This is a genomic window from Bacillus sp. GMa5/1 (genome assembly GCF_050172015.1).
GTDB lineage: Bacteria > Bacillota > Bacilli > Bacillales > Bacillaceae_G > Bacillus_A > Bacillus_A cereus.
The window spans coordinates 1-42,524 of record NZ_JBNLYC010000029.1 but is presented as its reverse complement, the minus strand read 5'-3'; the positions used below and the strand labels follow the sequence as shown (position 1 = coordinate 42,524).

Sequence of the window (42,524 nt, the reverse complement as noted above, 5' to 3'; positions counted from 1 at the left end):
AAATATTTTACTAGTAATTCCTTAATACTCTCTCCAATTATAATAAACAGTGGAATGATACAAATTGCTGCTAATATTAAGCACGGTGTGATTCTCATTTCTTTTAACCTCACCTTGCAGTGTGGACATCTGAATGAAAAAGGATGCGGGAGATCAATAATATGTTGCACAGTAATCTCTCCTTCACACTGTGGACATTCAATTATTTCTTTCATTTAACTCAACTCCTTTCTATCTACAAAAAGAACACTATCCAATAGCGCTCTTTTACTGCCGAATATATTACTTTTGTGTATAACCAAATAACAATGTAAATAAATTGAGCCGTAAAAGCAATAATACATCTCTTCTTTTAAACAGAAAGTTTATAAATACTGACGATACTTCGACAATTTCCTCGGAAATATTTCCTTTCCCCACATAATTTGATACACTACACATGAATAAAAACTTGTATTACATAAACTAAAATAATAACTTACTGTACAAATTAAAAAGCACACTCTTCATATGAAGAATGTGCTTTTATGTTATTAACGTTTAATCCAAACAGCACCTGCCGATTTATCTTCTGCCTGTCCAACAACTTGGAATTTAAGTCCAAGGTTTGGAACTTTTCTTCCTGCGTCTGCAATTTGCTTGTTACTATATACTTTTGAATCATCAAAAGTTGTAACACCTTGTAATCCAGAATAATTAAACTGACCACGTGTTAATGAATTTACACTCCATGCTGGTGTTTTATCAAATGAAAATGCAGCATCTGCAATTTGCATGCCCGTATTACCGTATGCTGGTTTCCCGTTTAAATTACCAACTAGCGCTTCTGGATGAGAGTCAACAACACCAAGGAATCCTTCACCTGGATGCATCCCAACCCAGTTATCTTTAAAACTATCATCTGCATACCAAACGACAAGACCTGTATTATACACTGGACCTTTTCCTGCTTTTAATCCATTATCTGATCCCGCATAGTTTCTCCATTCTAAGTAGTAGTAATGAGCTTTCTTCTCTGTCCCATCAGAAACAACAAAACCATTTAAATTCATTTTAGACTGTCCTTCTGCATCATCAGAAAATACAACTTGTCCATCAACAGTTACATTTACATTATCCATCGCAAAACCTTTATATGTTACAGCCGGATCTGTAATATAGTCGAATTGTAGTTTCACTTTTTTGCCTTTAAATTGACTTAAATCATATGATTTATCAATCCATTTCCCATCTGTTGTATCTTTATCTCCTTGGACTACTTTTTCTCCAAGTCTATCAATTAACGTCTTCGTTCCATCTTCTGTTACTGCATGTACTTCGACGAAATCGCACTCTGCTTCTAACTCATAATTTGCTTTATAATCGAATTTTGCATTTGTTCCCTTTGTTAAATCAAAGAATGGTGTCTCTAACGTTGTATGCATATCATCGCCTCTTGTACTATAATATGCATGCTTTCCAAACTCCGGTTTAATCGTTTCAACACTTTTACCTGGTAAGTTAACACGTACAACGCCTGGACGATTTGATTTCGTAACACTTTGATCAATATAGGTAGGAACTCCCACACCACTCTTAATTTTATCGTAATCTACTTCTAATATTTTTGCCCAGTTGCCACCCATATTCTTTTGTAAGAAGTCTTTATTTTGTGGTGAAAAACTAGTCGGCTCTGTTCCTGCGATTTTCCCTGTCCAACTACCTCCACTCATTAATGACCAAGCTTCGACTGGTGAACCATTTCCAGTATATTTCGTGTCATATTCATCTGGTAATCCAAGATCATGTCCAAATTCATGTGCAAACACACCTACAGCTCCATCTTCTGGTTCAATTGTGTAATCATGTGCTGCTACTTTACCACCAAAGTAATCTACCTTTGATTTCGTACCTTCAATCGCTACTGGATCTACTGCTAATTTTGAACGATGTGACCAGATCGCATCATCACCTAATTTACCGCCACCAGCTTCTTGACCAACACCAGCATGGATTACCATTAAATGATCAATTACACCGTCAGGTTCATTTTGATTCCCGTCCCCGTTTGTATCATATCTATCAAATTGATCAAACTGGGATAAATCTAGTCCTTTCTCAGCAGCTGCATGCAAAGCTTCTTTCACTAAATCACGTGCACCTTTCGGACCTTTATTATCGTGACCACTGCTACCATCAGCTCCATAATCAGATGCTTTTCCTGGAACAGTTAGCCACTCCGTTACATATCCATCTGTCGTATAACTACCACCAGACTGCTCTTCATAGTATTGTTTAAACGTTTTTACTTTTGAACCATCAAATAAAGTATAAGGCTCATTACCGAACAACATCTTTTGATAATGTTCTCTACTAAAGTCTTTCGAATACATATAACCTGGTGTTTGATCAATATTATTATGTTTATAATCACTAAATTCAACGAGTAGCACTAATACTTTATCCGATCGAACAGATCCCTTATATGGAGCTTGCTTTGCTTTTGAAGTTGGAACTTGCCCATTCAATTGATTTTTATTTGGTTCTGGCTTTTGCTCAAGGCTAACATTTTTTTCAGCCTTTTTTACATTTTCCTTTTCTTCCATCTTTTTCTCTTTTACTTTTTTTGTGAAATCAGACGTTTCTTGTGAGTGAGCATCTGGAAGAATTTCTTTATTCGCCTGATCTCCTTGTTTCTTTTCAATATATTGCTCAACAGCTTTTTTCGTCTCTTCTTTAGAAGATGATGGATTAATTGTTCCTCTTTCTTTCAGTGCTTCCGCTAAACGATCTTCTTGAATTAAATTGTAATCAATTGGTGTTGTAGATACATTATCTTTCTTTTTTGCTGCCGTTTCTGCATATGCTAACGGAGCACTCATTACAGATGTACATCCGATAATTGCCGCAATTGCTAATGATGACAACACTTTAAATGGTGCTTTTCTTCTCATTCCATTTCTCCCCTTTTATAAAACTTAAAATTCAGATAAATTGGTGCATTTTTGTCAAAATCTCTGTTTACTACCCTCCCTATATAAAAAGACATAATTCTATAAACATTAAGCTTTTTGTTATAGAATCATGCCCTCCAGTTTTCTGGTCAGACCCTCTATCTTTTTATCCCTTGGTTCAATTAATAATCAGTGGGGGGATGAACAAAGCCCCCACTGATTAAAGTTTCACTTTATGTCGAAATATGAAAAATAAAGAGTTATGTGATATATATTAAATATCTTATATAACAAATTTAAAAGACAATATGCAAAATTGCATGAAAATTCTTTTAAATAAAAAAAAGAATCCTAGTCAATTAAACTAGGATTCTTGCTTTTCTATTATTTCTCTTGTGTTTTTTCCCAATCAGCTAAGAATTTCTCAATTCCTTGATCTGTTAATGGGTGCTTCACTAATGAAGCAATTACGTTTGCTGGGATTGTTGCAATATGTGCACCGTTTAATGCTGCGTCAGTTACGTGAACACTGTGACGTACAGATGCTGCAATGATTTCTGTTTCGATGCCATGAATTGCAAAGATTTCTGCGATTTGACGAATTAAGTCCATACCGTTATGACCGATATCGTCTAAGCGACCTAAGAATGGTGAAACGTATGTTGCACCAGCACGAGCTGCAAGTAATGCTTGAACTGCTGAGAACACTAATGTAACGTTTGTACGAATTCCTAAATCAGAGAACGCTTTTACTGCTTTTAAACCTTCTGTTGTCATTGGAACTTTTACTACAACGTTTGGAGCAATCTTCGCTAGTTCTTTTCCTTCTTCAATCATCTTATCAGCTTCTAAGCTAATTACTTCTGCACTTACAGGTCCTTCTACAACGTTGCAAATTTCACGAATGCGTTCGTGGAAATCTACGCCTTCTTTTGCTACAAGTGATGGATTTGTCGTTACTCCAGCTAATACACCTAATTCATTTGCCTCTTTAATTTCGTTAACGTTTGCTGTATCAATAAAGAATTTCATTTGTTGTTCTTCCTTCCTAATTTTCATTTTATATTTATTTATTTTTCTTAATAAGCTCTAATTCAATCGGAATAGATTTGTCCACTTTTTTACCTTGTGTTATCTCTTTTGCTGTTTGCATCGCCTTCTCCCCGATTAATTCCGGTTTTTGAGCAACTGTTGCAGCCATACGCCCATCGTTAACCGCTTTCACAGCATCGTCTGTTGCATCAAATCCAACAACGACTACATCTGTTTTTCCAGCAGACTTCAATGCTTCAAGTGCACCTAATGCCATCTCATCGTTATGCGCAAACACGGCTTTAATATCACCATTTGCTTGCAAAATGTTTTCCATAACAGATAATCCTTTCGCTCTATCAAAATCAGCCGCTTGTTTTGCAACTACTTTTAAAGACTTATCGGCTACGTTATGGAATCCTTTCCCACGTTCACGAGCAGCGGAAGATCCAGGGATTCCTTCTAACTCAGCAACGTTTGCTCCTTCGCCAACTAATTCCCGAATGTAATCACTAGCCATTTGACCACCTTCGATATTGTTAGAAGCAATGTGAGAAACAACCTTACCTGAATTCGCAACGCGGTCTACTGTAATAACAGGAACATTTGCTGCATTTGCCGCACTTACTGCTGAAGCAACAGCATCTGAATCGGTCGGATTAATAACAACTACATCGACACCCTTTTGAATTAAATCTTCAACATCGTTCGTTTGCTTTGCTGCATCATTTTGTGCATCAACAGCAATTAATTCGATGCCACTATCTTTCGCTTTCTTTTCTGCACCCTTTTTCAAAGTTACAAAAAAGGGATTATTTAAAGTTGAAACAGAGAATCCAACTTTAATAGTTTTATTTCGACCTTTATCGCTAGAATCCTTTGCCCATTCTGGCGGTTCCATTGAACAACCAGCAGTAATGACCATAATACATGCAACGAGTATAAGTAACCATTTCTTCATGAACTGTCCCTCCATTACGCTTCTTTTCTGCGATCAATTAATACAGCTAGTAAGATTACAAGTCCTTTTACAACTTGTTGGAAGAAAGAAGATACACCTAATAAATTTAAACCGTTATTTAGTACACCGATAATAAGTACACCAATGAATGTACCAACAATCCATCCTCTTCCCCCAGAAAGACTTGTTCCACCTAATACAACTGCTGCAATTGCATCTAATTCATAAGAAGTACCTGCAGTCGGCTGTGCAGAATCTAATCGTGATGTTAAGACAATACCTGCAAGCGCTGCCAAAATTCCGGAAAGACCGTAAATCATTACTTTAATTCTCGTAACATTAATACCTGATAGTGCTGCTGCTTCTTCATTTCCACCAATTGCAAATGTACGGCGACCAAATGTCGTTTTCTTCAAAATGAAGTACAGTACTGCGAAAGCGATCATCATTGTAACAGCTGGTACCGGAATACCAAGAAAATAACCGCGGCCAAACATTTGGAACATTAAATGATCACCAAGACCAGTGATCGGACGTCCGTCCATATAAACAAGCGTCAACCCACGAAAAATAGTCATTGTTGCCAAAGTTGCAATAAATGGAGCTACTTTTCCTTTCGCAATGATGATACCGTTTACAATTCCCATTACAAGACCTGCTAATAATCCAACTGCCATTGCAAGGAACGGATCCATGCCACTTGCCATCATTCCAGCAACAAGTGCACTTGATAATGCTAAAATAGAACCTACCGATAAGTCAATACCCCCTGTTAAAATTACGAAGGTCATTCCGAATGCAATAAGCGCATTAATCGATACTTGACGCAGTATATTAAATAAATTTGGAATTTCAATGAACGCTGGATTTAAAGCTGTAATTACTACGATAATTAATACTAAACCGATTAAAGAACCGAGTTGTTGTAATACATTCCCCTTCTTAGCCATCCTTACTCTCCCCCTGTAGCTAGTGCCATAATAGACTCTTGTGATGCCTCATCTTTCCCTAAAATTCCGCCGACTTTTCCTTCATGAATAACAAGAACTCGATCACTCATCCCTAAAACTTCCGGAAGCTCAGATGATACCATAATAACGGCATCGCCTTGCTCTGTAAGCTTATTCATAATAGAGTAAATTTCTTTTTTCGCTCCAACATCAACACCTCTTGTTGGCTCATCTAAAATGAGTAATTGCGGATGAATGCCTAGCCATTTTGCGATTACAATCTTTTGCTGATTTCCACCAGAAAGAGATTTCACTGCCTGCTCTCCGCTAGATGCTTTCACATTAAGAAGCTTCATCATATCCTCTGTAAACTGTTGTTCTAGCTCGTTGCTTAGAATACTTCCCTTTGAAAGACTTTCTAAATTCGGTAAAGCTAAATTTTCTCGAATTGAAAAATCTAACACTAATCCTTCAGACTTTCTATCTTCTGTAATGAAAGCAATTCTTTGTCTAATTGCATCTATTGGACTATCAATCTTTACTTCTTGTCCATTTATAAAAATTTGTCCAGAGTCTAAAGGTTCATAACCAAATATCGCTTTCATAATATCAGTGCGACCAGCCCCCATCAAACCAGCTACACCAAGGATTTCACCTTTCCTCACTTGAAACGAAACATTTTCAAATTTCCCTTTCTTCGTTCCGTTACGCATTTCAAAAATGACATCACCAATTTGACTATTTCGCTCTGGGTAACGTTCACCAATGCTGCGCCCCACCATCATACTCACTACTTCATCAAATGATGTTTCTGGAATTAATCTCTTTCCGACGTATTCTCCATCACGCAAAATCGTAATAGCATCACATATTGAGAAAATCTCTTCCATACGATGCGAAATGTACACGAATGAAACACCTTCTTTACGTAACTTATTGATTACTGTAAAGAGCGTTTCAATTTCACGATCCGTCAGTGCCGCAGTAGGTTCATCCATAATAATAACGCTCGCGTTTGTCATTAATGCTTTCGCAATTTCGATAATTTGCTGTTGTCCAACCGATAATTCCTCTGCTAACATAGCGCCTCTTACATACAACCCTAACTCCGCTAGTTGCTGCTGCGCAATCGCATTCATTTGTCGAGTGCGTAAAATACCTGTTTTCCCATACATTAACTCTTTACCGAGAAACATATTTTCAGCTACTGTTAAATTCGGCAATATGTTTAGTTCTTGATGTATAAATGCGATGCCGTACTCTTCAGCTTCTTTCGCATTTTTAAAGGTGCGCTCTTGCCCATCAATTGTGATTGTCCCACCATCTTTTTTGTATACACCTGTTAAAATCTTCATGAGCGTTGATTTACCCGCTCCATTTTCCCCCATCAATGCATGGACTTCTCCTGTTTCAATCATAAACTGTGCATTCTTCAAAACAGGATTTCCATTGAACGCCTTTGAAATGTTTTTCATTTCAATATGCATTCCCATCACTTCCCTTTATTAAAAAATCACGCCTGCATGTAAAATTACATTTGCATAAGGCGTAGCCTCGCCTGTACGAATAATCGCCTTCGCTTTCTTTGTATGCTCTTTAAATTGCTCATGAGATACATACTCAAATGCTGGCTCTATTAATTTCTGCTCTATTTCTTTATTTACTTCCGCATTATTTATAATGACTTCTTCTGCTAACGTCACTTTTTCGATTGCCATATCATCAGCTACCACTTGCAATACATCTAAAAAGCTAGGTTTTCCAATTTCAACAGCTAAATCAATTCTTTTTACTCCGTCAGGAATTGGTAAACCGCAATCAGCAATTACAATCGTATCCGTATGCCCAAGTAAAGCAAGGATTGATGCAATCTCACTGTTTAATACGCCGTGTTTCTTCATCCAACAATCACCTGCACTTCACGTACTTTATCTCTCGTTGGCATGCCGCCTTGCGCCCCAAGTTTCGTTACAGAAAGACCACCGGCAATATTCGCGAAACGAATTGCTTTTTGAAGTGTCTCTCCTTCAGAAAGTGCAACTGCTAACGCACCATTAAATGTATCACCAGCTCCAGTTGTATCCACTACATCAACAGCAATGCTAGGAACATGTACAATCTCCGTGCCATTATGGAAACGAACACCGTTAGAACCTTCTGTGATCAATAGTTTATTTGGATACTTCGCCAATAAATCTTCAATTGGTGATGTAAAATCATCTAATACGATGCGGCACTCATGTTCATTTGGCGTAATATAAGTCGCTTTTTCTAAAATTTCTTCTGATAAAACTTGTGCTGGCGCTGGATTCAACATAACAGGAATATTATGTTCCTCACAAATAGCCAATACATATTTTACTGTTTCAAGTGGAATTTCTAGTTGAAGAACAACCATATCCGCTTTTACAAGAAGGTCTTTGGAGCGATCTACAACTGACTTATTTACAAGAGCATTCGCCCCTTGTACGACAACAATACTGTTATCTTCTTCTGCTAAAACGATATGAGCGATTCCTGTCGTTCTATCTGTAACCGGTACCACATAATCGATAAAAATGCGTTCGTTCTCTAGATTTTTTCTAACTACTGTTCCATAATCATCATTTCCTACCGCTCCAACCATTGCTACATTTGCTCCTAATCTAGCTGCAGCAACTGCTTGGTTTGCTCCTTTCCCTCCTGGAATTGTATGAAACGCTTCACCAATTACTGTTTCTCCTGCTTTCGGCCGTTTTTTTGAAACAGCCACTAAATCCATTGAAATGCTTCCTACTACTGCAATATTTGGCATCTGTTTCATCTCCTTACTTCGTTGTATTTCGTTCTATAATTTCGATCGGCAAACGATAGTGTTTCTCTTCTAATGTATTTCCTTCCATTTGCTCTAACAACAACTCTGTTGCAATTTTCCCCATTTCATATATTGGTTGTGCAACTGTTGTAATAGATGGATACATCATTTCCGTTAAAGAAATTCCATCAAATCCGATAATTTGTAAATCATCTGGAATGACAATCCCCTTTTGAAGTGCAGCCTTTACAATACCAATCGCAATTAAATCATTCCCAGCAACAATACCATCAATATGCGGGTATTCTTCTAATAATTCCATCGCTACACGCTCACTATTTGCTGGATCAAACGTACTCTCTGCAATCATATACGAAAGATTATTTTGCGTAATAACGTCTACAAAACCTTCAAAACGTTCATTTGCAGTACTCACATCACGTGGACCGCGAATATGTGCAATATGTTTACATCCTTTATCTAGTAACAACTTTGTCGCAGCCTGACTTCCTGCATAGTTATCTGCATATACAGTAGGAATACGCTCATTAAACATACGGTCAATCGCAACAACTGGAACAGATAAATTCATGTAATTAACACTATTTTGTGGATTCGTTGCTACAATAAATCCATCTACATTATTTTGTCTAAGTACATCAATATATTGTTTCTCTTTTTCTAAACTTTCATCAGAGTTACAAAGGACAACTGTGTAACCTTGTTTATGTGCTACATCTTCTACGGCACGTGCAACTTCCGGAAAGAATGGATTCACGATATTTGGAACAACTAAGCCAATTAAACGAGACTTTTTATTATACAGTGAACGCGCTACTGTACTAGGCTTATAATCTAACATCTCAATTGCACGTTCTACCTTTTTTAATGTATCTTCGTGAACATATCCATTTTTATTTAGAACTCTGGAAACGGTCGCAACAGATACTCCTGCTAATTTCGCAACGTCTTTGATCGTACTCATTCTCTTTTCTCCTCATTTCATGTAACCGTTTACAGAAAATAATATAACGTATTTCTAAAAATACGTCAATCATTTCTCACTAAAAAGCTTTTAAGGTTATACTCAAAAAAGCACCGCCATAAGGCGATGCTTCTTCATTACGAGTATGATACAGTTTTTTCTTTTTCTTCTACAGCAGGCTCTTTAGCATCTTTTTTACGATCTGACAATTTAATTTTTTGTAAGAAAATCGTAAAGATGGCACCTACTACGATAAATACTAATCCTGTTAAGAATACAGTATGAAGCGAGTCTACTAAAGAGTTTTTCAAAATAGGTACAATACTGTTAGCGAACGCTTCTGGCATTTGTTTTAATGCCTCTGGGCTAAATAGCATTGAATATAAACCTTGTGGATCTGTGTGAATCATATCTTTAAATTTCGTTACCATTTGTCCCGCTTCTTTCGGGAATGTATCTAATACAGGTACTAAATTCTTTGTTAATGTCGCACCTGAAGTGTTATTCATAATTGATCCTAAAATTGTAATACCAAATGTACCACCGATTTGTCGGAAGAACTGACTTGATGATGTTACAACACCAAGGTCTTTTTTCGGGAAGCTTTCTTGTAACGCTAATGTTAATGTCGGCATTACAAGACCCATTCCTAAACCGATAACCATCATATAAGAAGTAGCTGTAAGCTTCGTTGTGTGCATATCCATCGTTGTTAATAACCAGAAACCACCGGCCATAATAAGCATACCTGCGATAATTTGTGGTTTTACACCAACTTTTAATACAAGTTGCCCACCGATAATACTCATCACAATCATTGTAATCATCATTGGAGTCATAATTGTTCCTGATTCAGCAGCACTTACTCCTACAATACCTTGCATGAAGAATGGTACGAACATAATCGCGCCGAACATTCCAATACTCATAAAGAATCCAATCGCATTCAGTATTGTAAATGTGCGATTTTTAAAGAAATGCATTGGTAAAATTGGCTCTTCAGCTTTCGTTTCAACGATAACAAAGCTAACGATACCAATTACAGCTAGTGCAAATAAACCGATAATTTGCCAAGAATCCCATGCATAATCTTTTCCGCCAAACGTTAGCGCAAGTAATAAACTTACAACACCGAGAATCATCGTAAAGATTCCAGCGATATCGATTTTAATTGGTCCTGTTTGTTTATGCGATTTTAATCCCATTGCAATAAAGATTGTCGCTAAAATACCAACCGGTAAATTAATGTAGAATACCCATCTCCAGTTCACTGCATCTACAATCCAACCACCAACTTGTGGTCCAATTACAGAAGCAAGACCGTATAACGCACCAAAAATACCTTGCCATTTCGCACGTTCTTTTCCCGTGAACATATCTCCAATAATAATCATAGCCATTGGCATCATAATACCGCCACCAAGACCTTGAATCCCACGGAAAATAATTAATTCTGTCATACCATTTGCCATACCACATAACGCCGAACCAATCATGAAAATAACTAGCCCTGTTATATATACGTTACGACGACCAAGTAAATCCGCTAATTTACCTGCAATTGGTACAACTGTCGTTGATGTTAACATATAAGCTGTCGTTAACCATGTCATTAAACTTAATCCGCCTAGGTCACCGACGATACGTGGCATTGCTGTACCAACAATTGTTCCATCTAATGCAGCAAATAGCATCGCGATTACTAAACCGATTAACAACAACTTTCTATTTTGATTTTCTTGTTGCTCCATGTAATCTCCTCAATTCCTCTTAGTTATTCTCTTTTTTCTCTTGTGTCCCGCAAATAATGGTTTCTAACTTCTCAAAGAGACGTAATAAATCTTCTCTTTCTTGCAACTCTAAATGTGAAAAGTATTTTGCAATATGCTCGTTACGAGCTGTCATTGCCTCTTCTACTCTAGCTTTCCCCTTTTTCGTTAACTCGATGATGACAACGCGACGGTCATCTTTGTCGTGATAGCGTTCTACAAGTTCTTGATCGATTAGACGATCAATCATCACTGTAATCGCGCTAGGCTTCACATACATCTTTTTCGCTAATGTTGTCGCTCTTGAAGCCCCATAATGATCTAAAATCTTTAAAATATAAAACTGCGGTGGTGTAAGTCCTGTCGCTTGCATTTGTTCTAATAACTCCGTCTGCATTTTCTTTCCAATCGAAAAGGCAAGAGCTTGAATTTTATCGATATGCGTCATATCATTTGGCATGTTATCCACCTCTTATTTAAACAATAAAATATTTAATGTATTTAAATATTAATCCCGCGAACAAAATCCGTCAATACTTTTATTCATAAAAACGTTTACATTTTTGTCACAAAGTTGTATAATTTTCGACGAAGTTAATATTGACAGTCACGGAGAAACGGAGTACACGGCTATGAATCATAAAAAAGGAAACTTTTTTATATTTCATGGCCTTTTTATGTTCTCTGTCTTAAAACGCTTCGAATTAATTAGGGGAGGATTTTCATTTTATGTTTTTCACACAATTATTTAAACCTGCGCCCCACGCGGAACGCTTACCAGCTGATCGCGTTGATAGCGAATACCGTAAATTACGTTTACAAGTATTCTTAGGTATCTTCATCGGTTATGCAGGTTACTACTTTGTTCGAAAAAACTTTTCACTAGCAATGCCATACTTAATCGAGCAAGGCTTTAGTAAAGGGGAACTTGGGGTTATCCTTTCAGCAGTTTCTATCGCTTACGGATTAAGTAAATTTCTTATGGGTATCGTATCCGATCGTTGTAATCCTCGCTACTTTTTAGCAGCTGGGCTATTTTTATCAGGTATCATTAATATTATTTTCGGCTCATTTTCTTTCATTACAACGAGCATTATACTTATGTTTGTACTTCAGTTTTTAAATGGATGGGTACAAGGTATGGGATGGCCTCCTTGTGGTCGTACGATGGTTCACTGGTTCTCTATTAGCGAACGTGGTACAAAAATGTCTATTTGGAACGTCGCTCATAATGTTGGCGGAGCGCTTATGCCTTCACTTGTAACATTAGGCTTATACTTCTTCGCAGATGACTGGAAAAGTATTTTTTACTTCCCAGGTATTCTTTCAATTTTAGTTGGTATTTATGTATTAATTACGATGAAAGATACGCCTCAATCTTGTGGACTACCTTCTATTGAAGAACATACTGGAGAATATCCACCAGATGAAAAAGTAAAAGACCGCGAACGCGAGCTTTCAGTAAAGGAAATTTTATTTAAATACGTATTAAACAATAAGTTTTTATGGTACATCGCTATTGCGAACGTTTTCGTATATTTCGTACGTTACGGCGTTGTAGACTGGGCTCCTACTTATTTAGTAGAAGAAAAAAGCTTTACTCATAGTAGCTCACGTACTGCTTACGCTCTATATGAATGGGCTGGTATTCCAGGTACACTTCTTTGCGGATGGATGAGTGATAAACTATTTAAAGGACGTCGTGCACCTGCTGGTATTCTATTTATGGTCGGTGTATTTATCGCAGTTCTTGTTTACTGGTTAAACCCTCCTGGTAATCCAATGGTTGATAGTATCGCACTTGTCGCAATTGGATTTTTAATTTACGGACCGGTTATGTTAATTGGTCTACACGCTCTAGACTTAGCACCAAAGAAAGCTGCTGGAACTGCAGCAGGCTTAACTGGATTCTTCGGTTACTTAGGCGGAGCTGCTTTCGCTAGTGCAGCTATGGGCTTTATCGTAGATGCATTCGGATGGGATGGCGGATTCATCTTATTACTTGCATCTTGCGTACTTGCAATGTTCTTCCTTGCTCTTACTTTAAATACAGGGTCAGTAAAACAAAAGCAAGCTTAAATAACATATAACAAGCATAAAAATAGCTCTTAGCATTTACATACATGCTAAGAGCTATTTTTTATTTTCATTGCTGTTCCTACTAATGATAACAACCAATTCCTTCCCTACTATAAAATTAAAAGATTTGATGAAACACCTTTATTAAAACAGCTAACGTAACAGATGCAGCAAATCCCCCTAGACAAATTAAGCTTACCCCTTGACTATATGACAAATTTTGAAATGATTTCATTACTTCCATCCTCCCTATCTCCCCTTTGATACTTTTATTTTACCAATGGGAAAAATCTCATAACATCGATTTCTCTAACAACTAACTTACAAATTTGTAAGTTAACATCTTTTCAACTTATATATCTAGTATTTCCACAAATAAGAGTCATTTATACATAAAAAAAGACCTCAGTTATACTAAGGTCTTCGTTACATTCTATTTCATTTTATAATCATCACCGGACATTTCACTCGTTTTGCTATTTTATGACTTACACTTCCAAGCACCATTTCTTGCAGTGTATTGAGCCCTCTACTTCCAGCAATGACAAGATCTATATCTCCTGTATTTACATATTGAACAATTGTATCTCCAGGATCACCATGTAATATCGTAATTGTATAAGAAATGTTCTCTTTCTTTAATAAACCTTCAATCTCTTTTAATTTATCTTTTCGACTAGCCGATATTGTTTCTAAATCTGTTTGACCTTGTATAATATCTGATTTTGCCGTTCTATTATCTACTACGTACACAACTTCAACATTTGTTTCTTCGCTACATTTCGCAATATATGTTGCATGCTCCGCTGCTCGAAGTGCATGTTCAGAACCGTCACATGCTAATATAATTTGTTTGTACATATGCTGAATCCCCTTTTCGTTATCCTATTCGTATTATATAATAAAGCCCCCTAAAAAGGAGGCTTTTAACTAGCAATTCTTTTATTATAAGTAGCTAAATTTGCAACAAGTTTTGAACTACGTTCATTTAATCCTGTTATAGTTACTTTCACACCACTTTGTTCATACTTCATGATAACTTTATCAATTGATGCCACTGCCGAATCATCCCATACGTGCGCATGAGTAAAGTTCATTTCGATTTCTTTTACATCTTCATTAAATGAAAAATTATTTATAAAGTCGGCTGTAGATGCAAAAAAAAGTTGACCGTGAATTTCATATATTTTCTTATTTTCAATATATAAATGTTTCACGTGAATCTTTGCCATATTGAATGCAAATAAAACCGCACTAATTACTGTTCCGATAATTACACCTAATGCTAAATTATGTGTAATTAGGACAATCACAACTGTTACGATCATAACAAATGCGTTTCCTTTTGGTACTTTATGAATTGTTGTTACAGAGTTCCAATCAAACGTTCCGATTGAAACCATGATCTTTAACGAGCGTCACCATTAATAATGCCATTGCACCTGTTGCAGCTGAAATCATCCCAGTTCTTCCGCCAACAAATGAAATGGTAACTGCAATACAAAAGGCTGCGTATAACCCAACGGTCGGATCCACACCAGCGATAACAGAGAAGGCTATCGCTTCAGGAATTAATGCTAAAGCAACGACAATTCCTGATAACACGTCCCCTCTCACATTAGAAAACCAATCATTTTTTATCGTTTGAAACAAAATACCACTCCTCTACTCCTTTATCATTTGATTTTCTCCATAAGAAAATCTAGCCGACTGCACGAAGGCTATTATATAACGAGTAGAAGATTTTTTACTATGTAAAAGTTTCCTAAAGAAAAAGACGCTATATCAGTAGCGTCTTTGCTCATTTCATTAATGTCCACCGTGTCCTTGACCACTTTCCTGAACAATTTCTAACCTCTCATCTAGTATTCCTTGTGTTTCAAATGAAATATCACTCGTACTTCCTAATAAGAAGCCATGATTATATGGTCCAAGTGTTGGATTATCTTTAAACTTCGGCTGAATGCTTGCAAGGAAGTCATACACTGGTTGTGAAGCTTTCCCTTCTTCTAACAAGACAACAGGTGCGTGTTTACCCATATGTGAAAAAGGTGCCCCAGCAACTGCTAAATCTGGTGTTTTGCTTGAAACAAATGATAAACCGTGACCAGGTTTTGTGAATCCCCAGCCAAATTTTGTTTTTTCATCTTTAAATTTCGCAAACGCAACCGAATTTTCTGTTGGAGTCTCTCCACTAATACGCGTTACTTTCCCGTATTTGCTCAGCTCTTTTTCCACTTCTTTTGAAACAATTTTTTCTGGCCCTAATACATATATATTTGCTTTGTCTTTTCTCATTTTTAATGCCTCTATTGTCGCTTCTGGCACTTTATTCTTTTCTGTATAGAGTAGTGGTTCCGGCATATGAGAAATCCAATTTACAGCGGGTGTTGTATATAAACGGCCTTCTTCTGCAGACGAACCAATAATAACACTATTTGGGTAGCTTCCTGTTATATCGGCATACTCCTTATCAACATCCTTCGCAAATATAGCTGGGTCCGTTTCTTTTATTTGTTTTACTTTATAACCTTTTAATTGTTCAAGCGCGCTAGTACCTACATCTCCCATCACCATAATTTGTGTTCCGTCTTTCGTTCCGATTGGATTTAATCGTTTTATTTCTTTTAACGTCATTTCCGGTATCTTTTCTTTTTCTATAAATAAAATCGGCCCGTTATTCGGATGATGAATAAGGTCTGCACTCGCAATACCTAATTGCCACTCGCTTGCTGGTACTAAAATAACAGCACCTGGCTGGTTCTCCTTATGAGTTGCTGGCCATATCGTTTGCGAAGTTAATACTGCCATTTTTAGGGGGTCATTTGTATTTAACCTCGTCACATTTTTTAGACTTGTCGTTAATAAATCATTAGATGCACCTTCGTTCATTTCTTTTGGCGCCGTTACCTCCTGATTCATTTTCATTTCCTTTTGCTCTGTTTTCTTCTCTTTTGTAGATTCATGGTTTTTATGGTCTGTATTCGTTTGTCCGCATGCAGCAAGACCAACTGCTGTAATTATTGTTATCCCAAAAATTCGGGTCATTTTTTTCACTATACCGCCTCCGTATTAATCATTTTTGAGCCAATATGATTACCTAAAATGTAATTTCAACTCCACAATAACAAGCAATTCTGAAGAAATTATGCAGACGCATCATAATCTGCACCATTTCTTCATGATTTTGCATTACACTTTAAGTAACGATTATAAATATGGAGGGCTCTCTATGATTGATATACTGCTCGTAGACGATGAACCGAGAATGCTTGAATTATTAACGCTTTATCTTACCCCAATTGGATATAACTGCGTATGTGCGACTTCAGGAGAAGAAGCTATTTTACATATAGAAAATCGAAACTTTAAATTTGTTTTACTCGATATTATGATGCCAAAGATGGACGGATGGGAAACGTGCAAAAAAATCCGATCTTTTAGTAACATTCCTATTATTATGGTTACAGCTCGTGATCAAACAGTAGATGTCGTTCAAGGATTAAAACTTGGAGCCGATGATTACATAACGAAACCTTTCCATGAAGAAGAACTTTTCGCAAGAATTGAAGCCGTTTTAAGACGTACAAATGAACATAAACAAATCCAATATCACGGTATTGTATGGGATGAAACAAAACACTTCGTTTCTGTCCATAGTGAAGAACTCCTTCTCACACCAATTGAATTTTCTTTACTCGGATTATTTTTACGCCATGTGAACTACGTATTAAACCGTGATCAGCTCATCGAACGAATTTGGGGATTAAACACAAATACAGAAGATCGCACAGTCGATTCGCATATTCGTAATTTACGTGATAAATTGCGAAAAGCAAATTTCCCTATTGATCATCATTTAAAAACCGTGTATGGAGTAGGTTATCGATGGGTTGATACTGAACAGTAAGGGGCAAAACGATGAAACGAATTTCAATTCAATTCGGATTTTATTTTTTAATTGTTACACTTTTAATTGAAAGTGTTCTCTTTATTTTGCTCTATTATAGTCTCGTAAACACTAGAGTAAATGAAGAAATGACAGCTTTATTAAAGCGAGGAAATAGTCATCGAGATGTACTTGAAAAATATTACGATGAGCAAACCATCTCTCACGTAGCATTAATGGAATCTGAAGCTGAAACAACTGTCGTTATTACAAATACAAATAAAGAAGTGCTAGCTAAATCTAACGAAATAAACACGACTATAAAAAATCACATTAGTAGCATGCAGACTCGAACAGACCATAACGGAGCGATTATAGAAAATCATTGGAAAACATCTAATTATATATGTACAGTTAGTCCTATCATAGTAGCTGGAAAACATGAAGGGTATGTGTATATGTTTCTTGGAACAAAATCCATTGAAAAGTTGGTAAATGGATTAACGAAACAATTCATTATTGCTGGCGCCATCACGTTTCTACTCACAGTCATCACAATTTTCCTATTATCACGTTTATTAACAAAACCATTGTTACACATGAAACATGCAACTGAAAAAATGAGTAAAGGCGATTTGTCCGTTTCATTAACGACTACTCGAAATGATGAAATTGGTGAACTAGCATCATCTATTCAAACGCTCGCAAATGATTTACATTATATGAGAACAGAGCGAAGTGAATTTCTAGCAAGTGTTGCTCACGAATTACGAACACCGTTAACATACGTAAGAGGTTACGCTGACATTGCTTTAAAAGAGACCACATCTCCTGAGCAACGTTTGCGATATTTATCTATTATAAAAGATGAGTCTGATTACATTACAAACTTAGTTCAAGATTTATTTTCACTTGCACAAATGGAACAACATAACTTTTCTATTCAAGTAAAGGAAGTACATTTACACACCTTCTTTACTCGCATAGCCGAAAAAGTTAACGCTATGTATAAAGAAAGGTACATTAAAGTTTCTTTCTCTTGTCCTCCTACACTGGTAGTAAACTTAGATGAACAGCGATTTGAACAAGTTATAATAAACATTTTAAATAACGCTTATAGGCATTCAAAAGAACATTCTCATATAAACATTTCTGTTACAGAAGAACATAGACGTATTTTCATTACAATTGAAGATGAAGGCGAAGGTATTCCGCCTGAAGACCTCCCTCACATTTTCGATCGTTTTTATCGAGTTGATAAAGCGAGAACACGAGCTACAGGCGGAACTGGTTTAGGACTATCTATCGTAAAAGAAATTGTAGAACTACACGGCGGAAATATTACTGTAACGAGCGAAGTCGATTATGGGTCTTGCTTTATAATTTCATTACCATCCATAAAGAAACACGACTATCATCAATAGTCGTGTTTTTTATCACTTTACTTTATAATATAAATTTACAAATTGCCCAAAACGTTTCGTATCCGTTAAAGTTAAATTAATTTCCGGGTTCTTGTCTTGAAATAACGGAACTCCAGAACCTAATATGTGAGGTGTAATCGTAACAACATATTCATCAATTAGATTATTCTTAAAGAACTCTCTTAAGAGACTCCCTCCACCGACCATCCATATTTTAGATCCTTCTTGTGCTTTTAACCTTTTTGTAAACTCCACTACATCTTCATTTACAAACTCCACGTGTTCGTTTGAACCTTTTTCTGAGTTAGAAAAAACATAACATTTTTTATCTAAATACGGGAATGGTTCTATATGCTCTACTACATAATCATACGTTCTTTTTCCCATAATTATTGTATCAATAGTTTCGTACATTTCTGTATAACCGTTATCTCCCTCTCCTTCGGTTTCCATTAACCACTGTAAATCATCATCTTCTTTCGCAATATATCCATCTAAGCTCGCCGCAATAAATAAAACTATTTCACGTGACATATTTTTTCCTCCTTATACCTCATCTTGATAACATTATGATGTAAACAATATACTAACAATAAAACACGACAATTTATGTCATGTTTAAAAAGAAAAAAGGTGATACATTTGTCAAAAGCTAAACGCTTATTAGATATTCTTATATTTGCTTCTGCGAAAAAAGCATTTACAGCTCAAGAAATAGCCGATGAATTTAATATTTCTGTTCGTACTGTCCATAGATACATTTTAGATTTAAGTGATATGGGATTACCCATTTACGCTGAACAAGGTCGCAACGGAGGATATAAAGTATTAACGAATAGAGTAATTCCACCTATTTTATTTACCGAAGAAGAAGCAGTCTCTATCTTTTTTGCCTTTCAATCTTTAAGCTACTACAGAGACTTGCCTTTTAACACAGAAATAAATTCCGTTACACATAAACTATATAGCTCCCTACAACATGATGCGAAAGCTAAAGTTGACAAAATACGTTCTTATATCGCCTTTTGGAATCCGAAAAGAACAATTGAGACACCACTTTTAAACGAAGTGTTAACAGCGGCTATTGAAAATAAAAATTTACACTTTCAATACGAATCTAAATCAAGGATCAAAACAAAACACGTTCATCCTATCGGTGTATATGCGCATGATGGTTTATGGTATTTACCTGCTTATGATTTTAATGTAGAAAAAACATTACTGTATCGCGTCGATCGTATTCTTTCTATATTATCAACGGAAGAAAATGAAGATACATTCATGAATTTAGAAGAGTGGTTTGCCTCTAACTCTCACGTAGTACATAATCCTACTCAGTTACATGTTTTACTGTCAACAGAAGGCGTACGCCAATGTAAAAGCGTGCCTTACCTTGAAGAATTCGTTGTAACAAACGAAAACGGGACAGGATATATACATTCAACAATTGATAAAGGAGAAATCAATTTTATTACCCCTTTATTTTATAGACTCGGAAAAGATGCAAAAGTTTTAGAACCGATAGAATTGATAGATGGTTTACGTATGCGTGCGAAAGAAGTTTTACATATGTATGAAGACGAAAAAAGCTGCTAAATATAAGCAGCTTTTTGTGTATTTGTTCCTATCGTTTTGACTGTTGACGAATATCAATCCACCAACGATATGACGCATTCATATTTTCAGTACTTCCATTCCCTCTGTAATGGAAAGCATCCAAAAAGATTGAATCTAGTTTATCTTCATCTACAAAGTAACCTAAGTTAACTTTTACCGTTTCTCCTGGTCGGATACTGCCAATATTGTAGAAGCTTTTCCCATCTCCGTGAGGCTCTAAATAATCAACTTCTCCCGTCATAATACGCGTTGCATCCATTCCCTCTTCTTTAGCGTATTTCCATGCATTCCCTTCAAATTTAAGCTGCTTTATGGATGGATGCATATAGATTTCTTCTGTCGCCTGTTTACCAATATTTCTCACTGTTGTTGTCAAGTAGACAAATTTAACATTAACTAATTGCGAATCTACTAATGTATCAATTGAATCTTTACCATTCCCTAATTTATATACATCCCGTCTGTACGATAGCAGTTTTCCCGTCTGATCTAAAGCCTTCTTCTTGCTTAATATCCCTAGGCCAAGTTCATTAAAGTTCTCTTGTTTAAAATCTTTAATCGAATCAAAAACTTCAACTTTTTCTATCACATATTCAATTTGGCTGTTATCCATAGATATCGTTACTGGAACCTTTTGCCCTATATGAAATAGTCGTTTGCTATCTTTTTTCAAAGGAATCACTTTAGATTTTTTAGGTTCATCTGCTTGGCTAAAATACTTTTTATCATAATTTGATATATGTGATGCCTTTTCTTTTGACGTGGGCTCAAGTGAAATATTCCCTAAGACATCTATCATTTGTTCTTCATTTATATCTGATCCAATAAAACTTTCTAACATAATCCCTTCTTTCTCAAAAAAGAGAAAGACCTTCCTATCAAACATTACATTGTTGTTTCCAGTTTCTTTATGAACAATTACTGCTTTCTTGCCACCTATCTCTTTTTCTTCGTAGCTTTTTGAATATAAAGTTTGAAAGTCCGCATTTTCCCCTACTCTCCAAAGACTAAATGAAAAGCCTCCATTTGCGTCGTTATCTTTAAATGAATATTTCATAGCAGAGTCATCAATTGCTTCCATATTTTCTGGTAATTTATCAATTTTCAGCTTATACCACTTATCAGCCTTTTTCGTGTCCTTATTTGTTACCGACACATTTACTTCATAATTTTGTTTTTGAACAATCATATTATAGACTTTTACTGCACCAAAAACGGTTGTCGGCATACCAATCAATAAGCAGGCAGCAGCGATTAACATACGATGTCTTTTACTCTTTTTCTGTGGTCGCTCGCCCTTCAGCTTCATTTCCTCCATAAACAGTTTCTTTTTGCGCGTATATGTATGTGAAAATTCATGTTGTTCTTCGGATTTATCAAAATCATCTAAAGCAATTTTTTCAGCAAGTTCATATATTTCTTTGGAGTTCTTTGAATTCGTCATGTTGTATACCTCCTATCATATTTTGGACTCGTTTTCGAGCGCGTTCAAACTGCTTGCGGACATTAGCCTCCGTAATCCCCATTACACTTGAAATTTCTTGATACGTTAAGTTATAGAAGACTTTGTACTTAAACACCTGTCTGTTAGATTCATTTAACTCTTTTAGCAATGTATCAATTTGAACCTCAGACATTTTACGTTTTTCCCACTCTTCAATATTTTCATCTACTGCTTCTATTGATTCTCTTTCATATTCTTCTAAAAATGTTTCATGTCGTTTATTTTTCCGGTAACTATCAATCGCCTTGTTTTTCGCGATCCTCAAAATATAGCGTTTAAGCTCTTGAGTAGCCAAGCTATGGAGCTTTTCCAAGTTCTTATAAAGAGTAATAAACGTCTCTTGAACCGCATCTTCAGCCTGTTGAATATTATTTAAAATAGAATAAGCTACATAATAAATTTTTTGTTCATACAACTCATATAGCTCTTCCATCTTTTCATAATCGTTGTTTGTAACTTTCATATAATTCCTCCTCTCACTCTATATAACGAATGAGCACTGTACTTTGTGACACTGCAAAATCTTTTTATAGATAAAATTTAATAATAGAATAAACAAAAGCCCAATTTCTCTATTGTAACTGAGAAATTGGGCTTTTTAATATTAGAATTTTCCTGACTGTATCTCTAAGAAAAATTCTTTTACACCTTTTCAATATGCAGTATTTGCTCTATCGCTTCTTTTAACAAATTCTTTGTCTCTTCCAAGTTATGATTCTGCTTTTCTGCTGGTTGTACCATATAAAACTCAGCAAACGAACGCTCTTTATATCTTGGTACGACATGCATATGATAATGTGTTAACTCGTTAAATACTCCACCATTTTGACAAACTGTAACTCCGTCAGGTTTATATACTATCTTAATCGCTTTTGCAATAAGCTTAGAAGCATCCATAACGGATTTTGCTACAACATCATTTAATTCATCTACTTCTACAACATGTTGCTTTGGCACAATTAAAGTATGTCCTGGGTAGAAAGGCGCATGATCTAAAAAGCAAGTTACATAATCATCTTCATATATTTTATATATAATTTCCTCTCCGCCTGCTAATTTACACCCTAAACATTCCATCATATTTCCCCCTTTATTAAAAACATAAAAACGTGAGAGCCGTATTCTCACGTTTTTATGTTTCATTTTATTAGTTCAATTGTTTCCGTAACTTTTATACTATCTTTTACAGATTGAACAATCGTACAATTTTTCACTGCAAGTTGCAGCGCCTTGTCCAGCTGCTCTTCTGTAATATTTTGCGCTTTAATTTTATAGTGCAAATGAACACTTTCAACTGGCTTCGATAACGCTTCACTTCTACCAATTTCAGTTTCGATTGTAAACGTATCGTATGGAATACGTTTCTTTTCTAAAATCGTTCGAAAGACAATTGCACTACACCCTGCGATAGAAGAAACGAGTAATTGTAACGGTGAATAACCGTTTTCTTTTCCAATCGCTAATTGACCATACAATAAATCTGCTTCTATATCATCGTGTTTGATTGTTAGTTTCATTTGTTTTTTCCATCTCCACTTTCATCGGTTTCTGCCGTTTCTTACTAATATAATAATATATATAGCAGAAAATGATAAATGGAATACCACAGTATAACGCCATTCTTTGTTCAGGAATAAACGCTAAACTAATAACAACGATGCTATTTGTAATTAAAGCTAAAATTGGAACAATCGGGTATAGTGGTGTTCTATACTTTAAGTCCTCTAACTTTCCCCCGCCTTTTATATACTGACTTCTAAAGCGAAGTTGCGATAGAGCAATAATGATCCAACTTGAAACAGCCGATAAACCAGCTATCGATAATAAATACATGTATACTGTATCTTCTGCAAGGAAACTTGTGAATAGAGATAATCCAGCTACCGCAATCGTTACGACTAGCGCTGTAATTGGAATACCACGCTTATTTACTTTCTGGAAGGAAGTTGGTGCCATTCCCTCATTTGCAAGTGACCATAGTATACGCGTCGCTGCATATAATCCAGAGTTCGCTACAGATAATAACGCAGTAATAATAACGAAGTTCATAATATCAGCTGCGTATGGAATACCAATTTTATCAAATACGACTACGAATGGACTTTCAATTACGCCTGCTTCTTTCCAAGAAATTAATCCTACTAAAATTGTCATTGTTAAAATGAAGAATAACATAATGCGCCATACTGTATTACGGATCGCACGTGGAATTGTTTTTTCTGGATTTTCACTTTCTCCCGCTGCAATTCCGATTAACTCTGTTCCTTGGAATGAGAAGTTAACTGTAATCATTGTAAGTAGTACGGCAGCTAGTCCATTCGGGAAAAGTCCACCATCGCTTACAAAGTTAGAGAAAAGAGGTGCTGCTTCTTTTCCGTCATATGATATAAATCCTAATAATGCACTACCACCAAGAACGACAAATGCAAGGATTGTAATTACTTTAATACTAGAAAACCAAAATTCTAATTCAGCATAACTTTTTGCCGAAATTGCGTTTGAAGCATATAAAATAACACCGAATACAAGGCACCATACCCAAACATCAACATTTGGAAACCATCTTTTCATCATTAAACCGATTGACGTTAATTCTAGCCCCACTGTTACTGCCCAGCCAAGCCAGTATAACCAGCCAATCATAAAGCCCGTTCCTGGTCCAATAAACTTCGTTGCATACTTTTGGAAAGATCCTGAAACCGGCATCGCTACCGTTAACTCTCCAAGACAAAGCATTGTTAAATACATAATAAATCCGCCTACTAAATATGAAAGGATGGCTCCCCCTGGTCCAGCCTGATTAATAGTGTAACCTGAACCTAAGAAAAAACCAGTTCCGATTACACCACCAAGTGCGATCATAAATAGATGTCTACTCTTCATCGTGCGATGTAATTTCTCATTCGTTGGTTGCTGCATCTAAATCCTCCCCCTACCAATACCCCTATATCTTGTTAAAATTTTCTGATAATAAAAATATACACGAAAGCGATTACATTTTCTATATAAAATTAAAACTTTTCTGATAAAATAATATAAAAATCGAATTATTGCAAGATTCAGATTCTATTTAGAGGAAAATAAGGAGAAACAAGGAAAAAACCCTTACATATATTGTAAGAGTCAACGAAGTTCTAATCTTCTCGATAAAATTGATAAACTATAATTTACGATAAAGTACATACAAGCTACTAATATAAATGTTGGAATCATGTAATTCACATTTTGCCCGCTAATAATTTGAGCATTATGCATAAGCTCAGGGAGTGATATAACAACCGCTAGCGACGTATCCTTCAGCAATGAAATAAATTGACTGACAAGCGGCGGAACCATTCTCCTTAATGCTTGTGGCAAAATAATATGCCAAAGCGCTTGCACATAAGCTAATCCCGAAGATCTTGCGGCTTCAACCTGCCCTTTTTCAATAGACAATAGACCACTTCTAACAATTTCAGATATCATTGCTGCCTCAAATATTGTTAAAGCAACAATTGCAGCTGTTATAATTTCTAATTTCAAGCCTGCTTCTGGAAGTGCAAAATACGTGAAAAATATAATTAACAGTAGTGGTAAGTTTCGAATCACTTCAACTATAACTCCTAATATTTGTGAGACGACAGGTATTTTCGTGTAGCGCAATATACCGATTACACTTCCAATAATAAAACTAAGTACAATTGCTATGAGCGCTACCTCTAATGTTATAAGTAATCCTTTTAATAAAAATAGAATATGATCTCCTGTAATTGCTCCCTTGAAATCCATTTACACCGCCTCCTTTGCTAAGCGTTTTTCTAAATAACGCACTAGCATACTGAGCGGAATTGTTAATATTAAATAAAACATCCCGACAAATATATAAACATCAAACGTAACAAACGTCTTCGTTGAAATTAAATCTCCTTGATACATTAAATCAGCACCAGCAATAATTCCAAGTATTGAGGAGTTTTTAACTAAATTGAGAAACTGGTTTCCTAAAGGGGGAATTACAATTTTCACTGCTTGGGGTAAGACAACATAATACATCGCCTGCACATACGTTAGCCCTGAAGAGCGAGCAGCTTCCATCTGCCCTTTCGCAACTGATAAAATACCAGCGCGAATTACTTCTGCAATAAAAGCTGCCGTATATACCGTAAGCGTAACTGTTCCTGCTACAAAACCATTTAAAGTAATTCCTATTACAGGTAAAGCAAAATAGAATATAAATGCAATTAATACGAGTGGAATATTTCTTACAAACTCCACAAAAGCTGATCCTATCCAATTTAAAATACGAATAGGTGCAATACGCATTACTGCCAAAATTACTCCTAAAATAAAACTACCTATCAATGCAATTACACTAGACATAACTGTATATTTAAATCCTTCTAAATACATATCAATGTTATTCGTTAATATAGAAAAATCAGGCACATATTCTCCCCTCTTTCTTTACAAGAAGAGGATGAGTACTCTCATCCTCTCACTTTTACTATCTACTTTTCTGGTTTTTGTCCAATCCATTTCTCATATAATTTGTCATACTCTCCGCTTGCTTTCATGTCTTTAATTAAAGTATTAATCTCTTTCGTTAAATCATCTGCCCCTTTTTGCACTGCAATTCCATACGGTTCATCTGTGAAAATTTTTCCTACTACTTCATAATTAGAATCTTGTTTTGCCATTCCGTAAAGGATCGCATTATCTGTCGTTAACACATCACCTTTACCTGCCTTTAACGCTGTAAATGCCTCACTATAATTTTCAAACTCTAATACAGTCGCTTCTGGTGACTTTTGACGAATGTTATTTGTAGATGTTGACCCTTTTACAGCTAATACTTTAACGCCTTGTTTTATATCATCGACACTCTTAATATTGCTTCCTTTTTTCACAAGTAACGATTGTCCTGCTTTAAAATATACATCTGAAAAATCCACTTCTTTTTTGCGTTCTTCCGTAATTGTCATTGTTGCAATAATTGCATCAATATCACCATTTTTCAGCATTGGAATACGTGTTTTAGACGTTACTTCTTTCAGCTCTAGCTTCTTTTCATCTCCAAGAATCTTTTTCGCAAGTGCCTTCGCGACATCAACATCGAATCCTTCTACCTGCCCTGTTGAAGGATTTTTTAATCCAAATAAATTCGTATCATTCTTCACCCCAACTACTAATTTCCCTCGTTTCTTAATTTGCTCAACAGCCCCGCCTTGCTTCGTATTTGTTTCCTTTGCCTCATCTTTCTTACTTCCGCAACCAGCAACAACAAGCACAAATAAACATGAAAATACGATTAAAGTAAATAATTTTTTCATTTTAAGCATGAAATTCCTCCTCTAATGATTTAGCACCCGACTTAAAAATAAACGAGCTCTTTCTTGTTCAGGGTTTGCAAAAAAGTGCGCCGGTGTTGTATCTTCAATAATTTGACCATCATCCATAAATAAGATCCTATCTGCTACCTCTCTAGCAAATCCCATTTCATGCGTGACAACGACCATTGTCATCCCTTCTTTAGCCAGTGCTTTCATAACATCAAGTACCTCTCCAATCATCTCTGGATCAAGAGCAGACGTAGGCTCATCGAATAGCATAATTTCCGGCTGCATTGCAAGTCCTCTAGCAATTGCCACCCGTTGCTGTTGTCCTCCGGATAATTGATGTGGATATACGTTAGCCTTCTCCGGGATTCCTACTTTCTCTAAATAAAACATTGCTGTTTTCTCTGCTTCTTCTTTGGAAACTTTATTTACTTTAATCGGTGCTAATGTAATATTTTGAAGAACCGTTTTATGTGGATATAAATAAAAATGTTGAAAGACCATCCCAATATTTCGCCGCAATTCATTCATGTCCGTTTTTTTATTGTGTACCTCTGTATTTTGTACAATTAATTCTCCATCTGTAATTGCCTCTAATTGATTTATACATCGAAGCAATGTACTTTTTCCTGATCCTGAAGGCCCGACAACTACTACCACTTCGCCTTTTTTCACTTGCACATTAATATTTTTCAAAACTTGAAAGTTACCATAATATTTATTTACATTACGAAATTCTATCAACATACTCCCCCTTCCCCTAACAATGCATGTACATTCTTTTTATATTCAAAAATAGTCCCAAAAATAACTTTTAGCTTCAATTTGTCCATAAAAAAAAGCAAAGAGTTTCCCCTTTGCTTCTTCATTTCTATTCTGTTAAGATACTTCTTCTTTCTTATCTTTCCCGTATTCATGCTCCCAAAAATCAGCATTTTTAATTCCTAATGGCCCTGGATCGAATACTGGATCTTTTCCTTCTTTTTTCTGTTTTTCATAATCCTTTAATGCGACTAATGCAGGTTTTTGTAATAGTAAAATCGCAATGATATTTACCCATGCCATAATTCCTACCCCAATGTCGCCTAAAGCCCAAGCCGTTGCTGCTGTTTTTATACATCCATAGAATACAGCTCCTAAAAATACAAACTTTAGTACCATAGACATCCAAGGACGGTCTTTATCACGATTTAAGTACGCAATATTCGTTTCTGCAATGTAGTAATACGCCATAATTGTTGTAAACGCGAAGAATAATAACGAGATTGCAACGAAACCGTTTCCAAATCCAGGGAAAACAGATTCTACCGCCGCCTGTGTATATCCTGGTCCTGGCTGAGCACCATTTAGTTTATTAACGATAAAGTTTTTTCCGCTTGCATCAAATACGTTATACATGCCTGTAATAATCATCATAAATGCTGTTGCTGAACAAACAAATAATGTATCAATGTAAACGGAAAATGCTTGCACTAAACCTTGCTTAGCTGGATGTGATACTTCGGCTGCTGCTGCTGCGTGTGGTCCAGTCCCTTGTCCTGCTTCATTGGAATAAATACCACGTTTTACCCCCCAAGAGATTGCTAAACCGATAATACCACCGAAAGCAGCTTCTAATGCAAATGCACTTCTTATAATTAACATAAATGCTTCTGGCAATTTTTCAATATTCATAGCAACAATGACGCAAGCTACTAAAATATAGCCTATTGCCATAAAAGGTACGACAACTTGCGCTACGTTAACAATTCGCTTTACTCCACCGAAAATGATAAGAGCTAATACGACAACTAATATAGCCCCTGATGCGGTAGTATTAATACCAAAAGCCGTTTCTAAACTTACAGCAATACTATTTGCTTGTACGCCTGGTAGTAAAAGTCCTGTTGCAAGAATTGTCGCTGCAACGAATACTAAAGCATACCATTTAACTCCTAGACCTTTTTCGATGTAATAAGCAGGTCCACCACGAAACTGCCCTTGATGTTTCGTCTTATATATTTGCGCGAGTGTTGATTCTACATAAGCTGATCCTGCCCCTAAAAAGGCTACTGCCCACATCCAAAATACAGCTCCTGGTCCACCGAATGCAACCGCTGTTGCTACCCCAGCGATATTCCCTGTCCCAACACGTCCTGATAACGAAAGTGCTAACGCTTGGAATGAAGAAACACCAGCCTCAGATTTTTCTCCTTGAAATGTCAGCTTCACCATTTCTCCTACGTGCCTTACTTGTAAAAACTTCGTTCGAATAGAAAAATATAAACCTACTCCTAAACATAAATAAACAAGTGCTGGACTCCAAACAATATTATTTAACCAATTTACGAAAGTTTCCAACATTCCCCCTCCTTCTTTATAAAGAATATTCAGAATATATATAAAATTATAAGTGCATACCGAATCTAGGACAATATTATTTTAATAAAGTAAACATATTTTTGTATAAAAAAACAAAGTATATATTTGTTTTATATACTTTGTTTTAAACTAAATGTATTATATATTCACAATTGCTTCTCTTTTAATAATTCTTTCGTATAGCTCTTCTGATAATTTCAAGAAGTTATCAGGCATATCTTTCCCTTTAAACTTCTTCTGAAGCGTTCCATATAAACCTATATCACGTAAACGTAAAAATAGTGGCAACGATTCATACCAACTATCCGCCAGCCTGTGCTCATACTCATATCCTTTTCGTAACACTTGTAACTGTTTACGAGCAAAATCTGTCTTCTCTTCTGCTGTCCACGTTGTAAATAGAACAGAGTAGTATAGAACCATCGCTAAATCATGTATAAAGTAATTATAAGCCGCATCATCAAAATCAAAGATTGTTAGCTCTTTACCATCATAATGAAAATTACCTTGATGGATATCACCGTGCATAAGACCGAACGTTTCTCTTTCAACTGGAAGGGCCTTAATTTCATCCATTAGTACCGCTGCAATCTTTTTCACTTGACCATCTTCTAATTCATTAACAATTCCACTTTCGTCTTCTTCCCACGTATCACGGTAGTCTGTTTTAGGATATTCCATTGTAAGGCGATGCAGTTGCCCAATCGCTTTTCCCCATGCTTCAAAGAGAGGCTCGCCCCAATAAGGCGATTCCTCTCCTTTTACTTGCTCACCTTTTGCATATGTAAATAAAGAAGCGGAAAAGAACGTTCCATCCTCTGCTACGATTTCTTCTACGAGATTTCGAGACGTTGAATAAAGAGGTCCTGCTACCTTTGCCCCATTCTCCGCAACATATCGTAAAAAATCTAGTTCAGCCTCTACCTCTTGTTTAGAACGATGAGAAGAATGTGTTAAACGTAATACGTAATCTTCATCATTATCACCCTTCGCCTTAAAAATATAATTCTCAAAATCTCCAAGTGGCTTTTCTTCCACTGTTACATGAAACAAATTCACTGCTCTTTTTAAAATCTCTTTCGTAAAAACACGTTCTACAGCTATTTCCATATATATCCCTCCTATATATCTTCTTAATTCGACACAAATGTTAGAAGTACTGCTATGAAATTGAATAATGCACAAAAGACAATGTAACGTAACCTTCAATCCTCTTTTTTTAAAATAATTCAAGCATAAATTTCTCACAAACGACAAAAATTAACAGAAACAATTGCACTTTAAGAGAGGTGGAAATTATGACAGAGCAAAAAGAACAACAAGAGAGTAAAAAACAAAAGCATATGTTTCCATCACTTCCGGAGAACATTAATTACATTGAAAATAAACTTTCTCATTCTGATGATATAAAAAAATTAGATCTCCCTTTTCAAAACGGAAAAGGAGCAATCTTATATATCGAATCTTTAGCAGATCCAAATCTAATTCATCAGTTAGTCCTTGAGCCATTATTAACGCGATCAGATTTATCTTTAGATAAAGCTTTTTCTACGTTAAATATGAAAAAAGAAACGAATTTAAATTATGGGATACAACTTTTATTACAAGGTAAATCCTTATATTTTCATGAACACGTCGACAGTTTTTGTATTTTCGAAACAACCTTATCTTTAAAGAGAGATATAGCAGAGCCTGATAATGAAGGAGTTGTGCGCGGTCCACATACTGGTTTTGTAGAGGATCTAGCAACTAATTTAACCTCTATTCGTAAACTCATTAAGAGTCCAAATTTAGTTGTTAAGTATTTTACACTCGGTGAAGAAATGCACACGAAAGTGGCAATTACTTATATGCAAAATATAGCGAATGACGATTTAGTTATAGAAGTGAAAAGAAGATTGGAAACCATTAAAACGGATGCACTTATGCCACCAGGATACATACAAGAATTTATAGAGGATACGTCTTTCTCCCCATTTCCGCAGCAATTAAATACAGAGCGTCCAGATAGAACTGTTGCTAATTTAATGGAAGGGCGTGTTGCTATTTTATCTGATGGAGATCCAACAGCGCTCATCGTTCCTGTTACGTTATTTGCTTTCTATCAATCACCAGATGATTATAATAACCGTTGGATTGTCGGTTCTTTCGTCCGAATGATTCGCTTAGTAAGTTTTTTAATTGCCTTTCTCTTACCAGCTTTATATATTGCAACTGTTGCTTTTCATCCTGATGTGTTACCGCTCGAACTTGTGTATACGATTAAAGCTTCATTAGAGAAAGTACCGCTTCCTCCTATTTTTGAAGCTCTCTTAATGGAGTTAATTTTCGAGTTATTACGAGAAGCTGGTATTCGCTTGCCGAGCCGCGTTGGACAAACAATCGGTATTGTAGGTGGTTTAGTAATTGGGGATGCAATTGTAAAAGCTGGACTCGTTTCTTACACAATGATCATCGTTGTAGCTTTAACTGCAATCTCATCTTTTCTCGTTCCATCAAACGATATGAGTTCAGCAGTTCGGATTCTTCGTTTTCCATTAATGCTCCTTGCTGCCATATTCGGATATGTAGGAATATCATTCGGTCTCATTATAACTTTCGTTCACTTATGTCAGCTTCATTCATTTCATACACCATATCTTTCTCCTGTTGCCCCGATGCGGATTAAAGATATGAAAGATTCTTTCATAAGACTACCAATTTGGTCATTTTGGGAAAGACCACATGATCCAAAACCGAAAAAAATGCAGCGCCAACATGTAACGAGAGAGGATGAGGACGGTGACAAACACGCAAAGTAAAATTTCACTTGTTCAATTTACCTTTTTCGTTATTCAATGCCAAATTGGGGTCGGTATACTATCTCTACCTAACCGGCTTCATCCGATAGCAAAAGGTGGTGGTTGGATTTCTGCGCTCATCGCGGGGCTTGCCATTCAACTTATTATTTTACTTATGTGGCTTTTCTTAAAACGATTTCCTGATGCAGATATGTATAAAAGTGTTTGTATGCTATTTGGTAATAAGTTAGGAAAACTATTGGGCTTTTCTTATGTTTTTTATTTTACCCTTATCGGTATGACGGTTATGTTGAATGCTTGTAACGTCATTAAAGTATGGGTTTTACACGCAACTCCGTGGTCTGCAATTCTCATATTATGTACAGTAGCTTGTTGTTATGTAGCTTATAACACATTTAAAGTCATCGTACGATTTTATGTCATGGCCTCTATTCTCATTATTCCAATGGCTCTTTTAATTGCCCTAGGGCTTTCACGAGCTGATTTCTCTTATATTTTTCCTATTACAGAAGCCGGATGGTGGAATATAATTCAAGCATCCAAGGAAACAATTACAGCCATGTATGGTTTTGAAATTATTCTTATCGCTTTCCCAAAAGTAAATGGGAGTTCTATTGCAAAACTGAAGGCCATTTCTATCGCCAATGGATTTGTAACTCTTTTTTATACTTTTACCGTTTGGATTTGCTTTATCGTATTTAGTCCAAAGCAAATTGAGCTTATTCCAGAGCCAGTTGCTTACTTATTACGCTCCTTGCATATTGGAATTATAGATCGAACGGACCTAATCTTCATCCCAATTTGGATGATAACAGTTGTCGCTTCTATTGCTAGTTATTACTGCGCTGCTTCAATCGGAATTGGACATATATTCAACCTTGCTAATCATAAAAAGGCTGTTCCAATCGTTGGTATTATTGCTTTTAGTGTAGCCTTATTTATAGATACACCTGAAGAATTAAAAGTAATTTCAACTTTCACTGATAAGTTCACCTATATTTTCATCGTTGTCCTCCCTCTTTTATTTCTACTTTATTCAATAATAAGAAAGAAGAAAGGAGAACAGTATGTTCCCAAAAAGAGTTAAATTACTTTTAATATTATGTACTAGTTCCCTCCTTTCTGGCTGTTGGGATCAAGAACCATTAAGGGAGGCAAGTTTAGCTTATAGCGTTGGAGCTGATATTACGAAAGAGAATAAACTCCAGCAAACAATCGAGCTCGTAAAAAGTTCAAGCGGAGAGCAATCTTCATTTGAGAATGAAATATATTCAGCAACCGGGCATAACATAATGGATACAGGCGATGCCCTAAAAAAAAATGTGACTGGGAATATTCGCTATTTTAAATATGGTGTTCAATTACTCGGAACCAAAATTCTAAAAAAGGGTATACTCCCCTATTTAGATGTCAGCTTTCGAGATCCAACAAACCCAACTGCTTTAGTAAAACTTATTGCAGTAGATGGTGAAACATCGGAGATACTCGAAAAAAAGAAAATAGGAAATTTACTAATTGGAGATTTTCTAAAGAAAAAAGTGAAAAGCTTAGAAGATATGAGTGTATTTCCAAAAGAAACTTTAGAAACAGCTGCTACAAAAATGTTAGATCCCGGTAAAGACTTTACCCTTCCTTCTATAAAAATAAAAGGAAAAGAAGTAGTTACAAACGGGTTAGCTTTATTTAACAATGATAAATTAACTGGGCATTTACCTTTGCAACAATCTGTTTTATTCGTGTTATTAACCGGAAAAATGGGAACAAGTGCCCGTATAACCCAAAAACTGACTAGTGATGAATCTGAGAAGACATCTGATTATTTAACAATGGAAATTAGTAATCGAAAATTAAAACGCGACTTAAAAATAACAACAGATAAAAAAGGAAATGTTTATGCTCACATTAAGCTCCAATTAAAAGTTATAGCACTTGAATCTCCAAGAGATAATATGTATACAATGGACGATAGAGAAAAACTAAATAAAGAACTTTCTAAACAACTCACGAAAGAAGCGAAAAAAATAACACGAAAACTACAAAAAGCAAATTGTGATGCTTTCGGTATTGGAAGACATCTTATCGCTTATCATCCTAACTTATGGAAGAAAAAAAATTGGAATAAAGATTATGCAAAAGTAAAATTCAAACCTGAAGTAGAAGTAAGCATTTTGTATAGTGGTGTCTTAAAATAAAAAGGTTGTATGCCGCTCGGGCATACAACCTTTTTATTTCGTATATCGATACACAATTGATTCATATGGTCTTAAGTTAAGTTTTGCAATATCCTTGCTGGCATCTTTATAATTCGACAGTAGTACTTCTTGTTTCATTCCATCTAACTGAACGTGCGCTGGTACTGAATACGTTATTTCTTCTCCATAGAAGTTATTTATAACAAGTAGTACTTCACTTTCTGTAGTACGAGTATATGCCCAAATTTTAGGATCATTTTTATCCAAAATAGCATATTCTCCTTCTGTAATTACATCATACGTTTTTCTAAGCTCTATTAACTTTTTATAATGATAAAATACGGACTCTTTATCTTCTAATGCCTTCTCTACGTTTATTTCTTTAAAATTTTCAGCCGCTGAAATCCAAGGTGTACTTGTTGTAAAACCACTGTTCATCTCTTCATTCCACTGCATCGGAGTGCGAGAGTTGTCACGAGATTTTTGCTTTAAAATCCCTATAATCTCTTCTTTTGATAGCCCTTCTTTTAGCTTTATATCGTATATATTTAACGATTCTACATCACGATATTGCTCGATGGACTCAAATTTAGGATTCGTCATACCGATTTCTTCCCCTTGATAAATATAAGGCGTTCCTTGCAGCATGTGCATGGCTGTCGCTAACATTTTTGCAGATTCGTTTCGGTACTTTCCATCATCACCAAAGCGTGACACGATGCGAGGCTGGTCATGATTACACCAAAATAACGCATTCCATCCTCCGCCCTTTTGCATTTCAACTTGCCAGTTAGACATAATCTCTTTTAATTTAATAAAATCAAACTCTGCTTTCGTCCACTTATCACCATTCGGATAATCTACTTTTAAATGATGGAAACTAAACGTCATGCTTAATTCATTACGCTCAGGATTAGAATATTTAATACAATTATCAATTGTCGTAGATGACATTTCTCCAACTGTAATGACATCTTTTCCTGCAAAAATATTTCGGTTCATCTCTTGTAAATATTCATGAACACGCGGGCCATCTGTATAATACTTGCGTCCATCACTTGTCGCAGTACTACCTTCATCGTTTAAAAAACATTGGTCTTTTGAAATTAAGTTAATGACATCTAATCGGAATCCCGTTACCCCTTTATCCAGCCAAAAGCGCATCATATCATATACTTCTTCACGCAGTTTTTCATTTTCCCAATTTAAATCAGCTTGTGTTTCATCAAATAGATGTAAATAATATTGCTCCGTCTTCTCATCATATTTCCAAGCAGATCCACCAAACTTAGACTGCCAATTATTTTTTTCATCACGCCAAATATAGTAATTACGATATGGACTATTTTTATCTTCCTTCGCTTCTTTAAACCACTTATGTTCAGTCGAACTATGATTTACAACAATATCAAGCATAATTTCAATGTTACGTACTTTCGCTTCTGCTAAAAGTTCTTCAAACTCTTCCATCGTTCCGTAAGATGGATCAATGCTGTAATAATCACTTACATCATATCCATTATCATTTTGTGGTGATTGGTATATCGGTGTTAACCAAATATAATCCACTCCGAGTTCTTTTAAATAATCTAGTTTCTCTGTAACCCCTTTTATATCACCGGTTTCTCTATTGTAATAACTATTAAAGCTCTTCGGATAAATTTGATAGACTACACTTTTATGCCAATCCTTCATGTTTAACTTCCTCCTACTTCTGTTTCACTCTTTTTGCAAATAACCATGTTAAAGTAAATGGGATTACAACTGCAATAATCATTCCGACAATAAACATTGGAATCGATTTCGGAATGATAGAAATAAATGCTGGCAATCCCCCAATTCCGATAGCAGGTGCTAATACACCATTTAATGTAATGAATATCGCTGCCACAGCAGACCCTATAATCGCTGCATAAAACGGGAACTTATTTCGTAAATTCACACCAAACATCGCTGGTTCTGTAATACCGAAGTATGCTGAAATGGCTGATGTTGATGCCATACTTTTATCATTTTGATTTTTAGAAATCCAGAACATCGCAAGTGCCGCACTACCTTGCGCAATGTTAGAAAGAGCAATCATTGGCCAAATAAATGTACCGCCATGTTGTGCAATCAATTGTAAATCAATTGCAATAAACATATGATGCATACCTGTAATTACAAGTGGTGCATATAACGCTCCAAATAATACTGCTCCAACTACTGGTACTGTTTCATATACACCTACTAATCCTACTGTTAATAAATCTCCAATATGACGTGTAACCGGACCAATAATTCCTAATGCTAACACACCTGTCACAACGATTGTTGTAATTGGTACAACTAATAATTGAATTGCATTTGGTACATGTTTCTTTAAGAAAATTTCTACTTTACTTAACACAAATGCAGCTACTAAAACCGGCAAGATTTGACCTTGATACCCTACCTTTTCAATTTGGAACAGTCCTAAAATATCGAAGTACTCAATCTTTTGTCCGTCTAAACCAGTCGCTGCTTTTCCATAGTCCCAAGCGTTTAATAAGGCCGGGTGCACAAGCATTAATCCCATAACAATCCCTAGTATTGGACTACCACCAAAACGCTTCGTTGCTGACCACCCGACAAGTGCTGGTAAGAATACGAATGCTGTATTGGCCATCATATTAATTAAATCCCAAAGCCCGCCTAAGTTCGGATAAACATCTAATAAATTTTTCCCATCAAAAAATAAGTCCTTTGCGCCTAATAGATTGTTAATACCCATTAGTAAACCAGCCGTTACGATCGCTGGTAATATCGGCATAAATACATCTGAAAATATTTTTACAAACTTTTGAGCTGGATTTAACTTCTGATTTCCAGAGTCTTTTACGTCAGCTACAGTCGATTCTTTCATACCCGCAAGCGTTATCAATTCAGCGTAAACACGATCTACATCTCCTGGACCAATTACAACTTGAAATATACCAGCGTTATGAAACGCTCCTTTCACTAATGAAACAGACTGTAATTTATCATTATCTATTTTACTTTCATCTTTTAAAGCGATACGGAGCCTCGTCACACAATGTGCAGCTTGTTCAATATTGTCTTTCCCACCAATATACTGCAACACTTCCTCTGCTGTTTTACGATAGTCTTTCCCCATATTCCCGTCCCTCTTTTCTTTTTTTGATACCGTTTACAATTACATATTAACTCGTATATATAAGTTAGTCAACACTCGTATATACGAGTTTGTATTTTTTATAAAAAAAAGAGATGAAACAATATTTTGTTCCACCTCTTTACTTCCTGCGTGCCACATCCGAAAAGTGAAAAATATCTAAACGGTGGCGTGATTCTGTATATTCAAACTGACTTCCATCATACAAATGTGTAAAGTTTTTCACAACGACAACATAGTCTGTTCCATTTAAATCTAAATACTTTCTGTCATCCTCTGTACATGGCTGTACTTCAATTACCCTCTGCGAATAACTAATATGTAGCCCAAGCTCTTTCTCGATGTATTTATAAATCGATGCAGTTGCAATTTCTTTCGTTAATCCTGGAACAAACTCAGATACAAAATGATTTATATCTAAAATTACTTTTTCTCCATCAATATTTCGTACACGTTTAATATGATCAATCTCTGTTTTTTCTTTTACATTTAATAATTTTGCAATTTCTTTTGTGGCTTTTTCTTTGTCCATTTCCACAACTTCCGTAATACAATGACGTCCCAAACGTTCATTTTCTTCTTGGAAACTTACAATACCGCCAAAATTAAATTCAATATTTTTTCGCTTTAAAACAAAAACACCTTTTCCATGAATTTTTTGCACATATCCACGCTCTTGCAGTAAATCTACAGCTTTTCTCACCGTGCCTCGGCTTGCCTCATACTGCTTCATTAATTCTGTTTCTGATGGGATTTTGCATCCCTCTTTTAATTGTTTATTATCAATAGATTTACTGATTTCTGTATAAATTTGTTCATACTTACTCATCATCTACAATAGCCCCTTGTCACCTTCTAATTCTATATGTATTATAACATGCTTCACTCTTCTGCCAATCTCTCACTTATTTTCCAGTACAAGAAAAATATAGGTAAATATTTAATCTTTAAAACGTATTTTTATAAAAATTTTTATATTTTTCTTTTCATTCAAAAAAACATGTAGTATACTAACTTCAAAATCAGAGGAGAAAGGGAGCAAAGAACTATGCTTACTTATACAACAACTGTAGTTACATTTGCACAAAAACATCATCATCATACGTAACCCTTGAAACCTAGCGGAAAAATTACGCGTAGGTACAAGGGTTATTCCCGTTGTACCTACGCTTTGGCAAAAGAGCCATGTAGGTATTTTTTTATCTACATGGCTCTTTTTTTATTGTCAAAAAGCTAGTAAAAAATGATGTTTAAGCAAAACTTACTACAAAGGAGTTAACAAAAATGGAAACGAAAAAATGGGGATTATGGGTTTTAACAGCATTTGTTATCGGGAATATGGTTGGCGGTGGCGTATTTATGCTTCCAGCAAATTTAGCACAAGTATCAGGTCCAATGGGTTCTACACTCGCATGGAGTATTACAGGCCTTGGCGTATTTATGATTGCACTTGTATTTGGAAATTTAGCGATTCGTAAACCAGAATTAAAAGCTGGACCACAAAGCTATGCTCAAGCGATGTTTCCTTCAAAAAAAGCTGGTAAAGTTGCAGGATATAGTATGGCATGGGGATATTGGGCTGCTAACTGGGCTGCAACAGCATCTGTTATTATTTCCTTTGCTGGATATTTATCAACATTCTTTCCAGTTTTACAAAGTAAGCAAATTCTTTTTTCAATAAATGGATTTTCACTGGAGCTCGGAAAAGGATTAACTTTCCTCGTATGTAGCCTTATGCTGTGGGGAATTCAATATATTCTTTCGCAAAATATTGATCGAGCTGGAAATATGAATCTACTTGCTACTATTGCAAAAATTATCGGATTTACAATGTTTATTGTAATTACATTGTTCATTTTCAACGCCTCTAATTTCGGAGACGGTCAAACCTTTATGAATGAAGCAGGACAATCAATCTCATTAGGTGGCCAAATCAATTCAGCTGCTATTGCAACACTCTGGGCATTTATCGGTATTGAATCAGCAGTTATGCTTTCTAATCGTGCAAAATCACAGCGCGATGTAAAAAAAGCTACGATTTTCGGATTAATTATCGCTCTTCTTATTTACATGTCAATTACTTTACTTACAATGGGAGCTCTTCCGCAAGATGCTTTAAAAGAGTCTCAAAAACCATTAGTAGACGCATTAAATTTAGCAATTGGAAATAAAGGTGCATATATAATGGCTTTACTCGCTCTTATATCTTTATTTGGATCTACAGTTGGCTGGATTGTTGTTAGTTCAGAAGTACCTTACCAGGCAGCAAAAAATGGACTTTTCCCTAAGTTTTTCGGGAAAACAAATAAAAAAGGTAGTCCTTCAAAATCACTATTGATTACAAATATAATGACGCAAATTTTCTTATTTTCAACGATTTCTGGTACTGTTTCAGAAGCGTATAGTTTCGCTATCGTCGTAGCAACATTAGCCTATTTAATTCCATACCTTGTTTCTACCTTGTACCAATTAAAATTAGTTATTACAGGAGAAACGTATGATATACTGCCCGGATCTCGAGTAAAAGATGGAATCATTACGACATTAGCGTTGGTATACTCTATTTGGGTTATCAAAACGGGAACTGCTGATTTAAAAACATTCTTCTTAGGAATTGGATTGTTCGTATTAGGTCTTATTCTTTATCCAATACTAATGAAAGACTCACAAAAAACGGATTAAATAAAGAGAAGCTGCTGGCTTCTCTTTTTTATTAAAAATCTGTAATTAACTTTTCTTTTAGCTCTCCTACAGATAAAGGTTTCGCATAATAAAATCCCTGTACATAATCACAGCTCATTGATTGTAACAAACTCTCTTGCTCTACTGTTTCTACTCCTTCAGCAACTACTGCTAAATTTAAACTATGAGCAATTTCAATAACGGATTTTACAATCGTTCGTTCTGGTTGTGCGTGATCATAATGAAATTCACGAATAAAATTACGATCAATTTTTACAATATCCAGTGGTAGTTGTTTTAAATAATATAAGGAAGAATAGCCAGTTCCGAAATCATCCAAAGCAATTAAAACACCCATATTTCTTAATTCTTGTAATGTAGCAATAATATAATCAAAATGGCGGACTGCTATGCTTTCCGTTATTTCTAATATTAAACGGTTCGGAGGAAAACCAGTTCTCTTTAAAATGCTACGTACAGAGAAAATAAAACGTTTCTGCATTAATTGTTGTATAGATAAATTCACTGATAACTTTAGTCCTTCTTGATAATTGGGCAATGTTTTAAACAATCGGCACGATTTTTCTAATACCCAGTCTCCTAGCTTTATAATAAGTCCAGACTCTTCAGCTACCGGGATAAATTCGTTTGGTGAAATAGGTCCGTCTTCTGTCATACAGCGTACTAGAGCTTCTATACCAGAATATCTCTTCGTTTTCAAATCAATAATAGGCTGCAATACTACATCTAACTCTTCATCACGAATTGCCTTTTGCAAAGCAAACTCAACTTTCATTCTACGATTTATTTTCGCGCGTAGCTCATCTGTAAAGAAACATGCAGCATTTCTCCCCTGTTCTTTTGCACTATACATAGCTAAGTCGGAGTTTTTCAATAATGTTTCCACGTCTTGTCCGTCTTGTGGATAAGAACAAAGTCCTAGACTAGCTGAAATATATACTTCATGGCCTTCAAGAATAAATGGTGCCTGGAAACATGACAACACAGATGTCGCTAACTGCCTCATATCATCTTGTCTATGATTTTTTGTTAACAGCACAAATTCGTCGCCACCTAGCCTAGCCAGAACATCTTTCTCTCCTAGTACATAATGCAACCTTGAAGCGACTTCGCTTAAAAGTAAGTCCCCTATCATATGACCTAACGTATCATTTACTAATTTAAAACGGTCCAAATCAAAGTAAATCATACCAAATTCTTTTTTATCTGCAATCAATTTATTAACGGTCGTTATTAATTGCAAACGGTTCGGCAAACTCGTTAAAGCATCATGATAGGCAAGTTCCCTATAACGACTTTCACTTAGCCGCAACCTCTGTTCCGCTTCTTTTCTACTACTAATATCATTTCGTATTGCGATAAACTGGTAAGGCTCTCCTTTTTCATTTAAAAATGGAACAATTGTTGTTTTGACCCAATAATATGTACCATCTTTTGCTCGATTCCGAATCTCACCTGTCCATACTTTCCCATTCAAAATACGTTTCCATAAGTTTTGAAAAAAGGTTTTCGGATGATGACCTGAATTTAAAATACGGTGATCTTTTCCAATTAATTCTTCTCTTTTGTATTTAGAGATTTCACAAAATTTATCATTTACATATGTAATAAGACCTTTTCGATCTGTAATTGCAACAATTGAAGACTCATCTAATGCTAACTTTAAATCTCGCAACGAAGAGTCATATAATGCATGACCTCTCTGTTCTAGCATGCGCATCTCTCCTTGCTTCTATCTGACTAAAACACAACCTGTTTCTCTTCATAGAAATAGAGATATTTCATTTTCTAATACTAGCCCTTTACATAAATTATCTTTTTAAATAAACCGATTAAAATAACATAATATTATTTGTAATAAAAAGCAATATTATACCATTTCAATTATAACTGGTAGCTTCCCATATCTCTAATTACTTCGCGCCTTATTATACCGCAATCCTTTTAAGTAGCTCTATGCAAGCCTTGTTTCCAACTAATACCACTCATATCTGATCTCTTTGTTTTTAATAACGAAATAGAAATTAGATCATACTACATAACTATTCACAAATAATAATA

The 42,524-nt window shown here is 35.6% G+C and carries 37 protein-coding genes and 2 pseudogenes; 8 read left to right on the top strand and 31 right to left on the bottom strand.

All coding sequences use genetic code 11. From position 1 onward, the window contains the following. From ACQGSG_RS09995 to ACQGSG_RS09945, 11 genes and pseudogenes are all read right to left on the bottom strand, one after another. A pseudogene (locus tag ACQGSG_RS09995) lies at window positions 1-215 on the bottom strand (hypothetical protein); the annotation flags it as partial. Between the two features lie 318 nt (window positions 216-533). Beyond that, entirely contained in the window at window positions 534-2,933 is a 2,400-nt protein-coding gene (gene inhA2, locus ACQGSG_RS09990; RefSeq protein WP_001252962.1) for a M6 family metalloprotease immune inhibitor InhA2, read from the bottom strand. A gap of 384 nt (window positions 2,934-3,317) precedes the next feature. Next, window positions 3,318-3,965: a fructose-6-phosphate aldolase gene (fsa, locus tag ACQGSG_RS09985; protein WP_000667698.1), complete on the bottom strand. Its 648-nt coding sequence runs from the start codon at window positions 3,963-3,965 to the stop codon at window positions 3,318-3,320. Window positions 3,966-3,999: 34 nt separating this feature from the next. Then, complete coding sequence (gene rbsB / locus ACQGSG_RS09980; RefSeq protein WP_000758974.1) at window positions 4,000-4,926, bottom strand: ribose ABC transporter substrate-binding protein RbsB; 927 nt, start codon at window positions 4,924-4,926, stop codon at window positions 4,000-4,002. Between the two features lie 14 nt (window positions 4,927-4,940). Next, entirely contained in the window at window positions 4,941-5,876 is a 936-nt protein-coding gene (locus tag ACQGSG_RS09975) for an ABC transporter permease subunit (RefSeq protein ID WP_001074641.1), read from the bottom strand. Between the two features lie 2 nt (window positions 5,877-5,878). Further along, window positions 5,879-7,363, bottom strand: coding sequence for a ribose ABC transporter ATP-binding protein RbsA (gene rbsA, locus ACQGSG_RS09970; RefSeq protein ID WP_172852722.1), 1,485 nt, complete (start codon window positions 7,361-7,363; stop codon window positions 5,879-5,881). Between the two features lie 18 nt (window positions 7,364-7,381). Beyond that, window positions 7,382-7,777 carry a D-ribose pyranase gene (gene rbsD / locus ACQGSG_RS09965; protein ID WP_000716154.1) on the bottom strand — a complete coding sequence of 132 codons (396 nt, stop codon included), beginning with the start codon at window positions 7,775-7,777 and terminating at the stop codon, window positions 7,382-7,384. Beyond that, complete coding sequence (rbsK, locus tag ACQGSG_RS09960; RefSeq protein ID WP_088361321.1) at window positions 7,774-8,670, bottom strand: ribokinase; 897 nt, start codon at window positions 8,668-8,670, stop codon at window positions 7,774-7,776. The genes rbsD and rbsK overlap by 4 nt, the downstream gene beginning before the upstream one ends. Before the next feature lie 13 nt (window positions 8,671-8,683). Next, the gene (rbsR, locus tag ACQGSG_RS09955) at window positions 8,684-9,655 is read right to left on the bottom strand and encodes a ribose operon transcriptional repressor RbsR (protein WP_065704873.1); all 972 of its coding nucleotides are present in this window, start codon (window positions 9,653-9,655) and stop codon (window positions 8,684-8,686) included. Between the two features lie 137 nt (window positions 9,656-9,792). Further along, window positions 9,793-11,406, bottom strand: a complete 1,614-nt coding sequence (locus ACQGSG_RS09950) for an MDR family MFS transporter (RefSeq protein WP_000437645.1) — start codon at window positions 11,404-11,406, stop codon at window positions 9,793-9,795. 19 nt (window positions 11,407-11,425) lie between these two features. Continuing rightward, a complete protein-coding gene (locus ACQGSG_RS09945; RefSeq protein WP_001132365.1) occupies window positions 11,426-11,884 on the bottom strand; it encodes a MarR family winged helix-turn-helix transcriptional regulator in 459 nt (152 codons plus the stop codon). A 269-nt stretch (window positions 11,885-12,153) separates the two neighbouring features. Between ACQGSG_RS09945 and glpT the strand changes: the two genes are divergently transcribed. Beyond that, window positions 12,154-13,503 (top strand): glycerol-3-phosphate transporter, encoded by a 1,350-nt coding sequence (glpT, locus tag ACQGSG_RS09940; RefSeq protein ID WP_000466384.1) that lies wholly within the window; start codon window positions 12,154-12,156, stop codon window positions 13,501-13,503. Window positions 13,504-13,621: 118 nt separating this feature from the next. Here the strand turns inward: glpT and ACQGSG_RS09935 are convergent, their stop codons facing one another. The 4 genes and pseudogenes from ACQGSG_RS09935 to ACQGSG_RS09920 form a co-directional block, all read right to left on the bottom strand. Next, window positions 13,622-13,738, bottom strand: coding sequence for a DUF4027 family protein (locus tag ACQGSG_RS09935; protein WP_000834733.1), 117 nt, complete (start codon window positions 13,736-13,738; stop codon window positions 13,622-13,624). Between the two features lie 203 nt (window positions 13,739-13,941). Next, window positions 13,942-14,364, bottom strand: coding sequence for a universal stress protein (locus tag ACQGSG_RS09930; protein ID WP_000277998.1), 423 nt, complete (start codon window positions 14,362-14,364; stop codon window positions 13,942-13,944). 65 nt (window positions 14,365-14,429) lie between these two features. Continuing rightward, a pseudogene (locus ACQGSG_RS09925) lies at window positions 14,430-15,156 on the bottom strand (SulP family inorganic anion transporter). 156 nt (window positions 15,157-15,312) lie between these two features. After that, on the bottom strand, window positions 15,313-16,560 hold the full coding sequence (locus ACQGSG_RS09920) for a hypothetical protein (RefSeq protein ID WP_000738868.1): 1,248 nt from the start codon (window positions 16,558-16,560) through the stop codon (window positions 15,313-15,315). Between the two features lie 175 nt (window positions 16,561-16,735). Between ACQGSG_RS09920 and ACQGSG_RS09915 the strand changes: the two genes are divergently transcribed. Together ACQGSG_RS09915 and ACQGSG_RS09910 are read left to right on the top strand one after the other, a co-directional pair. Beyond that, complete coding sequence (locus ACQGSG_RS09915) at window positions 16,736-17,413, top strand: response regulator transcription factor (RefSeq protein WP_172852721.1); 678 nt, start codon at window positions 16,736-16,738, stop codon at window positions 17,411-17,413. Window positions 17,414-17,424: 11 nt separating this feature from the next. Then, window positions 17,425-18,816, top strand: coding sequence for a HAMP domain-containing sensor histidine kinase (locus tag ACQGSG_RS09910; protein ID WP_325842764.1), 1,392 nt, complete (start codon window positions 17,425-17,427; stop codon window positions 18,814-18,816). 12 nt (window positions 18,817-18,828) lie between these two features. On the opposite strand, the gene ACQGSG_RS09905 is transcribed toward ACQGSG_RS09910, so the two are convergent. Next, window positions 18,829-19,350 (bottom strand): dihydrofolate reductase family protein, encoded by a 522-nt coding sequence (locus tag ACQGSG_RS09905; RefSeq protein WP_000085764.1) that lies wholly within the window; start codon window positions 19,348-19,350, stop codon window positions 18,829-18,831. A gap of 75 nt (window positions 19,351-19,425) precedes the next feature. Here ACQGSG_RS09905 and ACQGSG_RS09900 point away from each other — a divergent pair, with 75 nt between their 5' ends. Continuing rightward, window positions 19,426-20,412, top strand: a complete 987-nt coding sequence (locus ACQGSG_RS09900; protein ID WP_119781844.1) for a helix-turn-helix transcriptional regulator — start codon at window positions 19,426-19,428, stop codon at window positions 20,410-20,412. A 28-nt stretch (window positions 20,413-20,440) separates the two neighbouring features. Here the strand turns inward: ACQGSG_RS09900 and ACQGSG_RS09895 are convergent, their stop codons facing one another. The 11 genes from ACQGSG_RS09895 to ACQGSG_RS09845 form a co-directional block, all read right to left on the bottom strand. Beyond that, window positions 20,441-21,877, bottom strand: coding sequence for a DUF4367 domain-containing protein (locus tag ACQGSG_RS09895; RefSeq protein ID WP_214631970.1), 1,437 nt, complete (start codon window positions 21,875-21,877; stop codon window positions 20,441-20,443). Further along, a complete protein-coding gene (locus tag ACQGSG_RS09890) occupies window positions 21,843-22,400 on the bottom strand; it encodes an RNA polymerase sigma factor (protein WP_000869268.1) in 558 nt (185 codons plus the stop codon). The genes ACQGSG_RS09895 and ACQGSG_RS09890 overlap by 35 nt, the downstream gene beginning before the upstream one ends. Window positions 22,401-22,579: 179 nt before the next feature. Further along, complete coding sequence (locus tag ACQGSG_RS09885; RefSeq protein WP_000388959.1) at window positions 22,580-23,014, bottom strand: HIT family protein; 435 nt, start codon at window positions 23,012-23,014, stop codon at window positions 22,580-22,582. 62 nt (window positions 23,015-23,076) lie between these two features. Then, complete coding sequence (locus tag ACQGSG_RS09880; RefSeq protein WP_000778818.1) at window positions 23,077-23,454, bottom strand: OsmC family protein; 378 nt, start codon at window positions 23,452-23,454, stop codon at window positions 23,077-23,079. Continuing rightward, window positions 23,429-24,856: an amino acid permease gene (locus ACQGSG_RS09875; RefSeq protein ID WP_001187097.1), complete on the bottom strand. Its 1,428-nt coding sequence runs from the start codon at window positions 24,854-24,856 to the stop codon at window positions 23,429-23,431. Before ACQGSG_RS09875 ends, ACQGSG_RS09880 begins: the two co-directional genes overlap by 26 nt. Window positions 24,857-25,060: 204 nt before the next feature. Then, window positions 25,061-25,705, bottom strand: a complete 645-nt coding sequence (locus ACQGSG_RS09870) for an amino acid ABC transporter permease (RefSeq protein ID WP_426947281.1) — start codon at window positions 25,703-25,705, stop codon at window positions 25,061-25,063. Further along, window positions 25,706-26,362: an amino acid ABC transporter permease gene (locus ACQGSG_RS09865; protein ID WP_001112667.1), complete on the bottom strand. Its 657-nt coding sequence runs from the start codon at window positions 26,360-26,362 to the stop codon at window positions 25,706-25,708. It abuts the gene before it with no gap. A gap of 62 nt (window positions 26,363-26,424) precedes the next feature. Next, window positions 26,425-27,255 (bottom strand): glutamine ABC transporter substrate-binding protein GlnH, encoded by an 831-nt coding sequence (glnH, locus tag ACQGSG_RS09860; RefSeq protein WP_000916491.1) that lies wholly within the window; start codon window positions 27,253-27,255, stop codon window positions 26,425-26,427. A 12-nt stretch (window positions 27,256-27,267) separates the two neighbouring features. Next, a complete protein-coding gene (locus ACQGSG_RS09855) occupies window positions 27,268-27,999 on the bottom strand; it encodes an amino acid ABC transporter ATP-binding protein (protein WP_050552230.1) in 732 nt (243 codons plus the stop codon). Between the two features lie 132 nt (window positions 28,000-28,131). Next, on the bottom strand, window positions 28,132-29,592 hold the full coding sequence (locus ACQGSG_RS09850) for an alanine/glycine:cation symporter family protein (protein WP_000447396.1): 1,461 nt from the start codon (window positions 29,590-29,592) through the stop codon (window positions 28,132-28,134). A 159-nt stretch (window positions 29,593-29,751) separates the two neighbouring features. After that, complete coding sequence (locus tag ACQGSG_RS09845; protein WP_325842763.1) at window positions 29,752-30,723, bottom strand: phosphotransferase; 972 nt, start codon at window positions 30,721-30,723, stop codon at window positions 29,752-29,754. Window positions 30,724-30,911: 188 nt separating this feature from the next. Between ACQGSG_RS09845 and gerKA the strand changes: the two genes are divergently transcribed. From gerKA to ACQGSG_RS09830, 3 genes are read left to right on the top strand one after another with little or no spacing between them, the layout of a single operon-like run. Beyond that, window positions 30,912-32,414, top strand: a complete 1,503-nt coding sequence (gerKA, locus tag ACQGSG_RS09840; protein WP_000139243.1) for a spore germination protein GerKA — start codon at window positions 30,912-30,914, stop codon at window positions 32,412-32,414. Further along, on the top strand, window positions 32,395-33,501 hold the full coding sequence (locus ACQGSG_RS09835) for a GerAB/ArcD/ProY family transporter (protein ID WP_000185796.1): 1,107 nt from the start codon (window positions 32,395-32,397) through the stop codon (window positions 33,499-33,501). Before gerKA ends, ACQGSG_RS09835 begins: the two co-directional genes overlap by 20 nt. Next, entirely contained in the window at window positions 33,482-34,606 is a 1,125-nt protein-coding gene (locus ACQGSG_RS09830) for a Ger(x)C family spore germination protein (RefSeq protein WP_098592873.1), read from the top strand. Before ACQGSG_RS09835 ends, ACQGSG_RS09830 begins: the two co-directional genes overlap by 20 nt. 33 nt (window positions 34,607-34,639) lie before the next feature. Here the strand turns inward: ACQGSG_RS09830 and treC are convergent, their stop codons facing one another. The 3 genes from treC to treR form a co-directional block, all read right to left on the bottom strand. Then, complete coding sequence (gene treC / locus ACQGSG_RS09825; protein WP_325842761.1) at window positions 34,640-36,301, bottom strand: alpha,alpha-phosphotrehalase; 1,662 nt, start codon at window positions 36,299-36,301, stop codon at window positions 34,640-34,642. Window positions 36,302-36,314: 13 nt separating this feature from the next. After that, window positions 36,315-37,742 (bottom strand): PTS system trehalose-specific EIIBC component, encoded by a 1,428-nt coding sequence (gene treP / locus ACQGSG_RS09820; RefSeq protein ID WP_000513940.1) that lies wholly within the window; start codon window positions 37,740-37,742, stop codon window positions 36,315-36,317. Window positions 37,743-37,881: 139 nt separating this feature from the next. Beyond that, complete coding sequence (treR, locus tag ACQGSG_RS09815; RefSeq protein WP_000987244.1) at window positions 37,882-38,592, bottom strand: trehalose operon repressor; 711 nt, start codon at window positions 38,590-38,592, stop codon at window positions 37,882-37,884. Window positions 38,593-39,044: 452 nt separating this feature from the next. Between treR and ACQGSG_RS09810 the strand changes: the two genes are divergently transcribed. Beyond that, the gene (locus ACQGSG_RS09810) at window positions 39,045-40,442 is read left to right on the top strand and encodes an amino acid permease (RefSeq protein ID WP_000448443.1); all 1,398 of its coding nucleotides are present in this window, start codon (window positions 39,045-39,047) and stop codon (window positions 40,440-40,442) included. A 31-nt stretch (window positions 40,443-40,473) separates the two neighbouring features. Here ACQGSG_RS09810 and ACQGSG_RS09805 read toward each other — a convergent pair whose 3' ends face one another. Beyond that, complete coding sequence (locus ACQGSG_RS09805; RefSeq protein ID WP_000893350.1) at window positions 40,474-42,177, bottom strand: putative bifunctional diguanylate cyclase/phosphodiesterase; 1,704 nt, start codon at window positions 42,175-42,177, stop codon at window positions 40,474-40,476. Window positions 42,178-42,524 lie beyond the last annotated feature (347 nt).

What these genes read in the sequence shown, in the direction of transcription:
- inhA2 (WP_001252962.1), bottom strand. Translation starts at nt 2,933, where the DNA reads ATGAGAAGAAAAGCACCATTTAAAGTGTTGTCATCATTAGCAATTGCG.
- fsa (WP_000667698.1), bottom strand. Translation starts at nt 3,965, where the DNA reads ATGAAATTCTTTATTGATACAGCAAACGTTAACGAAATTAAAGAGGCA.
- rbsB (WP_000758974.1), bottom strand. Translation starts at nt 4,926, where the DNA reads ATGAAGAAATGGTTACTTATACTCGTTGCATGTATTATGGTCATTACT.
- ACQGSG_RS09975 (WP_001074641.1), bottom strand. Translation starts at nt 5,876, where the DNA reads ATGGCTAAGAAGGGGAATGTATTACAACAACTCGGTTCTTTAATCGGT.
- rbsA (WP_172852722.1), bottom strand. Translation starts at nt 7,363, where the DNA reads ATGCATATTGAAATGAAAAACATTTCAAAGGCGTTCAATGGAAATCCT.
- rbsD (WP_000716154.1), bottom strand. Translation starts at nt 7,777, where the DNA reads ATGAAGAAACACGGCGTATTAAACAGTGAGATTGCATCAATCCTTGCT.
- rbsK (WP_088361321.1), bottom strand. Translation starts at nt 8,670, where the DNA reads ATGCCAAATATTGCAGTAGTAGGAAGCATTTCAATGGATTTAGTGGCT.
- rbsR (WP_065704873.1), bottom strand. Translation starts at nt 9,655, where the DNA reads ATGAGTACGATCAAAGACGTTGCGAAATTAGCAGGAGTATCTGTTGCG.
- ACQGSG_RS09950 (WP_000437645.1), bottom strand. Translation starts at nt 11,406, where the DNA reads ATGGAGCAACAAGAAAATCAAAATAGAAAGTTGTTGTTAATCGGTTTA.
- ACQGSG_RS09945 (WP_001132365.1), bottom strand. Translation starts at nt 11,884, where the DNA reads ATGCCAAATGATATGACGCATATCGATAAAATTCAAGCTCTTGCCTTT.
- glpT (WP_000466384.1), top strand. Translation starts at nt 12,154, where the DNA reads ATGTTTTTCACACAATTATTTAAACCTGCGCCCCACGCGGAACGCTTA.
- ACQGSG_RS09935 (WP_000834733.1), bottom strand. Translation starts at nt 13,738, where the DNA reads ATGAAATCATTTCAAAATTTGTCATATAGTCAAGGGGTAAGCTTAATT.
- ACQGSG_RS09930 (WP_000277998.1), bottom strand. Translation starts at nt 14,364, where the DNA reads ATGTACAAACAAATTATATTAGCATGTGACGGTTCTGAACATGCACTT.
- ACQGSG_RS09915 (WP_172852721.1), top strand. Translation starts at nt 16,736, where the DNA reads ATGATTGATATACTGCTCGTAGACGATGAACCGAGAATGCTTGAATTA.
- ACQGSG_RS09910 (WP_325842764.1), top strand. Translation starts at nt 17,425, where the DNA reads ATGAAACGAATTTCAATTCAATTCGGATTTTATTTTTTAATTGTTACA.
- ACQGSG_RS09905 (WP_000085764.1), bottom strand. Translation starts at nt 19,350, where the DNA reads ATGTCACGTGAAATAGTTTTATTTATTGCGGCGAGCTTAGATGGATAT.
- ACQGSG_RS09900 (WP_119781844.1), top strand. Translation starts at nt 19,426, where the DNA reads ATGTCATGTTTAAAAAGAAAAAAGGTGATACATTTGTCAAAAGCTAAA.
- ACQGSG_RS09895 (WP_214631970.1), bottom strand. Translation starts at nt 21,877, where the DNA reads ATGACGAATTCAAAGAACTCCAAAGAAATATATGAACTTGCTGAAAAA.
- ACQGSG_RS09890 (WP_000869268.1), bottom strand. Translation starts at nt 22,400, where the DNA reads ATGAAAGTTACAAACAACGATTATGAAAAGATGGAAGAGCTATATGAG.
- ACQGSG_RS09885 (WP_000388959.1), bottom strand. Translation starts at nt 23,014, where the DNA reads ATGGAATGTTTAGGGTGTAAATTAGCAGGCGGAGAGGAAATTATATAT.
- ACQGSG_RS09880 (WP_000778818.1), bottom strand. Translation starts at nt 23,454, where the DNA reads ATGAAACTAACAATCAAACACGATGATATAGAAGCAGATTTATTGTAT.
- ACQGSG_RS09875 (WP_001187097.1), bottom strand. Translation starts at nt 24,856, where the DNA reads ATGCAGCAACCAACGAATGAGAAATTACATCGCACGATGAAGAGTAGA.
- ACQGSG_RS09870 (WP_426947281.1), bottom strand. Translation starts at nt 25,705, where the DNA reads ATGGATTTCAAGGGAGCAATTACAGGAGATCATATTCTATTTTTATTA.
- glnH (WP_000916491.1), bottom strand. Translation starts at nt 27,255, where the DNA reads ATGCTTAAAATGAAAAAATTATTTACTTTAATCGTATTTTCATGTTTA.
- ACQGSG_RS09855 (WP_050552230.1), bottom strand. Translation starts at nt 27,999, where the DNA reads ATGTTGATAGAATTTCGTAATGTAAATAAATATTATGGTAACTTTCAA.
- ACQGSG_RS09845 (WP_325842763.1), bottom strand. Translation starts at nt 30,723, where the DNA reads ATGGAAATAGCTGTAGAACGTGTTTTTACGAAAGAGATTTTAAAAAGA.
- gerKA (WP_000139243.1), top strand. Translation starts at nt 30,912, where the DNA reads ATGACAGAGCAAAAAGAACAACAAGAGAGTAAAAAACAAAAGCATATG.
- ACQGSG_RS09830 (WP_098592873.1), top strand. Translation starts at nt 33,482, where the DNA reads ATGTTCCCAAAAAGAGTTAAATTACTTTTAATATTATGTACTAGTTCC.
- treC (WP_325842761.1), bottom strand. Translation starts at nt 36,301, where the DNA reads ATGAAGGATTGGCATAAAAGTGTAGTCTATCAAATTTATCCGAAGAGC.
- treP (WP_000513940.1), bottom strand. Translation starts at nt 37,742, where the DNA reads ATGGGGAAAGACTATCGTAAAACAGCAGAGGAAGTGTTGCAGTATATT.
- treR (WP_000987244.1), bottom strand. Translation starts at nt 38,592, where the DNA reads ATGATGAGTAAGTATGAACAAATTTATACAGAAATCAGTAAATCTATT.
- ACQGSG_RS09810 (WP_000448443.1), top strand. Translation starts at nt 39,045, where the DNA reads ATGGAAACGAAAAAATGGGGATTATGGGTTTTAACAGCATTTGTTATC.
- ACQGSG_RS09805 (WP_000893350.1), bottom strand. Translation starts at nt 42,177, where the DNA reads ATGCTAGAACAGAGAGGTCATGCATTATATGACTCTTCGTTGCGAGAT.